A 47938-nucleotide genomic window follows, 5' to 3' on the forward strand; every position below is an offset into this window, starting at 1 on the left:
GGATCCCGACGCAGTGATGAACGCCTATAAGCCGGAGCGGTATCAGATGAGGCGCGATGCAGCCAAGCCGACGACCATGAGCTGGAGCGCATGGCGCAGCGTATTCGTGCGCGGGCTATCCGCCGGGCTGGGGAATTGCTGAAACAGATTGAGCCTGCGCCCAATCAACATGTTGCTGGTATGGGCGCCCACACCAGCAGGTCAGATGCCGCCCGCGATGCTGGCATGTCCAAGCACCAGCAAGTGCAAGCAACCCGCCTTGCTAACATTCGAGAGCAAGAGTTTGAAGCGCAAGTTGATAGCCCTAAGCCGCCAACGCTTTCGCAGTTGGCCGCGCAAGGGACAAAACCGCGCGGGGCAGATGGAGCCGAAAAGCTGACGCGGCGTAATTTATCCGTTAAAATCCGTCTGTTTTACAATGGCGGGTATTGCGGCGGGTATATTTTCGATCTTCAAGAAAGTCTTTTGAAAACATACACTTAAATTAGTTAATGGCGGAGAGACAGGGATTCGAACCCTGGGTGGGCTTGCACCCACAACGGTTTTCGAGACCGCCCCGTTCGACCACTCCGGCACCTCTCCATGATCGTTGTCCGCACTAATGCGGGTGTGACGTCGGTGCAATAGGCAATTTGCTTGGATCTGGAATTACGCGTCAAAATGTCAGAACCATCGCACCTTTCTGTTCGCAACGATCAGGTTTGGACTGTATTTTTTCTTGACATCGCAGCGTATCAGCCACATAAGCCGCCATCTCGGCAAGGGTTGCCGGGTTTTTTGCGGAATATCGCCCAATGGGCGCGCAGTCCACAGGCGGCAGTTTGTCACCAACACCCGGTCAGCCGGGGGGCCTCAGAGACGCGAAAGATAAAGGATGAATAAATGTTTGCGGTTCTCAAGACCGGCGGCAAGCAGTACAAAGTCGCCTCGGGTGATGTGCTGCGCGTCGAAAAACTGGCAGCGACTGCCGGTGAAAAAGTGCAATTCAACGAAATTCTGATGGTTGGTTCCACCGTTGGTGCCCCGTTTGTTGAAGGTGCAGGCGTGCAGGCCGAAGTGATCGACCAGATCAAAGGCGAAAAGACAATCAATTTTGTCAAGCGGCGGCGTAAGCACGGCAGCCAGCGGACGAAAGGCCACCGTCAAAACCTGACACTGGTGCGGATCGGCGACATCTTGGAATCAGGCGCCGATAAATCCGGTGTGAAAGCTGCCGAAAACGGCGCAGGTTTTGAAATTGTCCGTGCCGTTGGCGCGCCAACATCAAAGAAAGCGGCCGCAGCCGCAGCACGTGCATCTGCGCCGAAATCGGCAAAGCCCGCTATTGCCACCGTCGTTGAAGGTGCTGATGATCTGAAAAAGCTGTCGGGCGTCGGCCCCGCGCTGGAAAAAAAGCTGCATGACGCAGGCGTGACCACCTTTGCCCAGATCGCAGCATGGACGGAATCTGATGTGGCTGCTATGGACGAGAAACTGTCGTTCAAGGGCCGGATCGAACGTGAAGGCTGGATCGCGCAAGCGGTCGAGCTGGCAAAAGGGTAAGGAGACAGACCAATGGCACATAAAAAAGCAGGCGGCTCATCCCGTAACGGGCGCGACTCAGCCGGTCGTCGTCTGGGTGTAAAGAAATTCGGTGGTGAAGCCGTCATTCCCGGTAACATCATCATGCGTCAGCGCGGCACCAAGATGTGGCCCGGGATGGGCGTTGGCATGGGCAAGGATCACACGATTTTTGCAACCGCCGAAGGCGCTGTAAAATTCCACAAGGGCCTGAAGGGCCGCACCTTTATTTCGGTTCTTCCCGTGGCAGAGGCCGCTGAATAAACCGTAACCTTAGGTAACGCATTTGGGGGGATCGGTGAACGCCGGTCCCCTTTTTTGTTCATAATTCTGCCACCATATCTGCGTAGTGGGGGGAAGTGGATCACGGTTCCGGAGGAGGGCACCATGCGACACGAAGATATCATCGTGCAGGACACGATCAGCGCGGAACGGGTTGTATTGCGTCCGTGCCGAAAATCTGATGCGGGGCTGATTGCCATGTATGCGTCTGATGACCGGCTGGCCCGCGGCACCCGTGCCATACCACACCCGTTGCCGCCTGGCACGGTCGAGGCCATGATCGAACGTGCTGCACGCCCCGACCGGACCGAGGATATCTGGGTCATCGACGGGTCCACCCATGGCCATGCAGAGGCCCTGGGGTTGATCACGCTCGAACGGATGGACCGCAATCAATCTGAAATTTTCTACTGGATCGCGCCGGCCTTTTGGAATTGTGGTTTTGCGTCCGAGGCGGTGCGCGCCCTGATCGCGGCCAATCCGCATCAGGCGGACCGGATTTTTGCAGAGGTGTTTCAGGATAACCCCGGATCGGCGCGTGTGCTGACCAATTGCGGGTTTGATTACCTTGGTGATGCAGAGGCGTTTTCAGTCTCGCGCAATGCAACCGTGCAGACATGGACCTATACGCTTAAGACAAAGCCATGACCTGACCTGCGCGGCATGGCTTGAGAAGCGCGTCACAATAGACTATCGCCACGGCTGAACAGCCGCAGAAAGCCTTATCCATGAAGTTCCTCGATCTAGCCAAGGTCTATATCCGGTCAGGTGCCGGCGGCGCGGGCTGTATTTCGTTCCGCCGTGAAAAGTTCATCGAATACGGCGGCCCCGATGGCGGTGACGGCGGCGATGGCGGCGATGTCATCATCGAGTCGGTTGACGGGCTGAATACGCTGATCGATTTTCGCTATCAGCAGCATTTCTTTGCGGGCAACGGCCAGCACGGCATGGGCAGCCAGCGCACCGGCAAGAATGGCGAAGACAAGATCCTGCGCGTGCCGGTCGGCACCGAAATTCTGGACGAGGATGAAGAAACCGTAATCGCCGACCTGACAGAGGTGGGCCAGCGTATTGTAATTGCCAAGGGCGGCAATGGCGGCTGGGGGAACCTGCATTTCAAATCCGCCACCAATCAGGCCCCCCGCCGCGCCAATCCGGGGCAAGAGGCGGTGGAACGCACGATCTGGCTGCGTCTGAAACTGATCGCCGATGTGGGCCTGCTGGGGATGCCCAATGCGGGCAAATCCACCTTTCTGGCGGCCACGTCGAACGCACGGCCCAAGGTGGCTGATTATCCATTCACCACGTTGGTGCCCAATCTGGGCGTTGTAGGCATTGATAACGTGGAATTCGTGGTCGCCGACATCCCCGGCCTGATCGCGGGCGCATCCGAAGGGCGGGGGTTGGGCGATACCTTTCTGGGCCACGTGGAGCGCTGTGCGGTGCTGCTGCACCTGATTGATGGCACATCGGGTGACCCGGCTGCGGATTATCAGACGATCATTGGCGAACTTGAGGCTTATGGTGGTGAACTGGCCGACAAACCCCGGATCACGGTGTTGAACAAGATCGACGCACTGGATGACGAAGAACGTGCATTTTTGCAGGGTGAAATTGCGGCGGTCTGCGATGGGCCCGTGATGCTGATGTCGGGTGTCAGCCGCGAAGGAATCCCCGAAGTGCTGCGGGCCTTGCGGGCCGAGATTGACGACAACCGCCTGCGCCACCGCAAAGCGGAGGACGCCGCCGAGGACGACGCCCCATGGCAGCCCTGAGTGACGCAAAGCGGCTGGTCGTCAAGATCGGCTCGGCCTTGTTGGTGGACCGCGAGACCGGCGCGCTGCGGTCTGACTGGCTGACATCGCTGGCCGCTGATGTGGCGCGGATCAGGGCGCGCGGGACCGATGTGATCCTTGTGTCGTCGGGTTCGATCGCGCTGGGGCGCGGGGTGTTGGGCCTACCGATGACCGCGCTGACGCTGGAACAATCACAGGCTGCCGCGGCAGTGGGCCAGATCCGCCTTGCCCGCGCCTATGAAGAGGTGCTGGCCCCGCATGGGATCATCGCGGGGCAGGTGCTGGTCACCTTGGAAGACAGTCAGGACCGCCGCCGTTACCTGAACAGCCGCGCAACGATGGAAACGCTGTTGGGCCTTGGCGTCACGCCAATTGTTAACGAAAACGATACAATCGCAACGGATGAGATCCGATATGGCGACAATGACAGGCTTGCCGCACAGGTCGCCGTGACGGTCGGTGCGGATCAGCTGATTTTGTTGTCGGATGTTGACGGGCTTTATACCGCGAACCCCTACATGCAAAATGACGCTCAACATATTGAATTAGTTGATAGAATAACGCCAGAGATCGAAGCAATGGCCGGTGACGCCGGATCGGGCCTGTCCAAGGGCGGCATGATCACGAAAATCATGGCGGCCCGTGTTGCGACCGATGCGGGGTGCGCGATGGCGATCACCTTGGGTAGCACAGAACACCCGTTAACAGCGCTGAAAAACGGCGCGCGGGCGACATGGTTCGCCGCGCAGACCGATCCGCAAGCGGCGCGCAAACGCTGGATTGCCGCGATGAAACCGCGCGGGGCTGTCATTATTGACGCCGGGGCCGGGGCCGCATTGGCGCATGGCAAAAGCCTGTTGCCTGCAGGTGTAACGGCGGTTGAAGGTCATTTCGGGCGCGGTGAACTGGTGACGATCAAGGATGCAACCGGTGCGCAGCTGGGGCAGGGACTGGTGCGCTATACCGGCGCAGAAACCCGCCAGATCATGGGCCGGCGCAGCGCTGACATTATGGCGATTCTGGGCTATGACGGGCGGGCGGCATTGATCCATCGCGATGATATGGTGCTTTAGGGGGCGGAAATGAACGACCACGACACAATCGGGCCGATGATGGTGCAAATCGGGGCCGATGCCCGCGCGGCGGCAACGCTGCTGGCAACGGCGAAAGCTTCGGCAAAGCAAATGGCGCTGCGTGTCGCCTCCGATGCCGTCTGGGACCAGCGCGCGGCGATCATTGCGGCGAACAAGCTGGATCTGGCCTTTGGCGCCGACAAGGGTCTGTCGCCCGCGATGATGGACCGGTTGATGCTGGATGAAACCCGTATTCAGGGCATGGTGGACAGCCTGCGTGCGGTTGCGGCACAGGCTGATCCGGTGGGGGCGGTGATGGATGAATGGACCCGGCCCAACGGGCTGCATATTCGGCGCGTGCGCACCCCAATTGGCGTGATCGGCGTTATCTATGAAAGCCGCCCGAACGTGACGGCGGATGCCGGTGCGCTGTGCCTGAAATCGGGCAACGCGGTGATCTTGCGCGGGGGGTCGGAAAGTTTCCATTCGTCCCACGCGATCCACGCCTGCCTTGTGGCGGGGTTGCAGGCGGCGGGGTTGCCGGACAAGGCGATTCAGCTGATCCCGACACGCGACCGGGCCGCGGTGACAGCGATGTTGCAGGCCACCGATTATATCGACGTGATCGTGCCACGCGGCGGCAAGGGCCTTGTCGGGTTGGTCCAACGCGAGGCGCGGGTGCCGGTGTTCGCGCATCTGGAAGGGGTTTGTCACGTCTATGTTGACGGTGCCGCCGATCTGGACAAGGCGCGCGCGGTGCTGCTGAACGCCAAGACCCGGCGCACGGGCATTTGCGGCGCGGCCGAGGCCGTGCTGGTTGATCGTGCCTTTCACGACAAATACGGCGATGTGCTGATCCGCGATCTGCTGGACGCCGGCGTCGAAGTGCGCGCGGATGATGTGCTGGCAATTACCGGCACGGTGGCGGCAAAGCCAGATGACTACGGGCGCGAATTTTTGGATATGATCATCGCAGCCCGTCAGGTTGACGGCATTGACGGTGCCATTGCCCATATCCGGCAATACGGATCGCACCACACCGACGCGATCATCACCGAGGATGACGCCGTGGCCGACAGGTTTTTCCGCGAACTTGATAGCGCGATCCTGATGCGCAACGCTTCGACCCAGTTCGCAGATGGCGGTGAATTCGGCATGGGCGCCGAAATTGGCATTGCCACCGGCAAACTGCACGCACGCGGCCCGGTGGGTGCCGAACAACTGACCAGTTTCAAATATCTGGTCACGGGCGATGGCACCGTGCGGGGTTAGAAACGGGCGACAACCCGGTTTTCGGCTATGCTTAGCGTCAGTTTGCGTCCGTTTTCGGCTAAAACCTCTGGCAGCAGGGCAAATTGGACCTGTGCTGGCCCATGGGTAAATGAAGATCCGGGGCGGGTCAGATTGGCCCATAACACCTCATCGATGGCAAGCCTGCGCCCTTCGCCGACCAGCGACCAGTGATCGTTGTGACAGTTGATCTGGATGGTGCCCCCCAAGGGCAGGGCGGTTTCGATGCACTGCAACAGCAAAAAGGCCATGCGCACCATCTGGCGCGGCTGATCGCCTGTCGGATGCCAGTTATATGACAAGCGCCCCCCCTTGGCCGTTGCAGCAAGGACCGAAAGGATCTCGCACTGCCCGATCATCTGATCCTTGGTGACGGCGCCATAAGCGATCCGAAAAAAGCGAATTCTGGCATTCGCATGAGCGACGCTATCACTGATCAGCGACAATTCGGCGCTGGGATCGCCACCTGCCAAGGATATCAGCTCCATACCATTGCCGATTGCACCAATAGGGCTGATAAGGTCATGGCAAATACGAGAGCCAACCAGGGCGACAAGATCAGTGCGCGTCATGCGTTCTCCGTTCAAAGGAATGTGAAATGGCAGATATCAATGCGATTCTTGAACCGGGTGTGTTGGTACGCCACCCCAACCGCCCCGATTGGGGTCTTGGACAAGTACAATCAAACATTGGCGGCAAGATAACGGTTAACTTTCGCGAAGAAGGAAAGGTGGTTATCGACGGGGCGCGGATACAGCTTGTCATTGCGTTCCCTGACTGATGTTTGTCATCTCACGGTATGCGATCCCCCCGACCTGTCAATCATGATGTTTCACCTTGTCCACGAAATGGTTGCCAAAAGGTTACCGAATTTTTAGAAAGCAGCCTCTTGCAAAGGCTGACAAAAGCATGACCCGCGATCTTCCCGCTTTTACGGTAAAACTGGCGCAGACAGATGATGATCTGCGAGCGGCGCAACGGTTGCGCTATAAAGTATTTGTGACTGAAATGGGCGGTGACGGTCCGCTGGTTGATCATGAAGTCCAGCTGGAGGTTGATACCTTCGATGCGCATGCGCATCACCTTTTGCTGTGCGACAACCGGCGGTCTGGGGATGATCAGGTCGTGGGTGTTTATCGGTTGATGACACAGGCGGCGGCGGCGGCGGTGGGGCAATTCTATTGTGAATCTGAATATGACCTGACACCTCTGTATCAGAGCGGCAAGCGATTGCTGGAATTGGGCCGGTCCTGTCTGCATCCAGATTATCGCGGTGGCATGGGATTGATGCAGATGTGGTCAGGGCTCGCAGAATTTGTCGACCGTGAAGGGATCGATCTGCTGTTTGGTGTCGCGTCATTTCCAGGAACGGATATTGCAGCCCTTGCCGGCCCGCTCAGCCTTTTGCATCAGCGGCACCTTGCGCCGCCTGAGCTGCGCGTGACGGCCCGCGGGGCAGGGGCGATCAGGATGGATCAGATCGCGCCTGCGCAGGTTGATCCGGTGGCAGCGATGCGCGCGACGCCAGCACTGATCAAGGGGTATTTGCGGCTGGGGGGCGTTGTTGGCGAAGGCGCTTTCATCGACAAGGCCTTTAACACGGTTGATGTTTGTCTGATCCTTGACACCGATGTCATCAGCGCGATGCAGCGCAATATTTATTCCCGGGGCCAAGGGCTTGGCTGATGATCGGTGGCAAGACGCGGCTTTGCCGCAGCCGCCCCTGACGCTATCGGCGCTGTGGCGTGTTATCCGCCGGGGGGTGCCGCTGGCGCTGCTTGTTTTTGGTGGCCTGTTGGTGCTGCTGATTGTGCGATTGATCGAACGGCCGCTTTATGGGCAACGTCGTCCGATCACGCCCTACATTACACAAATGGTCTGTCGCACTGCCTTTCGCGTGATGGGTATCCGCTATTCCAGCCGCGGTGTGCCGATGCAAGGGCCGGGGGCTGTCGTGGCCAATCACGCGTCCTGGCTGGATATTTTTGCACTGAACGCGCGCAAGCGGATATATTTTGTCTCGAAGGCCGAAGTGGCGGCTTGGCCCGGCATTGGCTGGCTGGCGCGCGCCACGGGGACCGTCTTTATCAAACGCGACCGCCGCGAAGCGGCCAGCCAGATCGCGGTGTTTCGTGAAAGGTTGGCAGTCGGGCATAAACTGCTTTTTTTCCCCGAGGGCACGTCAACTGACGGGCTGCGGGTGCTGCCGTTCAAACCAACGTTGTTTGCGGCGTTTTTTGATCCTGATCTGGCGCAAAGGCTTCAATTGCAGCCAGTGACGGTGCGTTATACCGCGCCAAAGGGCTTAGACCCGCGGTTTTACGGCTGGTGGGGCGATATGGATTTTGGCCCGCATCTTCTGCAAATACTGGCCCAAAAACGGCAGGGCAGCGTGACGGTGCAGTATCACCCGCCGGTGCGGCTGATGGATTTTACAGATCGCAAGGCTCTGGCCAAAACGCTGGAAGACAAGGTGCGCAGCGGGCTACCCCCCCATGAGGGCACGTAGGCCGACCAAGGTGCGCGCGGCATCATCGGTGCCCCAGATTTCCTCGCCGATGCCAAAGAAATCGGTGTGCGGGGCCAACTGGCGGATCAGGTCGGCATCCAGCGCGCCTTCGGCTACAACAGGCACTTCGATCATCATTGACCACCACGCGAATAATTCCAGTTCGGCCTGCCGCCCATCACCCAAGGGGGTTGCGCCGACCGGGCCAAAGCTGACGTAATCAGCACCCAGTTCACCGGCGGTCATCCCGTCATGGCGCGAATTGGCACAGAATGTGCCGACGATGGCATCATCGCCCAGCGCTTTGCGCGCGGTTTTCACCGACCGCGCCGCATCCAGCAGATGCACACCATCCAGGCCATGCGGTTCCACCAGCATCATGTGGCTTTCGATCACCAGCGCCACTTCGCGGGCGCCTGTCACTTCGCGCAGGGCGTCTGCGGCGCGTGCGATGCGCTGGTCGTCCCTTGTGGCAAGGGCCAGCCGCACACAGGCCACCGGGGTGCTGTCCAGACAGGCGGCCAGCTGGTCGGGGTAGGTGGACAGATCAAATGCTGTCGGCGTGATCAGATATATCTGCGGCAGGTCTTGTGCATGTGACATGGGGGTGTCCCTTATCGATGTTTGTCATGCGTTCTAACGGGCTTTGGCGGGCTTGACCATGGCTTGCCTTGCCGCAAGGGGCGGCGTATCAGGCAGGCCGTTATCAAAGGAACATGCATGCCCAGCGCCACACCACAACCCGCCTTTGTCCTGATCCGGCCGCAGATGGGTGAAAACATCGGGGCGGCGGCACGGGCGATGTGGAATTTCGGGCTGGACCGGATGCGCATCGTCGCCCCGCGCGATGGCTGGCCCAACCAAAAGGCCGTGGCGATGGCCAGCGGCGCAGGCCGTTTGCTGGACGAAGCACAGTTATTTACCGATACAGCTGCTGCGATTGCCGATTGCGATTTCGTCTATGCGACAACCGCGCGCCCCCGCGACCTGACCAAACCCGTGTTCACGCCCGAGGCCGCAATGGCCGACGCCCGTGACCGCATCGCCGCGGGTGGCAAGGTGGCGGTGCTGTTCGGGCCTGAACGCGCGGGCATGGAAAACGACGATATCGCGCGCGCGAACGCGATTATTTCCGTGCCGGTGAACCCGGACTTTGCGTCGCTGAACCTTGCGCAATGCGTCTTGCTGACGGGGTACGAATGGCGCCGCGCCGATGTGCCTGCGGTGCCGCTGCGGGGTGATGCGGTGGCCGACCGGGCGCAGCAGATCGAGATTGAAAAGCTAAGCCAGCATTATGAAGAGCGGCTGGAAGATGCCGGGTTTTTCTTTCCTGACCACAAGGCCGCCAACATGAAAACCAACCTGCGCAACCTGTGGTCGCGGATGCCGCTGACGCGGGCGGATGTGCAGATGCTGCACGGAATCATGCGCCAGATGGTGCGCTGGAAAGATCGCGGTTAGGGTCGCGCCGCGTCACCCTGACGCTTGCAGCCGCCGCGCCCGCGCCCTAGTTTCCGGCAAGACAAAGACGGAGCCAACAATGCCCAAAAAACGCAGTATTTTCGAAGAGGTCGGCGCAGCCCCCAAACAGACCGCCGCCCCTGGCGGGATCGACCGTGTGGGTCAAGGCGCGCGCGGTGCGATCCGGGCCTGGCTGATGGTGCTGTTTGCGCTGGTGGTCGTCATGATTGCAGTGGGTGGATTGACCCGCCTGACAGACAGCGGCCTGTCGATCACCGAATGGCGCCCCGTCACCGGCGCCTTGCCGCCGATGTCAGAGGCCGCATGGGCCGCAGAATTCGACAAATACCGCGAAATTCCGCAATACCAGCTGATGAACAAAGGCATGAGCCTGTCAGAGTTCAAGTTCATCTATTACTGGGAATGGGGCCACCGGCAATTGGGCCGCGTGATCGGGCTGGTCTGGGCTGTGGGATTCGTTGGTTTCCTTGCCACACGCAAGATCCCTACAGGCTGGACCGGGAGGCTGGTGTTCATTGGCGCGCTTGGCGGGTTGCAGGGGGCGATCGGCTGGTGGATGGTGGCCAGCGGGCTGGAGGAAGGGATGCTGAGCGTTGCATCCTACCGCCTTGCCACGCATCTGGGGCTGGCCTTTGTCATCTTTGGGTTCATCGCTTGGTATGTCTACACGCTGGGGCGCAAGCAGGCGGATCTTTTGCTGGCACGGCGCAGCGGTGATGCGGGGTTGATCCGTTTCGGCACCGTTCTGGTCGCTGCCGCCTTTGTGCAAATCATTTTGGGCGCGCTGGTCGCGGGTATTGACGCGGGCCGGGCCTATCCTGACTGGCCGTTGATGGCGGGGGGATTTTTGCCGCCCGATCCCTTTGCGCTGACACCGCTTTGGCGCAACTTTTTCGAAGATGACGGTCTGGTGCAATTCATGCACCGGATGGCGGGATATGGGCTGTTTTTGCTGGGCATCATTGTCTGGCTGCGGGCGCGTAAATCGGCCAACCGGCACACGCGGCTGGCGTTTCATGTGGTCATGGCGATGATGCTGGTGCAGATGCTGCTGGGCATCGTGACCGTCATGTATTCCGCCCCTTGGGAAATCGCCATTCTGCACCAGTTTGGCGCGGTTATCCTGTGGGCGCTGATCCTGCGGGGCCGGTTCCTGGCCCGCTATCCCATGCCCCAATCTGTCCGAGGCTGACACAATGACCGCATATGATGATCTGATGGCGTTCCAGCGCGAAACCGAGGCGCTGGCACAAGTGGCAGGCCGGCTGGGCTGGGATCAGGAAACCATGATGCCGGGTGGCGCCAGCGCCCAGCGCGCCGAGGAACATGGCGCGATGGCCAATGTGCTGCACGCCCGCCGGACCGATCCGCGCATTGCCGATTGGCTGGCACAGGCGGTGCCGACAGATGCGGTGGCCGCCGCCAACCTGCGCCAGATCAGCCGCAGCTATGACCGCACGGTCAAGGTGCCAGCGCGTTTGGCTGCGGAACTGGCGCGCACCACATCGCTGGCGCATCGCACGTGGGCGCAGGCGCGCACCGATGAAGACGTGCCAGCGTTTTTACCGATGCTGCAAAAGGTCATCACCCTGCGTCAGGAAGAGGCCGCCGCCGTGGCTGGCGACACCGCCCCCTATGATGCGCTGCTGGACGATTACGAACCGGGCGCGACCGCCGCCAGTCTGGCGGCAATGTTCGACGCGCTGCGCCCGCGTCTGGTGGGTCTGCGCGCCGCCATCCTTGACCGTCCGGCACCCGCCCGCCTGCAAGGCACGTTCGACGAAGCAGGACAACTGGAAATTTCGCGCAAACTGGCGCTGGCCTTCGGCTATGATCTGGGCAAGGGGCGCATCGACAAGGCGGTGCATCCGTTCTCAAGCGGTTCCGGCCATGATGTGCGGATCACGACGCGCACCAACCCGACGGACCCGTTCAACTGTTTCTATTCCACGGTGCACGAGGTGGGCCATGCCGCCTATGAACAGGGGATAGATGCCGCCCATTTGCTGACGCCGCTGGGGGCAGGCGTGTCGATGGGCGTGCACGAAAGCCAAAGCCGGATTTACGAAAACCAGCTTGGCCGCAGCCGCGCGTTTACCGGCTGGCTTTACGGGCAGATGCGCGACACCTTTGGCGATTTCGGCATCCCGGATGCGGATGCGTTCTATGCCACCGTCAACCGCGTCAGCGACGGGTTCATCCGCACCGAAGCGGACGAGGTGCAATATAACCTGCATGTGCTGCTGCGGTTCGATCTGGAACGCGCGCTGATCGCGGGTGATCTGGTTGTCGCTGATCTGGAGGCCGCGTGGAACGATCGTTTCATGGCCGATTTCGGCTATCCGGTGGACAAGCCGTCCAACGGTGTCTTGCAGGATGTGCATTGGTCCGAAGGGCTGTTCGGCTATTTCCCGACCTATACGCTGGGCAATGTCTATGCGGGCTGTCTGCATGATGCGCTGCGTGCTGCGGTGCCGGGGCTGGATGACGATCTGGCGCGGGGCGATACGACGCGTGCGACAGGCTGGTTGCGGGACAACCTGCAACAGCATGGCGCTTTGCGCACGCCTGTTGAAACGATCGCCCATGCCACGGGGGCCGCCCCTGGAGAAGCACCGCTGCTGGACTATCTTGAGGATAAATTCAGCGCGATCTATGCGCTGTGACCGCTACGCCTTGCTCCAATCCGGCTTGCGTTTTTCCAGAAATGCGGTGATCCCTTCGTCGGTGTCGCGGTCCAGCATGTTGTAGGTCATGACGCCGCCGGCATAGCGATAGGCCTCTTGTGTGGTCATCTGGATTTGCTGATAGAACGCCTCTTTCCCGATCTTGACGGCCTTGGGCAGTTTGGCGGCGATGGTGGCGGCAAGCGTGCCGGTTTCTTCGGCCAGTTTGTCAGCGGGCACGGCGCGGTTGATCAGGCCCAGCGTCTGTGCCTCGCGCGTGTCGATGAACCGGCCTGTTGTCAGCATCTCGAACGCGGCCTTGCGGGGGATGTTGCGGGTCAGCGCGACCATCGGCGTGGAACAGAACAGCCCGATATTTACCCCGTTGACGCCAAAGCGCGTGTCATCCGCCGCCACCGCCAGATCGCAGGTCGCGACCAACTGGCAGCCTGCGGCGGTGGCGATGCCATGCACCTGTGCAATAACCGGCTGGGGCAGGGACTGAATACGTTCCATCACCGCTGAACAGCGCGTGAACAGGTCATCAAAATAGCCTGCACCCGCATCCTCGGCCCGTCGGCCCGCCTGCATTTCCTTCAGATCATGACCAGCGCAAAACGCCTTGCCCTTGCCCGCCAGCACAACAACGCGAATATCAGGGTGATTGGATATGATGTCGAACTGGTGCAGCAACGCGGCCAGCATCGCGTCTGACAGCGCATTCAGCCGGTCCGGCGCGTTCATCGTCAGATGCGCGACAGCGCCCCGGTCTTCACGGTGCAGGATATCCATGGCTTGCTCTCCCTGATCATTTGGGGTCAGGTTAGGCCAGCATCAGGGGCGAGGGAAGAGATGACATTGAAAATGGATGTGGCCGCGCTGCAAGAATTCCTGCGCGAGGTGTTTCCACAGGTTTCCGATGATTTTCAGATCGATGCGGTGGGCGAAAATAGCATCACCATGCGGTTGCACGTCGATCACCGGCATTTGCGCCCCGGTGGCACGGTGTCGGGGCCGTCGATGTTTGCGCTGGCTGATGTGGCGGCCTATTTGGTGATTCTGGCGCATATCGGGCCAAAGGCGCTGGCGGTCACAACCAATTGCAGCATTGATTTCATGCGCAAACCCGCCGCCGGGGTTGATATGATCTGCGAGGGACGGCTGCTGAAACTGGGCCGCGCATTGGCGGTGACGGATGTTTTGATCTATTCGCAAGGGCAGGCGGAACCGGTGGCGCGGGCCAATCTGACCTATGCGATCCCGCCAGAGACCATAAACGTGGGGTAATATAATACCTATTTTTTAACTTATTGTTATTGCTTATATAATTCGGACAAGCGCCGCTTGACTGCGGTTACGCTCGCGATATAACCGCCCAATCCGAATGACCTGTGGCACCTGCCACCCCAACGATATTGGTGAGATATGAAAACCTTTACCGCGACCCCGGCGGATATCGACAAGAAATGGATCCTGATTGACGCTGAAGGCGTTGTTCTGGGCCGTCTTGCGTCGATCATCGCCATGCGCTTGCGCGGCAAGCACAAGCCATCCTTCACGCCGCACATGGATATGGGCGACAATGTGATCGTGATCAACGCCGAGAAAATCCAGATGACCGGTAACAAGCGTGACGAACGCTATTACTGGCACACAGGCCACCCCGGCGGGATCAAATCCAAGACCAAGGCAGAAATCCTTGAAGGCGCGCACCCCGAACGCGTCGTCATCAAAGCCGTCCAGCGGATGTTGCCCGGCGGCAAGCTGTCGCGCCAGCAGATGACACACCTGCGCGTTTTCGCAGGTGCCGAACACGGCATGGAAGCGCAAAAGCCCGAAGTTCTGGATGTCAAATCCATGAACCCCAAGAACACGAGGACTGCCGTATGACCGATCAAGTCAATTCTCTCGAAGAGCTGGGTCAAGTCGCTGAAGGCGTTGCCGAAGCTGTCGTCGCAGTCGCCGCACCCCGCGAACCCGTCCGTGACGAACTGGGCCGGTCCTATGCCACCGGCAAGCGTAAAGATGCGGTCGCCCGCGTCTGGATCCGTCCCGGTTCCGGCAAGGTCACTGTCAACGGCAAGGAAATGAAAACCTATTTCGCCCGTCCGGTGCTGCAAATGATCCTGGCACAGCCGTTTTCGGTTGCCGGCGTCACAGGCCAGTTCGACGTGGTTGCCACCGTCAAGGGCGGCGGCCTGTCCGGTCAGGCCGGTGCGGTCAAGCACGGCGTGTCCAAGGCGTTGCAACTTTACGACCCCAGCCTGCGCCCCGCGCTGAAAGCCGCCGGTTTCCTGACCCGCGACAGCCGCGTGGTGGAACGCAAGAAATACGGCAAGGCCAAAGCCCGCAAGAGCTTCCAGTTCTCCAAGCGCTAAGCTTTCTGTCGATCCATTTGAAAAGGGCGGCTTTAGGGTCGCCCTTTTTGCATTGAAACTGTGCTGGGTTGTCTCTGCCTTGATCAAATCAGGGGCCTGTTGCGGGCAAGGGCAACTTTCGGATTGATCTTTGCCGTGATGCAGTGAAGATCGACCCATGTGGCAAAAACTGACATCAACCGAAGGTGGGCGCGGGCTGTTGTTGATCAGCCCGCCGTTTTTCTATGCGCTGGTGCTGTTGGCGGTGCCGCTGGGGGCAATTGTCCTGTTCAGTTTCTGGACCCAGGATTTCATGAATCTGGACACCACATTCACCCTCAACAACTACCGCGAGATTGTGGAAAAGCCGATTTACGGTGCTTTGTTGCAGCGGTCGCTTTACGTATCGGCCAGTGTGACGCTGGTGACGGTGCTGCTTGCCTTTCCGGTGGCTTATTTCGTGTCGTTCCACGTGCGCCCGGAACGCAAATCACTGTGGCTGTTCCTGATCACGATCCCCTTCTGGACATCCTATCTGATCCGGGTTTTCCTGTGGAAGGTGATTTTGGGCTATAATGGTGTGATCAACAGCGGCTTGATGAAAATCGGGCTGATCGACGAACCGCTGACCTTTATTCTGTATAACGTCAACGCGGTCATCATCACGCTGGCGCATGCCTTTGCGCCTTTTGCCATTCTGCCGATTTTCGTGGCGCTGGAAAAGATCGACCGGTCCCTGTTAGAGGCGTCGCAGGATCTGGGCGAAAGCAAGCTGATGACATTCTTGCGCGTCACGCTGCCCTTGTCGATGCCGGGGCTGGTGGCGGCGGTTTTGATCGTCTTCATCCCGACCATCGGTGATTACGTGACGCCCGAACTGATGGGCGGGGCCGGGGGCAAGCTGATTGCCAACATGATCCAGACGCAGTTTCTGGCGCTGAACAACGCGCCCTTGGGGGCGGCATTGGCGGTGGTTGCGATGATATCCGTGACCGCGATCAGCCTGGCCTTTGTCCTGCTGAATATTCGCTGGCTGAAAGGGCGGTCATGAGGTTGCGCGTCTATGCCGTCGCTTATCTGGTGTTTCTCTATGCGCCGATCGCGCTGCTGCCGATCTTTGCGTTCAATGATGCGACGATCATCGCTTTTCCGCTGTCAGGGTTCACGACGGACTGGTTCAGCGCCCTGGCCACCAACACGGCACTGCATACGGCCGTCAAGAATTCACTGTTTATCGCGGTGATGACGGCGATCCTGTCGACCCTTTTGGGGATGTGCGCAGCGCGGGCAGGGGCCATGGCACGGTTCCCGATGAAGGCAGGGATCATGGGGTTTATCATGCTGCCGCTAGTGTTGCCGGAAATCATCGTCGCGGTGTCATTGCTGGTGGTTGTGGTACAGATCATGGGTTGGGGGTTGTCGAACTGGACAATCATCGCCGCGCACGTGCTGATCTGCACACCCTTCTGCATCGCCATTCTGAACGGCGCGTTCCAGAACCTTGACCCCAGCATGGAAGAGGCCGCGATGGATCTGGGCGAAAGCCGGTTTTCGGCGTTCCGTCTGGTCACGCTGCCGCTGGTGGCACCGGGCATCGTGTCGTCGATGCTGATTGCCTTCACCATCAGCCTTGACGAATTCATCATCGCGTTTTTCCTGTCCGGTGCTAGTCCGACCATGCCGGTTTATATCTGGAGCATGCTGCGTTTTCCCGCGTCCCTGCCGGTTGTCATGGCGCTGGGGACCATTCTGGTGGCCTTGTCCATCGTTCTTTTGACCATCGCAGAGATCCTGCGCCGCCGTGGCATGGCCCGGGCCGGTGTCAAGGATAAAGGGGGCTTTCTTTGACCGCTTTGATCACGCTGAAAGGCGTCAACAAATACTATGGCGATTATCATGCGCTGCGTGACATCGACCTGACGATCAACGCGGGCGAATTCTTTTCGCTGCTGGGGCCGTCGGGCTGTGGCAAGACAACGCTGTTGCGCACCATTGCCGGGTTCGAAGGCGTGTCGGATGGCGTGGTGACGATCGGCAGCAAGGATATGGCGAATGTGCCTGCCAACCTGCGCCCCACCAACATGGTTTTTCAATCCTATGCGATTTTTCCGCATCTGAGCGTGGGTGAAAACGTGGCCTTTGGCCTGCGAAAGCGGTCTGACCTGACCCGCGATGCCAAGGCTGCGCTTGTGGATGAGGCGCTGGCGATGGTGGGCCTTGACGGTTACGGCAAACGCGCCGCGCACGCGCTGTCAGGCGGGCAGCGGCAGCGGGTGGCGCTGGCGCGGGCGCTGATCCTGAAACCCAAGGTTTTGTTGCTGGATGAACCCCTGTCGGCACTGGATAAGAAAATGCGCGAACAGATGCAGGTGGAACTGATCAAGCTGCAACGCCACGTCGGCATTACCTTTATTCTTGTCACCCACGATCAGGAAGAGGCGCTGGTCATGTCCGACCGGATCGCGGTGATGTTCGAAGGCCGGATCGGGCAGCTTGATGACCCCGAAACGCTGTATCGCCGGCCCAAGTCACGCAAGGTGGCGGAATTCATCGGCAAGATGAACTTTCTGCCCGCCGAGGTGCGTGCTGTTGCCGAAACGATTGATCTGGATGTCGCGGGGCTGGGGCAGGTCAGTGTATCGTTCGAACAAGCGCCCGAGGGGATGGACACAGGCCCCGCGGTGGCGGGCATTCGCCCCGAAACGCTGGCGGTGCTGTTCGAAGGCGAAACGACCGACCGCATGTTGGTCGACGGCGTGGTGGACGAGGTCGTCTATTATGGCGATATGACCTATTACGATGTGCGCATCGCGGGGGTGGACAAGCCGCTGAACATTGCCATGAAAAACCTGATCGGGCGGCCCGTTCTGGATGTGGGCGCGCGCACCCAGGTGGTCTGGGATGCGCGATCCTTGGTGGTGCTGCGTTAGTTCAGGCTGAACGCATAGCGGATCGACAGGGTTTCCAGACCGGGGTTCAGGTCTTGGGTGTCGGCGTTTGATCTGTGGTCATACATCACCGACAGCGTGCCGCCGTTGTCAAAGGTAAAGCCCGCGCCAAGTGCTGACCGGAATTGCAGGCTGCCGCCGATGTCCGGCCCGTCGCCTGCCGCATATAGCCCCGGCATCAATGATGCCTCGACGAAAAAAGGCCCTTCGCTGATGCCGCGCGTCGTCCATTTCGCACCCGCGCCGACCCACAGGTCATTGTCCGATGTGATCGACCCGCCAAAAGTCGGCTGCCAAGGGCCATAGCGGCGCGGCATGTCATAGCCGATGTATGCCTCTTCCCCGATCCGGTCTTCCTGAAAAATGACCTGACCGGCCTGTAATGACACCCGCGATGTCGCGGGTTTTTCCGCGATGCATCCGGTCGCGCATTCGTTAAAGCCCATATCGCTTAGGCTGGCGATGATAAAGATGACTGCAAGGGTTCCGTCCATGATATGTCTTTCAGGTTGTCGGGGGTTGTGGGTTCAGGCCAAGGCCCTGCAAATAAATACCAATCCCCGTATCAAGCAAATCCTCGGGGGCAAAGGGCCAGGTTGTTTCGGCGTTGCCGCGTGTAAAGAGCGCGACAATGCCGTGCGACATGGCCCAGATATGGGCCGAAAACATTTGTGAAGAGGGGCAGTTTTCCGCGGGGATCTGCCGGCACAGATGCTCTGCTGCCCGTTCCAGCACGCCCATTGCCCGCGTCGCTGCCGCATGCAGTTCAGGGGTGCGGTCGATGCTGATGCCCGATTCAAACATCGCGATGTAATGCCCGGGATAGCCCCGCGCAAAGGCCAGATAGGCACGGCCCGTCGCTGTTAAAGCGTCCAATACTGACAGATGGCTGCCGTCATTGGCGCGTTCCAGAAGCGCACTGAAGATGGTATAGCCTTGCAGGGCCACTTCTGCGATCAAACCATCACGCCCTTGGAAATGGCGATAGACGGCAGCCGGGGTCACACCTGCGCCGCGCGCGGCCTCTGACAGGGTAAATCCGGTTGGCCCCTGTTTTTCGATCAGATGTAAACAGCTATCCACCAGCGCCATACGCAGATTGCCATGATGATACCCCTGCTTACCCATACCAAAGGTCGGGCCCGCCGGCGATTTTCGGGTCAATTTCGCCAAGTGCGGCGGTATCTTTGCGCGCATAATCCAACTGGCACAGGATGCTGCGGATGACATTGATCCGCGCGCGGCGTTTGTCATCGGCGCGCACCACTGTCCAAGGTGCGGTGTCACTGTGGGTGCGCGACAGTGTTTCGCCGATGGCGTCTGTATAGGCATTCCAGCGGTTCAGGCCTTCAACGTCGATCCAGCTGAGTTTCCATTGTTTTAGCGGATCAGCTTCGCGATCCATCAGGCGGCGCAACTGTGTGGCCTGACCAACATTCAGCCAGATCTTGAACAGTTTGATCCCTTCATGCGCCAGCAAGTTTTCAAACAACGGCACCTGCGCGAACCACTGTTCGCGGGCTTTGGGCGTGCAAAATTCAAATACATGTTCCACAACGCCACGGTTATACCAACTGCGGTCAAAGATGGCGATTTCGCCGCGCCCGGGCAGATGCGCGATGTAGCGTTGGAAATACCATTGCGCGGCCTCGACATCTGATGGTTTGGCAAGGGCGACAATGCGCGCGCCGCGCGGGTTCAGGTTTTCGCTGAACCGTTTGATCGCGCCTCCCTTACCAGCGGCATCACGCCCCTCAAAAACGATGGCGATGCGCTGCCCGGTATCCTTGACCCATGCTTGCATCCGCACCAGTTCAATTTGCAGGCGTTCCATCGCCTGGTCGTAGCTGTCACTGACCATACGCTCAGGGTAGGGGTATTGGGGTTCTAAAATGGTCGCATTGCCACTGCACGCGATCGCATCACGGACATGTGCAGGTGCTTTTTCGGTGTAAAACCGGCTGATGCTACCATCAAATGGTAAATCCATGACATCCTCGTATTCTTTTCTTTGGTATAGAGGTCATCGTGGGCCAAGTGCAATTGCGCATCTGTTCAGCGCCGGGGGACAAGGCCCGCATGCGCGGCAGCGCGGTCAATGGCGGCAACGGTTTCGTCGGGGTTGGTGTGATGGGGCATGTGGCCGATCCCGTCCAGCCGCACCAGATGCGCGTTTGGTAATATCTTGACCCCAGGGTCGGCATGAATGTGGATTGGCACGGTCGTGTCCGCCGTGCCATGCACCATTTCGACCGGCAGGCTCAGCTCGGGATATCGCCGTGACAGGGCCGCGACGTGTGGCCAGGATGTGTTGACCTGCCGGATATTGGCGCGAAAGCTGGCCGGGCGCAGCGTCAATGCCGCGCCAATGTGGCGGGCATAACCGGTTGGGGCCGCTTGCGGGGTGAATGTGTCTTCGATCCGGCTGTCGATCACCCCGTTTGGCACCAACGCCGAAATCAGCGGCACAGTGACAAGACCGCCAAATGCGCTTCCGTTAATGGTATAATACGACCCTAACCCACCGGGCCATGGCATTGTGACCCCTGCGAGCGAAACGATGGCCCTGGCATTTACGGGCGAGTCTGCATCCAGCCCCGCCACCGCCCATGCATAGGCCACGATCCCGCCAAAGCTGTGCCCGGCGATGATCGGGTCGGTGATGCCCAATGCCGCCGCAGCCTCGCGCAGCATGGCGGCTTGTGCTTGCGGGCTGTCACCTGCTGTTGCGGCAGCACCTTTCGCAATGCCCGGCACCCTGTCGGTATAACCTAGACCGGGCCGGTCAAAGGCCGTGACTGTATAGCGTTGCGACAGACGGCCCATCAGATCAAAGGTGAATTCACGCAAATTGCCCCCCGCCCCGTGCAACAGGATCAGATGTGGCCCTTGCCCTTGCTGGACATAATGCACCTGTCCACCCGTCACCGACACAAACGCCCCGACAGGCGGATATGCCGCTTCGGCCTGTGCTGCGCGATACTGTGCACCGGCAACCGTCAAGACAGCGCCAAGTCCAATGATAAATACGGTAAACATCAGCGCCTTACGTGCCAATTTTACCCAACTCGAAATGCGTGGTCTGGTATATTTCGTTGATCCAGTTCCCATAAAGAAGATGCGCATGGCTGCGCCATCTGTTGACGGGGTGTTTCGCGGGGTCGTCATCGGGGTAATAGTTCACCGGCACGTTCATTTTCGTGCCATTGGCGACGTCGCGGTCGTATTCCTGTTTCAACGTGCCGCTGTCATATTCAAAGTGGTTAAAGATATAAAGCGCACGGTGTGCCGGGTCTTCGACCAATGCGGGGCCTACTTCTTTGCTGGTGATCAGCGTTTTCAGGCCGGGGGCCGCATCAATTTCATCTTGGCGCATTTCTGTCCAACGGCTGACAGGAATCACGCAATCGTCAGAAAACCCCCGCAGATAATGCGAGGTCGGATCGCAGATCTGGTGCCGGAAGCAGCCGAATGCCTTGTGATCCAGCAGGTGTTTTTGCACGCCGTGGAAATAGTTGATCATCGCCATCCCGCCCCAGCAGACCCCGAATGTGGAATGCACATGTGTTTGGGTCCAGTCAAAGACCTGCGTCAGTTCTTCCCAGTAGGTGACATCGTGGAATGGCAGATGTTCAATCGGCGCCCCGGTGATGATCAGCCCGTCGAATTTCTCATCGCGGACATCGCTGAAGGGGCGGTAAAACTCTTCCATATGTTCGGCGGCGGTGTTTTTCGTCTGGTGTTCGGTCATGCGGATCAGCGACAGTTCGATCTGCAAAGGCGTGGCGCCGATCAACCGGGCAAACTGGTTTTCGGTCGCGATCTTCTTGGGCATCAGGTTCAACAGCGCAATCCGCAGCGGGCGGATATCCTGACGCGCGGCCTGATCTTCGCCCATAACCATGACACCTTCGCGCGACAAAACGTCAAAGGCGGGCAGGGCGGTGGGCAGTTTGATGGGCATGGGGCAGTCCTGAACAAATAGGTGGCAGAGGTAGGGCGATCAGTCCCGCATCTCAAGGGCCTCGGCGATCATGGTGACAAATCCCGCCTCGTCCGTGACCTGTGCAACGCGGTCTTGCGGCACGGTGATGCCCCAACGATCGGCCATCGCCTTGTAACGCGGCTGCCGGTGCGCCAACGCCTTGGCAAAGGCCCAGCGGATGAAATCATCGGGGTCCACTTTATCAGGCGCAACGTTGAACGCGGTCAGATAGGCGTGCCATGTGCGCAGCAAAAACGCCGGATCATACGACATTGGTTTTGGCTCGCGGTCGAAGCGGCGCACCAGTTCGGCGGTATGCGCATCGGTGCCTTCGATCCAGACCATCAGGGTCTTTGATGCCAGATCGGTCATGATCGGATCATCGGGGTCGTTCACATCGACCCATTCGCAGATTGATCCGCCGGTATCGCAGACGAAATGCGGGTACTGATACAGATCATCAGACCGGTCGATGAAATGCCCGGTATCATGCAGCGCGGCGATTTCGGCCGCCTGAAACTGGTCTTGCCGGCGCGTGTATTCATCCCATGGCAGGCCGCCCTTGGCCGGATCACCCGGTTTGCCCAGATAGGATGATATCGGCTTGAGATCATTGAACGAGATGTTCGAGCCGATATAGATACTGTCAGACCGCAGCAAATCCCGCAAAAACGGGATTTTCATCGCCTCGCGCTTGGCGTTATCGGCGATATGTTCGCCCATGTAGCGGGTGCCGATCCGGTAATCGATGGAATAGTGAAACCAGTCGCCCGTGCCGCGCAGCATGGTAGACAGATAGGTCTTGCCCAGACCGGACATGGCAAACAGCAAAACACGTTTTTTCGGGGCATTGCGCCACTGTGATGGGGATGTGTAAATCATGCCCCTTGGGTAAGCCTGTCTGCGCTGATCTTCCAGCAAATTTTCGACGTTTGTCGTGCTTTTGGCAACGGCTTGGTGACAATATCACAGACCGGCCACGGTGATGGGCCTAGCTTACACGACAAGCAATGCACGAATGGAAATTGACATGGCCTATACTGAAAAATTCCAGATGATGGCAGACGCCGCACGCGCCGCTGTCGAAGAAGTCCAGCCCGAATATGTGGACGCGCTGATCGCGGCGGGGGCCATAGCGCTGGATATCCGCGACAAGGAAGAACACGACGCACAGCATATTCCGGGGTCCATCAACGTCAGCCGTGGCAAGCTGGAAATGAACATCGAAGGCGTGATCCCCGAACTGGATGCAACGATCCTGTGCTACTGCAACGCCTATAACCGCGGCGCGCTGTCGGCGGCCACGCTGCGGCAGATGGGCTATAAGAACGCCAAATTCATTGCGGGCGGGCTGAACGCCTATCGCAAACTGTCCTGACCGGACAGCGCTGGGTCAATGCGGGCGGGGCTGGTTGCACAGGTGTAACCGGCCCTGTTGCTGCATCGCCGGTCCGTTGTTGCGGGGCTGTCCCTACGCCGTTGCGATTTTCGCGACGGCCTTTGCCTAAAAGAAGCAGTCGTATTTTTTCACTGCGCGATCACACGGTTCCGTAACGCAATTGATCTGCGTCAAATCGGGGCGCAAACGGGAACGTAAAGGATTTGTTATCCATGTTGACGCTTCGCGATCAGGTCCGGTCATTTGACCATACTGCGCAAAAGTGACGCTTTGGAGGTTTTTGGGGTATGAAAAAGGAGTTGCCACTATGCGCAAACAATTGGCAATCAAACTCTGCTCTGTCGCGCCGCTGGCCCTGGCGGCTGCGCTTGGCACACCGGTCTGGGCGGACCTGCTGCCCGATGATGTGGTGATCAGCACCTCTGGCGATGGCATCATCTTTGTCGATACGACCGAAGGTGTGGTCGCCCCCCGGCATGAAGGCGGTTACTTTCACCTCGACACGGTTACCGGGGGTCAACCCACCCGATTGGGGTGAACCTTATGAAAATATCCTGACTGATTTTACGGATCTGGCAAATCGCGGCGGCGTGACCAATTGTTTGATGGCCAGCAACGACAACTATTGCGATTCCGAACCCGGGACCGGCAAGCGGATCAAGACCCGTCTGTATGGTCCGGGCGCATTTGATACGCTGCTCAGAACCACCACGGTAAACCCCTATATTGGTGAGGATGATCAACCCGTCGATATTTCGTCGGTCGATTACTTCACCTTTGGCAAGATTTCAAACTTTGCTGCGGCCCGGATCACCGGGTTTTCCATTGAACTTCTTGACGCTGATGGCAACCCGATGGGCGATCGGGAAGCTGCCAACGCCGTTCTTTTCAACCTTGGCGCCACCGATATCGGTCTGAATGGCGGTCTGGTCGAAGGGTTGTTCGGCAGCGGCGGACAGGAAGAGGCAGGGGTCGGTTTTTTCGACCTGGATGAAGCCCGGTTCGGACTGACGGAAGCTGTTGATGTTCTTGATTTCGAAGGTCTCACCAATGCGTTCCACCTGGACAATTTCGGCACTGCGTTGCTTTACAACGGCATCGTGCCTGATGGTTATTTCTGGGATGCGACGCCAGACATCGCCGGCGATGAAGACGCACTGCTGACATGGTATCATTTCGGCGAAGACACCTGGTATTACGGCAACCTTGGCGAAACAGGCAGCGATTTTCTGAATGAAAAGCTTGCTGCCCTCGCGGCGGATCTGGGCGTGGAGGTTGCCGATCTGGGCTATACGGCGGGTGGCGATGCCGTGCCCGCCGATATCGTTGCGGCAATGCAGGCCAACAGCAACTTTACCGTGGCCAAGATCGAGGATCTGCGCAACGCCAACCTGAACTACACCATGACCATCGGCACCATCGAAGAGGGTCAATTCACCATGCGCATCACCCCGCGCTTTGCCCAGATTGCCGAAGAAACCGGCAGCGATTACCAGTTCCAAACCGCTGGCTATCTGGATGCGCTGGCCAATGTGCCCTACCTTGATACCGGCAATGCGGCGGCTTACGGCACTTTGATCGATACGATCCTTGCGCTTGACCCCGCCGAACAGGCCAACGCGCTGGAAGAAACAGGTTTCAGCTTTCTGTCGGCCTTTTCCGGGCTGGGCATGACGCTGGGCCGCGAACAGGTGTTCGCATTGGGTATGCCAGTGGCAGAGGTTGGCGCTGATGGCACTGTCATAGCCTCGCAGGGGGCAGATAACTTCTGGGCCATGGGCGGCGGGATCAGCGGGATGGCCGCGATCAACGGCAGCAGCGGGACATTCGAAAGCACCGCCAACGGCGTTGGTTACGATGTCGATACGACCGGGTTCTCGGCCGGAGTTGCTTATAACGTGTCGCCCACGGTTTCTGTCGGCGTGTTGCTGGGTGCGTCGCAAGCCACCGCAGAGGCCAAACTGAACCGGGGCAAAATCGAGACTGACGCGGTGACCGGTGCGGTCTTTGCGCGTGCGGTCTTTGGCGAAGGTGGTGCGGTGCAGGCGATACTGGGCTATCAGGACATGTCGTTTGACAGCACCCGCAACGTCGGTGCCGAAACGGCAACCGGGTCCACGGACGGTTCGCAGACCTTCTTTGCGCTGCGGGGGGATTACCTGTTTGGGCAGGGCGCACTGCGTTATGGTCCGACCGTATCGCTGGAAAGCTACAGCCAGTCGGTGGATGGCTATGAAGAAACCGGCCTGACCCTTGGCAACCTGTCAATTGGCGATCAGGAAAACGACATCACAATCGCCAGCGCGGGTCTGCGCAGCGTCTATGATTTTGGTGGCGGCAATGCCTATGGCAGCGTGGCATACACCAAAGTGTCCGGTGACGATTCTATGGTGACAACCGGCTTCGTGGGTGAATTTTCAGGGCTGACGCCTGTGGATGGCCTCGATCAGAAATGGGTCGATGTGGTCATCGGGTTCAGCACAAGGATAAGCGATGCCGCCATGCTGGGCGGGGAATACCGCGGGTCATTTGGCGACGACTATGAAAACCACGGCGTCCGCGCCTTTGTGTCCATGGCGTTCTGAACCGGCACTGAAAAAGGCAAACGCCGCATTGCGAAACGCGATGCGGCGTTTTTTATTTGTTCATTTGGGGAAGGTATTACGCCCCGCGCCAGATCCAGCCGCCGCCCAGCACACGCGTGCTGTCGGGGTCGTAAAACACACAGGCCTGCCCCGGTGACACGCCTTGTTCGGCGACTAGCAGTTCGACCTCGGCCTCGGTGTCGGAAATGGGTCGCAGGATCGCATCGGTGGGCGGGCGGGTGGACCTGACCCGCACCATGATGTTGCGTTCCGCCAAATCGGCAAAGCCGCCGTCCCCCAGCCAGTTGATTTCGCGGATCGGCACGCGTCGGGTTGCCAACATCTCTTTGGGGCCAACGACCACCTGCCGCGTATCGACATCCAGCCGCACCACATAAAGTGGGTCAGCCAGCCCGCCAATGCCAAGCCCGCGCCGTTGGCCGACCGTATAATGAATAACACCCTTATGGGTGCCCAGAACGTGACCGGCCACATCCACAATCTCGCCGGGTTCGACAGCATCGGGGCGCAGCTTTTCGATCACGGCGGCATAGTTGCCATTGGGGACAAAACAGATGTCCTGACTGTCGGGCTTGTCGGCCACGCTTAACCCGTATTTCGTGGCAAGTGCGCGCGTTTCTGCCTTTGATGTCAGATGCCCTAGCGGAAAGCGCAGGTAATCAAGCTGTTCTTGCGTGGTTGAAAACAAGAAATAGCTTTGATCACGGTTTGTATCCGCGGCAGCATGCAGTTCGGCCCCGCCAGACCCCATCTTGCGCTGGATGTAATGGCCGGTTGCCATGCAGTCCGCATCCAGATCCTTGGCTGTCTCCAGCAGGTCCTTGAACTTGACGCGTTCGTTGCAACGGATGCAGGGCACCGGGGTTGCACCGGCCAGATAGCTGTCGGCGAATTCGTCGATCACGGCTTCGCGGAAGGTGTTTTCATAATCCAGCACATAATGCGGAAACCCCATTTCTTCGGCCACGCGGCGCGCATCATGGATGTCACGACCCGCGCAACAGGCGCCTTTTTTCGCCATAGCCGCCCCGTGATCGTAAAGTTGCAGCGTGACGCCGACCACATCATAGCCTTCTTCGGCCAATTGCGCGGCCACGACGGAACTGTCCACGCCGCCTGACATGGCGACGACAACACGCGTTTGTGCAGGTGGCTTGGCAAAGCCGAGCGAGTTCAACGGCGAATCAAGAGGCATGGCATGTCCGGAAATCAAGGTTTCATGCGGAATATAGGAAAATCCGAAGTATTCTCAAGAGGTGACTATACCTCTCGTTAAGCCGTCAGGGGCATGAATATGCCCGGAACTATCTTAAAGGGGTGTGAGATGTATTTGAAAAAAGTTGAAGGACCACGTTCCGTTGTGCTGCCTGACGGGTCGATCATGACGCGCGCCGATCTGCCCAGCCCGCAAACGCGCCGCTGGGTCGCGTCGCGCAAGGCCGCTGTGGTGCGGGCGGTGAATGCGGGGTTGGTGGCCCGGCAAGAGGCATTGGAGCGTTATGAGTTGTCGGAAGAAGAATTCAGCGCATGGGAAACTGCCGTTTCCGAACATGGCGAAGCCGCCTTGCGCGCCACGGCGCTGCACCGGTATCGACAGGCATCAGAAGAAATGCCATGAATTTGAGGAAGGTAACGGGTGATTAACCTTTGACTGGTTAGGTTAATGAGGCAACAGAGCGAGCGGAGAATCCGGATGCGAATTTTACTGGTAGAAGACGACCCAACAACATCGAAAAGCATCGAACTGATGCTGACACATGCAAACCTGAACGTCTATGCGACGGATCTGGGTGAGGAGGGGATCGATCTTGCAAAACTGTATGATTACGATCTGATTTTGCTGGACCTCAACCTGCCGGACATGAACGGATACGAGGTGCTGCGCCAGCTGCGCCTGAGCCGGATAGATACGCCGATATTGATCCTTTCAGGGGACGATGGGACAGAAAGCAAGCTAAAAGGCTTTGGTTTCGGGGCAGATGATTATCTGACGAAACCTTTCCACCGCGAAGAACTCGTGGCGCGTATCCATGCCATTATCCGCCGGTCCAAGGGGCACGCGCAATCCGTGATCAAAACGGGCCGGATTGCTGTGAATCTGGATGCAAAGACAGTTGATGTTGCTGGCAACACGGTGCATTTGACCGGCAAGGAATACCAGATGCTTGAACTGCTGAGCCTGCGCAAGGGCACGACCCTGACCAAGGAGATGTTTCTCAATCACCTTTACGGCGGGATGGACGAACCCGAACTCAAGATCATTGATGTGTTCATCTGCAAATTGCGCAAAAAGCTGAGCGAGGCAACAAATGGCGACAATTACATCGAAACGGTCTGGGGGCGTGGCTATGTCTTGCGCGACCCCGAGCCGTTGTCGGACGTTCAGAAACTTGCGATCGGCGCCTGATGATACCAGCGACCGCGATCGGGTGATCATCGCTCTGGACGCCGCAAGTTTGCCCGCCTAAGAATTGAACCTGTCACCGGTTGAGGCCGGCCGCTGTGTTCGGAGGGCAGATTTGGGCCATAAGCAAGACATTCAACACCCCGACACCCTGTCGCAGCCCGTTGACACGTTGTCACCCACTGACGCTGCACGCGAACTCGCGTGGCTGACGGCGCAGATTACGGCAGCTGACATTGCCTATCACCGCGATGATGCGCCAGAAATGAGCGACGCGGATTACGACAGGTTGAAGGCGCGCAATCAGGCTGTTGAAGCGGCTTTTCCCGCACTCAAACGTGCCGATAGTCCAAGCGAAAGCATAGGCGCACCGACGGCTGAGGGATTTGGCAAGGTGCGCCATGATGTCCCTATGCTGTCGCTGGGTAACGCATTTTCTGACGAGGAGGTCGCGGAATTTGATCTGCGGATCCGCAAATTCCTTGGACGCGGCGCTGATGACAGGTTGATTTACACAGCAGAGCCAAAGATTGACGGCCTGTCATTATCGTTGCGTTATGAAAACGGTGCGCTGGTGCGCGCAGCCACGCGCGGTGACGGGACAGTCGGTGAAGATGTCACCGCAAATGCCCGCACAGTCAAAGATATTCCAGAAATGTTGCAAGGTGCTCCAGCCGTTCTGGAAGTCCGCGGCGAAGTTTACATGTCCCACGTGGATTTCGCTGCGTTGAACGCCCGACAGGCAGAAGCCGGGGCCAAGACATTTGCCAATCCGCGCAATGCCGCCGCTGGTTCGCTACGTCAGTTGGACGCGAAGATTACCAAATCACGCCCACTGCGCTTTTTTGCCTATGCATGGGGCGCGCTGTCGGAACCGCTGAATGACACGCAGGCCGGCGCCATAGCGCAGCTGGCCGCGTTGGGCTTTGCAACGAACGACCTGATGGTGACATGCGATGGCCCCAGCGCCATGATCACCCATTACCATCAGATCGAAGAACAGCGCGCCACTTTGGGGTATGACATTGACGGCGTGGTTTACAAGGTGAACGAACTTGACCTGCAACGCCGTCTGGGGTTCCGGTCCACCACGCCGCGTTGGGCGATTGCCCATAAATTCCCCGCCGAACTGGCGTGGACACAATTAGAAGCCATTGATATCCAAGTGGGCCGCACGGGTGCCTTGTCGCCTGTTGCGCGGCTCAAACCCGTGACGGTGGGTGGTGTTGTGGTGTCCAATGCGACGCTGCATAACGAAGATTATATCGCCGGCCGCGGTGGCGACGGCCAGCCCATCCGCGACGGGCGGGATATTCGGGTGGGTGACTGGGTTCAGGTTTACCGCGCGGGCGATGTCATTCCCAAGATCAAGGATGTTGACCTGTCCCGCCGCCCGGCCGATGTATTGCCCTTCGCCTTTCCCGCAAAATGTCCCCGCTGCGGGTCGGACGCGATCCGGGAAGATGGCGATGCCGTGCGCCGCTGCACAGGTGGCATGATTTGCCCGGCGCAAGCTGTTGAGAAGCTTAAACATTTTGTGTCTCGTTCTGCGTTCGACATTGAGGGGCTGGGCGCCAGGCAAATTGAACAGTTCTATGATGATGGCTGGATCAAGACCCCCGCGGATATATTTACGCTGCGCGACCGGTTTGGACGCGGGATCAAGCAGTTGAAAAACCGTGAAGGATGGGGCGAAAAAAGCGCGCAAAACCTCTTTGATGCGATTGATGAAAAACGCAAAATTCCTTTACGCCGATTGATTTTTGCACTTGGGATTCGCCATGTGGGCGAGGCTGCGGCGGCCACTTTGGCGAACCACTTCACCTCTTGGAGCGCCTTCGAGGCAGCGATGACACAGGCCCAGGTGGGTAACGGCCCGGAATGGGATGAATTGATTAGCATTGATGGTGTCGGTGCTGTCATGGCAACGTCGGTCATTACCGCAATGCAGCAAGTGGCGGAGCGCGCGTCGATTGACCGTCTGGTTGCGCAACTGGATGTGGAAGACGTTGCCGCTGTCGTTGCAGATAGTCCCGTAGCCGGCAAGACGGTTGTTTTCACCGGCACCCTGGAAAAAATGACCCGCGCTGAAGCAAAATCGCGGGCAGAGGCCCTGGGCGCCAAAGTGTCCGGTTCTGTCAGCGCCAAGACTGACCTGCTGGTGGCTGGGCCAGGTGCCGGGTCCAAGGCAAAAAAAGCTGCTGAACTGGGAATTGAAACAATAGATGAAGACGGCTGGCTTGCCCTGATTGCAGACACATGAGCCGTCGGCCAGAGGTTCTGTTTCCCTTATTCGGGGAGTTGACTGGGCTTGATGCGGTTGGTCCCAAAACCGCCCGCACCCTGCATCAAGCAGGTTTGGAAAAGCCACGTGACCTGTTGCTGATGTTGCCACATTCCGGCGTTGACCGGCACCGCCGTGCCAGTATCCGTGATGTGGTGCCACCTGCGACAGTGACCGTCGCGGTGACCGTGGGAGCACATCTTCCGCCGCAAACGCGCGGGCGCCCTTACCGGGTTCAGGTGACCGATGCGCAGACCACATTTCAATTGGTATTTTTTCACGCCAAAGGTGATTATCTGCAACGGTTGCTGCCGACCGGCCAGCATCGGTTGGTTTCGGGCAAGGTGGAAATTTTCGACAGTATCGCCCAGATGGTGCACCCCGATCATATTTTGCCGCTGACGCTGGCCGATACCATTCCGACATTCGAACCGATCTATCCGCTGCATGCGGGGATCAGTCAAAAGGTCATGTGGAAAGCCACCCGTTCGGCATTGGCCCTGGCCCCTGATCTGGCCGAGTGGATTGATCCCGCGTTGAAAAAACGCGAAGGATGGCCGACATGGCACGCTGCATTGGAAAAGGTGCACAAGCCCGCCGCCATGACCGATTTGTCGCCGCATGATCCTGCGCGGGAACGGCTGGCCTATGACGAATTGCTAGCACATCAGATGACGCTGGCGCTGGCCCGTGCTGTGACACGCAGGGCAAAGGGCACGTCTTCATGCGGCACAGGCATTTTGCAAGACAAAGTGTTGGCGCAACTGCCTTTTGCGGCAACAAATGCACAGACACGGGCAATTGCCGATATTGCGGTCGATCTTGCCAGTGATCTGCGCATGAACCGTCTGCTGCAAGGTGATGTTGGGTCGGGTAAAACGCTTGTGGCCCTGATGGCGCTGCTATGCGTCGTCGAAGCCGGCGGGCAGGGTGTGATGATGGCCCCGACCGAGATTCTGGCCCGCCAGCATCTGGAAGGCCTGCGCCCGCTGGCCGAAAGTGCAGGTGTGGTGCTGGATATTTTGACAGGTCGCGACAAGGGCAGCGCCCGTGCGGCAAAGCTGGCGGCATTGGCTGCCGGTGACATTGCTATTCTGGTCGGCACACATGCGGTGTTTCAGAAAGATGTCGTTTTCAATGACCTGCGCCTTGCTGTGATTGATGAACAACATCGTTTTGGTGTCGCGCAACGGATGGAACTTGGTGCCAAGGGGCGGGCCGTCGATGTGCTGGTCATGACCGCCACGCCGATCCCGCGGTCGCTGGCACTGGCGCAATATGGCGATATGGATGTGTCGGTGCTGGATGAAAAACCACCCGGGCGGACGCCGGTGCAAACTGCCCTGGTGTCCACGGCCCGCATGGATGAGGTGGTGGCCAAACTGCGCCATGCGGTGGCCGAGGGGCGGCAGGCCTATTGGGTTTGCCCGCTGGTGGAGGAAAGCGAAGTGGTCGATATGACCGCCGCCGAGGAACGATTCAAACGGTTGCGCGCGGCACTGGGCGAAGGCGTTGTCGGCTTGGTGCATGGGCAGATGCCGCCCGGCGACAAGGATGCCGCGATGGCCCGCTTTGTCGCGGGCGACACCAAGGTTCTGGTGGCAACGACCGTGATCGAGGTGGGCGTGAACGTGCCCAATGCATCCATCATGGTGATCGAGCGGGCCGAAAGTTTTGGGCTGGCGCAGTTGCACCAATTGCGCGGGCGCGTCGGGCGCGGGGCGGCAGTTTCAACCTGCTTGCTGCTGTATCAGCCCCCGCTAAGCGAGACGGGGCGGCGGCGCCTGGAAATCCTGCGCGAGACCGATGACGGATTTCGCATCGCAGAAGAAGATCTGATGATGCGCGGGGCCGGTGATGTGATTGGCACGGCACAATCCGGCCTGCCACGGTTTCGCATTGCCGATCTGGAACGCCAGGCAGGTTTGATGGCCTTGGCGCAATCGGACGCGCGCAAGTTGTTACACGACGATCCGGCCCTGCAAAGCGATCGGGGGCAGGCCGCCCGTGTGCTGCTGTGGTTGATGGAACAGGACAAAGCGATTCGCCTGATATCTGTGGGGTAAAGTTAATCCTGCGAAAATGTTCGCAAAAAGTTCTTTACAGAACGTGAACGATATGAGAACAAAGGAGCAACAGAACGAAAGGAGAACGCCATGGCCAAGGAAATTAAAGCCGCGATCGTCCGGTCCCGTGATACGCTTTTATCGGATGCTTTGGGTGTGGTGGCCCTGATGGTGATGTTGTTTGTCGGATTGTCACTGCCTGCGATGATTTGACCCGCCCGGTATCTGTGGCCCGGTCCATCCCATTGCCCTGTCCCAATTTTGCAATGGATGATGACCTGTCTGTCCCGGTTTGTTTTCAGGGTTTGCCTGCCCACCGACGAACCTGTGACCGGGTCACAGTGCCTGACTTGCCGCCGCCATCCCGTCCCGGATGTGCGGCGGTTTTTTTATGCGCTGGCGGTGGTGTTCTGCAAGGCGTCCAGCGTGGCATCAAACGCCAGCAGAATTGATGCGTGGCGATTTTTGTAATCCTTGGCGGGTTGCAGCACCAACAGATCATCGAAAGGTGCGTCGGGCGCGGGCCCGTCATTTTTTAACATGGCAAAAAGTTGATCACGACCCTGTCGCACCTGATCGGGTGCGAGCCCGACGACATGAGCCCCGACAACTGCGGCTGCCGCCTGACCCAGAGCACAGGCTTTGACATCCTGGCCGTAGTCGGTGATTATTCCATCGGTCAAGACGATATCTACAGTCACCGTTGACCCACAAAGGGGTGCACGTTTTTTTGCGGTGGCGGTTGGCCTGGCGAGGCGCGCGGTGCGCGGCATATCTGCTGCCAAGGCCAGTATCCTGTTTGAATAAAGCTTGATCATATCTGTTTCTGCCGACATGGCGTTTGCCCTTTCTGCGCGTCTTCCCTAGATAGGGTGTGCTGATCCTGTTGCAAAGGTTTTTGACATGGCATTTGACACATCGACACTGGTGTATAATGACGCAGGGCTGATCCCTGTCATCGCGCAGGATGCCAGCAGTGGCGATGTGCTGATGATGGCTTGGATGAACGCTGAAGCTGTGAGAAAGACGCTTGAAACCGGGCAAGTCACCTATTGGTCGCGCTCGCGGCAGGTATTCTGGGTCAAGGGTGAAACCAGTGGGCATCGGCAGGCCTTGGTGGATTTTCGCATTGATTGTGACCGCGATTGCGTGCTGGTCACGGTCAAGCAGATCGGCCCCGCATGTCACACCGGGCGGCGCAGTTGTTTTTACACAGCTGTGCGGGATGGCGCGGAAACCGAACTGATGGCGCCTGTGGCCGAATGAGGGACGCCTCCGGCGGGGGAGTTTTTTTACCAAGATGAAGAGGGGAGCCCGACCATTTGCCGGATGCTTTGGGGGCTATGTCCCGCTGTGCGGTATGTGGCGATTGCGCGGGCGTCGTCGCGTTTGGCAAGGCGTTTGCCGGTGTCGTCGCGGATCAGCTTATGGTGGTGATAGCGCGGCGTTGGCAGATCCAAAAGCTGCTGTAGCAAGGCATGGATTGGCGTTGCCGCAGCCAGATCGGCGCCGCGCACCACATCGGTGATGCCTTGTGCGGCATCGTCGATCACGACCGAAAGGTGGTAAGACGTGCCCATGTCACGGCGAGCAAGGACGACATCGCCGATCGCATTTATGAATGTGTCAGGCAGGACGATTTGGGTGGATGTGTCGTGATATGTGACCTGTCTGGCGGCGCGGGTCATATCAAGCCGAAGCACCGCACCGGTGGGGCGCGGCCCGCTGCGGTTGCGGTGGCGGCAGGTGCCGGGGTAGATGATACCGTCCGTGCCTATTGGCGCGCCTTCCTGCGGGGCGCTGGCTGCGGCGGCGATATCGCGGCGTTTGCATGTGCACGGATAAAGCAGGCCCGCATTCCAAAGCTGGTCCAGCGCTGCCGCGTAGGTGGGCAGGCGGTCTGACTGCCGCATCACCGGTTCGGGCCAGTCGATCCCCAGCCAGTGCAGATCGTCGTAGATTTGCATTTCCCAGCCCGGGCGGGCGCGGGTTTGGTCGATGTCTTCGATCCGCAGCAGAAACGTGCCGCCCGCCGCCTGCGCCATGTCATAGGCCAACAGCGCCGAATAGGCGTGCCCCAGATGCAGTGGCCCGGTAGGCGACGGCGCAAAGCGCGTGATCATTCTGCGGCAAGTGCCTGTGGCGCGAGCCATGCCTGCCAGTCGGCCTTGGACCGGTCAGTATAGGCCTTGTAACGGTCCTTGCGGCCGCGCCGCCCGCCCTTGACCCCGTCAAGCGGCGGGAACAGGCCAAAGTTCACGTTCATGGGCTGAAAGGTTTTTGCATCCGCCCCGCCGGTGATGTGGGTGACAAGTGCGCCCATTGCGGTGGTGTTGGGCACCGATGGCAGGTCTTGCCCCGTCAGTTCGGCCACGGCCATGCGGCCTGCCAGCAGCCCCATGGCGGCGGATTCAACGTAACCTTCGACACCGGTGATTTGCCCGGCAAAGCGGATATGGGGGCGCGTGCGCAGGCGCATCTGGTTATCCAGCAGGGTGGGCGAATTGATGAACGTGTTGCGGTGGATACCGCCCAGGCGGGCGAATTCGGCATTTTCCAAACCGGGAATCATTTTGAAAACAGCCTTTTGGCTGCCGTATTTCATCTTGGTCTGGAAACCCACGATGTTGAACAGCGTCCCCAATGCGTTATCGCGGCGCAGTTGCACCACGGCATAGGGTTTGTTGGCCGGATCATGGGCGTTGGTCAGGCCCACAGGTTTCATCGGACCAAAGCGCAGGGTTTCGCGGCCGCGTTCGGCCATGACCTCGATCGGCAGGCAGCCGTCGAAATAGCCTGCGGTTTCGCCTTCGTGAAATTCGGTTTTTTCCGCTGCCAAAAGCGCGTCGATGAAGGCCTCGTATTGGGCTTTGGTCATCGGGCAGTTCAGATAGGCGGTTTGTTCTGCCACCGTGTCACCCTTGTCATAGCGCGACTGCATCCATGCCACATCCATGTTGACACTGTCGGCATAGACGATGGGCGCAATCGCGTCGAAAAAGGCCAGCGCGTCGCTGCCGGTCTCGGTTGCGATCGCCTGTGCCAAAGCGCCGGATGTCAGCGGGCCTGTCGCGATGATCCAGTGACCGTCAGCGGGCAGAGTGGTGATTTCATTGTAGGACACGGTGATGTTGGGGTGCGCGGTCAGGGCGGCGGTGATGCTTTCGGCAAAGGGGTCGCGGTCCACGGCTAATGCGCCGCCAGCGGGCAGGCGGTGTTGATAGGCCGTCCGCATCACCAGCCCGTTGGCCTGCATCATTTCCCAATGCAGCAAGCCCACGGCGTTTTGTTCATGATCGTCAGACCGGAACGAATTGGAACAGACCATTTCGCCCAAGTGGCCGGTGCGGTGGGCAAAGGTGCCGACCTTGGGGCGCATTTCGTGGATGATGACGCGCAGACCTGCATTGGCCGCCTGCCATGCCGCCTCTGATCCGGCCATGCCGCCGCCGATGATGTTGAGTGTTTTATCCATGGTGCGGATGTAGGCCGGGTTGGCCTAAATGAAAAGGCCCCGCTGATACGGCGGGGCCATTTGATGCGGATTGATTGGGTAAATGGTACTTAGCCTGCGAAACTAGCTTTGATGATTTCAAACAGACCACGTGGCCCAAAGGTGGTGCCACCTTGCGGACCGAAAGACACTGTCGCGCCAAGTGAAAAGTAGTCTTCGTCATCTGACAGCCCGCCAGTTTCAACCTTCAGGTTGCCCGCCTTGGCATAGAGCGCCGCGCCGTTGGAAAGGGCAAATTCGCCGCCGAATTCGAGTGTGCTGAACGTGATATCGGCCAAAGTCTCGTCAAACGTCACGCTGTCGTAGCCGGCATTGACAGAAAAACCACCGGAAATACGTGCCCCGCCAGATAGGCCGAAATATCGAAGGTCGGTGCCATCTGGTGCATCACTTGCGCCCAGATAAGCCTCGCCGTTGAACAGGCCAGCGGCGTAGGCGATTTCGATCCCGTAATTATCGATGTCCTCGGCGCCGTCACTTTCGCGCCCGACATAAACGCCAAGCTTGGTTTCAGGGCTCAACGCATAAATGCCGTGAACGACGATATTTGTGAGATCGTCGGAAACACCTTCAAAGCTTCGCGTCGAAACATCGGCGGCAACAGAAAAGCCGTTCCCGATTTCAAATTCCGCGGACCCGAAAAATTTCGTGGTGTTGGTGTCGCTGAAATTGGAAAATTCGTGATAGTCTATACCAACGGTTGCACCGCTAAAGCCCTGCGCCATCGCGCCAGTCGCGGCCAACAGCAGGGCGCTGGTAGTCAAAATAATCTTCATGATTTCTTTACCTTATTTAATGATGAACAATTCATTATCATTGTCGCGCACCACGTAAACCGGTTTTTATCCAGCACTTTCATCCGGGCACGGCGATGATCAATCCATTGCCGCGGCCCGGTGGTTGTGTCATTCGTCCTGCGCGTCAGGTTCCCCTTGGTCGGCGATCCAGGCCACGCTGACCACGGTTTCATCCTTGCCGGTGTCAAATACCTTGACCCCGCCCGCGCCGCGCGACCGGAATGATATACCCTCGACGGGCACGCGGATGGATTGGCCGGTAGAGGTGACCAGCATGATCTGATCCGACAGATCGACAGGGAAGGATGTGACAAGCGGGCCGCCGCGCATCGCGCGATCCATCGCCGCGACACCCATGCCGCCGCGTCCGCGCAGAGGGTAGTCGTGGCTGGACGACAATTTGCCCGACCCTTTGGCGGTGATCGTCAGGATCAGGTTTTCCGCCGCCGACATTTCGGCATAGCGTTCCTGGCTGATGGCACCGGGTGCAACGCCGTCATCGTCTTCGTTTTCGGCATCATCGCTCAGCCCTGCCATCGCGCGGCGCATTTTCAGATAGGCGGCGCGTTCGGCTGGATCGGCCTCGAAATGGCGGATGATCGACATTGATACGACCCTGTCATCGCCTTGCAACCGAATGCCGCGCACGCCGACGGATGACCGCGAGTTGAACACCCGCACATCCGTGGCCGGAAAACGGATGGCGCGCCCTGAATCCGTGACCAGCATCACGTCATCATCATTGGATGCGATGCGCGCGTTGATCAGCGTCGTATCGGCGTGTTCGTCGTCGAACTTCATCGCGATCTTGCCGTTACGCATGACATTTGTGAAGTCTGACAGTTTGTTACGGCGCACAGTTCCGGCAGAGGTTGCAAAAACGACTTGCAGGTCGTCCCATTCTTCCTCGGGGCGGTCCACGGGCATAATGGCAGCAACACTGACCCCGGTCGGGATCGGCAGGATGTTGACAATCGCCTTGCCCTTGGCGGTGCGGCTGCCCAGCGGCAGGCGCCATGTTTTCAGCTTGTAGACCATGCCGTCGGTCGTGAAGAACAGCAGTTGGGTATGCGTGTTGGCCACGAACAGGGTGGTGACCACGTCCTCTTCCTTGGTCGCCATGGATGACAGGCCCTTGCCACCGCGCCGCTGCGCGCGAAAATCTGCCAGTGCGGTGCGTTTGATATAGCCGCCCGAAGTGACGGTCACGACCATGTCTTCGCGTTCGATCAGGTCTTCGTCGTCCATATCGGCGGCCCAGTCGGTAATCTCGGTCCGGCGGGGAACGGCGAACAGGTCGCGCACCTCTGTCAGTTCATCGCGGATGATTTGCAGGATGCGTTCGCGCGAGCCCAGAATTTCAAGATATTCGCGGATGTTGCGGGCCAGTTCCTGCAATTCGTCCGTCACTTCCTTGACACCGATCTGGGTCAGGCGTTGCAGGCGCAGTTCCAGAATGGCGCGGGCCTGCGTTTCGGACAGGTTATAGGTGCCGTCATCATTGGCGGTATGGGTCGGGTCGTCGATCAGCGCGATATATTCAAGGATGCTTGCCGCAGGCCAGCGCCGGGTCATCAGCTTTTCACGGGCATTGGCTGCATCGGAGGAGCCGCGGATCGTGGCCACGATTTCATCAATATTGGTGACGGCCACGGCCAGACCACACAGGATATGCGCCCGTTCGCGGGCCTTGCGCAGCAAAAACGCGGTGCGCCGCGCGACCACATCTTCGCGGAAATCCACGAAAGCGGTCAGGAACCGGCGCAATGTCAACTGCTCGGGCCTGCCGCCGTTCAACGCTAGCATGTTGCAACCGAAATACGTTTGCATCGGGGTAAAGCGGAACAACTGGTTCAGCACCACCTCTGCGGTGGCGTCGCGTTTCAGTTCGACTACCACGCGCACGCCGTTGCGGTCGGATTCGTCCTGCACATGGGCAATGCCTTCGATCCGTTTTTCGCGGGCGGCTTCTGCGATGCGGTCGATCATCGACGCCTTGTTCACCTGATAGGGAATTTCGTCGATGATGATGGCAAACCGATCCTTGCGCAATTCCTCGACATGGGTGCGCGCCCGCACGATGACGGACCCGCGCCCTTCCAGATAGGCCTTGCGCGCACCAGCCCGGCCAAGGATGATCCCGCCGGTGGGGAAATCGGGGGCCGGGATATGCGCGATCAGTTCTTCGCTGGACATGTCGGGGTTGTCGATCAGCGCAAGCGTGCCGTTGATCACTTCGCCCAGATTATGCGGTGGGATATTGGTGGCCATCCCCACCGCGATGCCGCCCGCGCCATTGACCAGCATATTGGGAAAACGCGCCGGTAAAACCGTCGGTTCGCGGTCGCGACCATCATAGTTATCCTGAAAATCGACTGTGTCCTTGTCGATATCAGCCAGCATATAGGCGGCCGGCTTGTCCATCCGCACCTCGGTATAGCGCATCGCAGCAGCGCGGTCGCCATCCATGGACCCGAAATTGCCCTGACCGTCCAGCAGCGGCAGCGACATGGAAAAATCCTGCGCCATGCGCACCAGCGCGTCATAAATCGCACTGTCCCCGTGGGGGTGGTATTTGCCCATCACGTCACCCACCGACCGCGCCGATTTGCGGTAGGGTTTGTCGTGGGTATTGCCCGCCTCGTGCATCCCGTAAAGGATGCGCCGGTGCACGGGTTTCAGCCCGTCGCGCAGATCAGGGATCGCGCGGCTGACGATCACACTCATCGCGTAGTCAAGGTAACTGGTCTTCAGTTCATGTTCGATCGTGACACTGGGGCCGTCATAAACATAGCGCTGGGGCACGTTTTCTTTTTCGTTTTCAGGGCTTTCGGGTGTGTCGTTCACGTTTGCCGCCTGTCTGCTGTAAAACTGCTATATTTCGTTATCGCGATCTTATCAGACACCCGATATAGGGTGCAATGCCTGATCCCGCGCCACCTTGGCAGCCATCGCATCATATTGATAACAATTTGTTTTTGTTGACAAAAATTATCTCTTAGTCATCATTTTTCTGTAAGACCAAGAAACGATGAGGTGCGCAATGCCAAACGAAACCGAATTGATGATGAAAGGTTACGGCCTGACCACGGCGGAAATGTTCTATCACATGCCCGATCATCCACATGTGCTGAACACTTTTGTCTGGCAAGATTACGACCTTGCCCCGGATCATGACAAACTGCTGCAATTCATTGGGTTCTGGCAGGAAACGCTGGATGGTCCGCTGCATTCGGTCCGTTTTGTGCATCGCAAACTGATCAGCCCGGGTGAATGGCGGCATGTGACGGGCGAATTTCACTATCACTGACCCGGCGATATTGCGCCAGATCAAGACACACCCGGCGCACCCCGTTTAAGGAACCAATCATGCGGTTACTGGGTCTGATTACCATCTACGGCGTGCTGCTGGTGTTGCCACTGGTCTTGTCGGCTGTTTTCGGCGGTCCGCCACGCGGGATCTGGGCCGAAATTGGTTCAGGCCTCGGGATGGTGGCATTTGCCGTTATTCTGGTCGAATTCGTGCTGTCGGGCCGGTTCAAGACCGTGTCGAACCAGATCGGCATGGATGTGACCATGCGCGTGCATCAAGCGATGGGGCGCGCGGCGCTTGGCTTGGCGTTGGTGCACCCTTTCTTTTATGGGGGCAGCCCGTCCGGGGGGGCGCGCCCCTGGGATGCAACGCGGCAGCTGACACTTTCGACCGACATGATGGGGGTCGGGGCCGGGGTCGCGGCTTATGTGCTGTTGCCGAGTTTTGTGATTTTCGCGATTTATCGCAAACAGACGCCGCAGACCTATGAACGCTGGCGGTTGTTACACGGGCTGGGGGCGGCGCTGATCGCGGGGCTGTTGCTGGTTCACACGATGATCGCAGGGCGCTATGCCGCGCAGATGCCCGTGGCGTGGTATTGGTATGCGATGACGGCGGGGGCGGTTGCGACACTGGTGCATGTGTATCTTTTGGCCCCCCTGAAGGCGCGCAAGCGGGCGTGGCGGGTGCAAAGCGTGACCCCCGCTGCGGCCCGTCAATGGGCGCTGACACTGGCCCCCGACGGACATGATGGATTGGATTACAAGGCAGGCCAATTCGCATGGCTGAACGTTGGCAACAGCGTATTTTCCCTGCATGAAAATCCGTTTTCCATTGCCTCTGCGCCCTCTGCCGGGCCAGAGATTTCCTTTGTCATCAAGGAATTTGGCGATTTTACACGCACCGTTGGCCAGATTGCACCGGGCACGCGCGCCTATGTTGATGCCCCCTATGGCACACTGGCCATCGCGGGGCGCAGCGAACCGGGGGTTGCCCTGATTGCCGGTGGTGTAGGGATTGCCCCGCTTTTGGGGATCTTTCTGGAAATGCGGCTGACCCATGACCCCCGACCGGTGCGCCTGATCTATGGTGCTGCCACCGCCGGTGATCTTGTGGCTGGCTATGAACTGTCTGGCGATGACGTGACACTGGTCCTGTCGGACCCGCCGGATGATTGGCCCGGGGAAACGGGCATGATTGACGCAGCCCTGCTGAAACGGGTGTTTTCACAAGATCAATGTGACAGTTGGGTCTTTTTGCTATGCGGGCCGCCCCAAATGATGGATAGCGTCGAACATGACCTGATTGCCCGGGGCGTGCCTGCGCGGCGCATCCTTTCGGAAAGGTTTGATTATGATTGATCCGTTCCGCCGCACGCCCCTGAGCCAGCGCATCAACTGGTCTGTCCGGTTGCTTGTGATTTTGCTGGTGCTTGGCGTATTTGTTTTTGCGCTGCGTTAGGTAGGGCGGATCATGATCCGCGAGGCGAAAAATCGGAAGGGTTTTCGGCCAATCCGGCCCTGACCAGCCACTCTGCAATGGCTGGGGCCTTTTCCGCAACCCTCATCCAAATGGCCGCTGCTGCGCCAAGCTGAACCACCCCAAGGGCGGCTTTGCCCAGCAGGGTAATTTGAAAGATCAGATGTTCGATCCGGCGTGCGCGACTGGGTCTCATGGTGCGCAACGCTCTAGTTCTGATCAGCGTTGCGCGCAACTTCTGCTTTAGCCCGCCCGCTTGATCATACCGAACAAATCGCGCGGGTCATCAGGGTCAGCAATCAGATCCAGATCAACGTAATATGGCGTATCCCTGATCTTTTCGTGCACATAGCGCAGCGCGCTGAAATCCTCGATCGCGAAACCGACGCCGTCGAACAATGTCACCTCCGACGCCGACTGCCGCCCCTGTGCCGTACCGGCGATCACCTGCCACAGTTCGGTGACAGGATGATCGGGCGGCATCTGCTGGATTTCGCCCTCGATCCGCGTTTGCGGCGGATATTCGACAAAAATAGTGGCCCGCGCCACGATATCGCGGTGCAGTTCGGTCTTGCCGGGGCAATCGCCGCCGATGGCGTTGATATGCACACCGGCGCCGACCATGTTGTCGGTCAGGATCGTTTGCATGTCCTTGTCAGCGGTGGCCACGGTGATCACGTCAGCGCCTTCGATAGCCTGTTCGGGGCTATCACAGGCGGTGATATCAAACCCCAGATCCGCAAGGTTGCGCAGACATTTTTCGGTGGCGGCATTGTCGATGTCATACAGCCGGATCGTGTCAATCCCGCAGACCGCCTTGATCGCAAGGCACTGAAATTCCGACTGCGCGCCGTTGCCGATCATCGCCATGGTGCGCGCATCCTTCCGGGCCAGATGTTTTGTCGCCACTGCCGACATCGCGCCGGTGCGTAGCGCAGTCAGCACCGTCATTTCTGAAAACAGCAGCGGATAGCCGGTATAGACATCCGACAAGACGCCAAAGGCGGTGACGGTTTGCAAGCCTTCGCGCATGTTCTTGGGGTGGCCGTTGACGTATTTGAAACCGTAAAATTCATTATCCGCCGTCGGCATCAGTTCAATCACACCCACATCGGAATGTGCGCCGACACGCGGGGTCTTGTCGAACAATTCCCAGCGGATGAAATCAGCCTCGATCGCGCGGGCCAGATCGGCAAGGAATGTCTCGATCCCGATGTGATGAACCAGCCGCATCATGTTATCGACGCTGACAAAAGGCACCAAGGCCTTGTCCGAGGCTTTCAAGCTCATTTCAAGCTCCTTGTCGGGCGGTCAAACACGCGGCGGCCCAAAAGCGATGCGGTCAGGTCAACCATCAGGTTGGCGGTTTTGCCGCGGTTATCCAGAAACGGGTTCAGTTCCACCAGATCAAGCGATGTAACCAGCCCGCTGTCGGACAGGATTTCCATCACCAGATGGCCTTCGCGCACCGTCGCCCCGCCGGGCACGGTGGTGCCGACCGCAGGCGCGATGGACGGATCAAGGAAATCCACATCCAGCGACACATGCAGCATGCCATTCACGGCGGCGACCTTTGCCAGAAAGGCCTGCAATGGCGCGCTGATACCCTCTTCGTCGATCATGCGCATATCGACGAGCGTGGTGTCGCCTTCGGCAAGGGCGGCATGTTCTGCCGTATCGACAGACCGCAGCCCGATCATGCAAATGTTGGCGGGGTCGACGCGGGCGGGCAGGGGCGGAAAGGCATCAAATCCGGCGCGCCCCGTGACATAGCCCACAGGGGTGCCGTGCAAATTGCCGCTGTCGGTGGTGTCGGGTGTGTGAATATCGCTATGCGCATCCAGCCAAAGCGCAAAAAACGGCCGGTTCTGCGCCTGCGCATGGGCCGCCATACCGGCCACGCTGCCCAACGCCAGCGCATGATCCCCGCCCATGAAAATCGGCAGGCCCTTTGGCGCGGCGGTCTGTGCTGCGGCCATCAATGCCTGCGTCCATCCCACGTTTTCCGCCAGCGCATGCACCTGCGGATTTTTCGCAGGGGCAACGGTGACGGGCGCGGGGGCCAGGTTGCCGATATCTTCAACGGTGTGACCAAGGGCGGTGATCGCCTCGGCCAGACCAGCGGTGCGGTAAGCGTCAGGCCCCATCAGACAACCGCGGCGGCGTTTGCCACAGTCGACGGGGGCGCCAATCAGAATGCAATGTTTTTGTGTCATGCCAGCAGTCTTGCGCAAATTGCGGTGTGGGTTAAGCCTGCAAATTGTGCAATATGGGGGCAAATCATTCAAATCGGGCAATATAAATGGACAAACTGGATAATCGGCTGATCGGGGCCTTGCGGCGCAACGGGCGTGCGTCGCTGTCTGATCTGGCGGTTGAACTGGGCGTGACCCGCAGCACGCTGCGCGCACGGATGGATCGGCTGGTTACGGGCGGGGAAATCGTGAGGTTTACCGTGCAAACCCGGTCTGACGTGCGCGCGCACGCGGTGCGCGGATTGATGATGCTGGAAATCGCAGGGCGGGGCGCAGACAAGGTGCTGCGCGCGCTTTTGACAATGCCGCAGGTGCAGGCGGTGCATTCCACCAACGGCACATGGGATCTGATCGTGGAAATCGGGACCGAGACGCTGGAAGAATTTGATCAGGTGCTGACCGCGATCCGCCGGCTTGAGGGGGTCAGCCGGTCAGAGACGAATCTTTTACTGTCCACACGGCGCTGACCAGCCACAGCGCCATCAACCCAAAGGAAAGAATCGCATTCCAGCTGGCCATCGACAGGGTCAGAAATTCCCATGACACCTGATCGCACATCACCACACGCGGCCCCGTAATTGCCAGCAAATCGCTGCCAGACAACCCGCTCAGCCCGCCATTGCCGGTGCAACTGGTCGGTCCTTGCCACCAGCCGCGTTCGACCCCTGTATGATACACGCCCAGGCCACCTGTCGTTGCCGCCGCCACTGCGCCAAAAACCGGCCAGACCAGCCACGGAAACCGCAGCGCAACAGCACCAATGATGATCGCTGCAACATGGGGCCAGCGTTGCCACAGGCACATGGCGCAAGGCGGATAGCCCAGCGCCTGAAACAGAAAGGCCCCTGCCAACAGCGCCACAGACCCACCCGCAGCCAACAGGATCATCAGATTGCGTGTCATAGCACCCCCAGAATTGCAAAGCCGCCTATCAACAGAACACAAAATAGCACAAAGACCAATGTCAGCCGATGTTCGATGAAATCACGGATCGGCGCGCCGAATTTCCACAACAAGACAGCAACAATAAAAAACCGCAAGGCGCGCGCAACAATGGACGATACAATAAAGATCGGAAACGAAAGTTGCGTCACCCCGGATGCGATGGTGATGACCTTGAACGGAAAAGGCGTGACCCCGGCAACCAACACTGCCCATGCCCCATAAGCATTATACCAATCGGCAAATTCGGCAAAACCCGCATCCTTGCCATAGAACGCCAGCACCGGCCGCCCGACGTTTTCGAACAGCCCATAGCCGATATAGTAACCCAAAACAGCGCCCAGAACCGATGCAACAGTCGCAACGCCGGCAATGACAAAAGCCCGGCTGGGACGGGCGATAATCATGGGGATCATCAAGACATCGGGCGGGATCGGGAAAAACGACGATTCAGCAAACGACACAAACGCCAGCGCCCAAAGCGCATAGGGCGATCGGGCAAGCGACAGGGTCCAGTCATAAAGGCGGCGCAGCATAGGGGTTCTTTGCATTAGGGACATGTGCTTAGGCCATGGCGGGTGGCTGTCGTCAAGGATATGCGAGAACTTGTCGCAAAGATGATTGACGCCGCCTGCGCACCAGATTAGGGGATACGCCGTGGCCGATGTGGCGGAATGGTAGACGCAGGGGATTCAAAATCCCCCGATGGTAACATCGTGAGAGTTCGAGTCTCTCCATCGGCACCAATAAATATATAAACATGCGCGGATTGACCGTTTGGATTGAACAGCAGGGGCAATCGTTGCGTAGGCCGGCCCTGAATCGGTTGGGCCGTTAAAGATGATTGTGCGCCGATATGTGCTCAAGACCACGAAAAAATTTGATGAATATAACTTACCTTTCCAAAAGTGCAGGTATGCGAATACTTTTTTCGCGATATAAATTTGTCAATTGACGTCGTGAAAACATTGCGTATCTAGCGTCAAAACGATGTCCAAAGAGTGTTGTCCCGCGTGATTTGCGAAGCATATTTTGGCGGCCACGGGATACGGTAGTTGGCATGATTTGATGGCCTTTAAGGGTCTTGCTTGTTTTGAAGCAGAAATTTGTTCTTTGTTGATCCGCTTCGCGTTGTGGGATCAGTTTTTTTAGTGTGTGCAGGCTTTATTGGAAGAAAGATTTGAAAAAGCTGATCTTGTGTCGGATGACCCCGATAACGTTCAAACGCCGCTGCGCCATGACGCGATGCCTTTGATGACCTTGGCGCGCCGTTTCAAAGATGTGGAATCGCGCGATCATCAGATTGATGGTAAGAAATTAGCGTTTAGCATTCTTGAAAAAAGCATCCCCTGTTTCACACCTGGCGCAAGGGTCGCCACCCCGCAAGGCACGCGTTTGGTGCAGGATCTCAAGCAGGGTGACCTTGTCCAGACTCGAGACAATGGCATTCAGGCAGTTGTCTGGTCAGGAACAAAAACGGTCAGTGCCGCCAGTCTGACTGCGAAACCTGATTTGCGCCCGGTACGGATCAGGGCGGGGGCGCTGGGGCACGGCATGCCTGCTTGCGATATGTGGGTATCGCCCAACCATCGTCTGCTGGTCGTGTCCGAAATGGCCGAGCTTTACTTTGCGCAAAGCGAGGTATTGGTTCCGGCGAAACATATGACGCAGCGCGATGGCATCGACATCGTCGATGTGCCAGAGATGACCTATGTTCATATCATGTTTGAAAAACACGAGGTGGTTTTGGCCGATGGCGCCTGGTCCGAAAGCTTTCAACCGGGTGACGAAACGCTCAAAAGCGTGGATGCCGCGCAGCGTCATGAGATATTGACGATTTTCCCCGAATGGGGGACCGATGCGGGTTTGGATGGATATCGTGCGGCCCGCCGGATATTGCAGCGGGATGAATACGCGCTGTTGATCTAGCCGTTCGTGCCCCGCCACTTTGCCCAGTCTTCGGGCGTATCCAGGTCTTGCCTTGCGTGGTTGGCTGGCAGCGCCACCAGATGGGTTTTGTGGGCATTCGCGCGCACGATGGACGCGCCGCCTGTATCGCCTTTCAACTTGGCAAATTCGGGGCGAAGACTGCCAGCGAAAATAATCGGATGGCCAGGTTTGCCGTCCGTGGTGGCACCTCTCCAGATCAGATGCGCGGAATCATCCCGCCACGCGGCAAGCACGGTCAGCAGATCGATGGTCGTGATGGCCACGAGATCGGCCAGCACCAGCATGAAAGCGGGTGCCGCAGGCAAGACGGCCACCGCATCGCGCAGGGTGCCGGACATACCTTCGGCGGCGGCAGGAATAGGCAAGACGGTCACGCCCAACCCGTCAAGCGCAGCAGTGCGGGGGTGATCTGCGGCAGGCAATGCGACAAAAACAGGTTGCCCCGTCGCCAGCGCCCGTTTCGCTTGCACGCGCAACAGCGGCACACCGCCCACGGGTTCCAGCAGTTTGTCAGTGCCACGCATCCGGGTGGACCCGCCCGCGGCAAGGATAAGAATCGGGATCATGCGCGTCTCCGATATGGTGCGTTGCATTCCTAACATCTTACGAAAGTTTTGTATCGTGAGCTGGAGTATGCGTTAAAGGCTGCATGCCTTCGAGGGGGGGCTGCTTTCGACAACTATGTCGATAACAAGCACATCGCCACCGATGCAATCATGCACCCCCGGTTATGGGTGCGGCCGCTGGCGGCGGCTGACATGATCAAAGATGGTTTTACGCCGATTGCCCGTGATGGTGCGCACCTGATCGAAGTGCAACTGGCCTTGCAAAAACCGCTTTCGCATCTTGCCCGCCATTCCGACGGCGCATTGCCGCGGTCCGCGCCGAAACTGGCGCAGGAAAGTTTTGAAAACGCCATTCAGGCGATTAAATTCGATCATGATCGGAACCGATTGCGTGCGTCGGTCCCGATGGCTGTCG

At 58.7% G+C, this 47938-nt stretch carries 53 protein-coding genes, 2 tRNA genes and 1 pseudogene; 34 read left to right on the forward strand and 22 right to left on the reverse strand.

Going from position 1 to position 47938, the window contains the following annotated elements:
• Window positions 1–90: 90 nt before the first annotated feature.
• Window positions 91–483: a hypothetical protein gene (locus tag IBX59_RS09330; protein WP_296374790.1), complete on the forward strand. Its 393-nt coding sequence runs from the start codon at window positions 91–93 to the stop codon at window positions 481–483.
• 9 nt (window positions 484–492) lie between these two features.
• On the opposite strand, the gene IBX59_RS09335 is transcribed toward IBX59_RS09330, so the two are convergent.
• Window positions 493–582, reverse strand: a tRNA-Ser gene (locus IBX59_RS09335).
• Window positions 583–882: 300 nt separating this feature from the next.
• Here IBX59_RS09335 and IBX59_RS09340 point away from each other — a divergent pair.
• The 6 genes from IBX59_RS09340 to IBX59_RS09365 all read left to right on the forward strand — a co-directional run bounded on the left by IBX59_RS09340 (window position 883) and on the right by IBX59_RS09365 (window position 5983).
• Window positions 883–1542 carry a 50S ribosomal protein L21 gene (locus IBX59_RS09340; protein WP_296374792.1) on the forward strand — a complete coding sequence of 220 codons (660 nt, stop codon included), beginning with the start codon at window positions 883–885 and terminating at the stop codon, window positions 1540–1542.
• A gap of 12 nt (window positions 1543–1554) precedes the next feature.
• Window positions 1555–1824, forward strand: coding sequence for a 50S ribosomal protein L27 (rpmA, locus tag IBX59_RS09345; RefSeq protein WP_026352164.1), 270 nt, complete (start codon window positions 1555–1557; stop codon window positions 1822–1824).
• Between the two features lie 123 nt (window positions 1825–1947).
• A complete protein-coding gene (locus tag IBX59_RS09350) occupies window positions 1948–2490 on the forward strand; it encodes a GNAT family N-acetyltransferase (RefSeq protein ID WP_296374795.1) in 543 nt (180 codons plus the stop codon).
• An 80-nt stretch (window positions 2491–2570) separates the two neighbouring features.
• Window positions 2571–3617, forward strand: coding sequence for a GTPase ObgE (obgE, locus tag IBX59_RS09355; RefSeq protein WP_296374798.1), 1047 nt, complete (start codon window positions 2571–2573; stop codon window positions 3615–3617).
• Window positions 3605–4711, forward strand: a complete 1107-nt coding sequence (gene proB, locus IBX59_RS09360; RefSeq protein ID WP_296374800.1) for a glutamate 5-kinase — start codon at window positions 3605–3607, stop codon at window positions 4709–4711. Before obgE ends, proB begins: the two co-directional genes overlap by 13 nt.
• Window positions 4712–4720: 9 nt before the next feature.
• Complete coding sequence (locus tag IBX59_RS09365) at window positions 4721–5983, forward strand: glutamate-5-semialdehyde dehydrogenase (RefSeq protein ID WP_296374802.1); 1263 nt, start codon at window positions 4721–4723, stop codon at window positions 5981–5983.
• Here the strand turns inward: IBX59_RS09365 and IBX59_RS09370 are convergent.
• Window positions 5980–6573: a histidine phosphotransferase family protein gene (locus tag IBX59_RS09370; RefSeq protein WP_296374804.1), complete on the reverse strand. Its 594-nt coding sequence runs from the start codon at window positions 6571–6573 to the stop codon at window positions 5980–5982. The genes IBX59_RS09365 and IBX59_RS09370 overlap by 4 nt on opposite strands.
• Window positions 6574–6599: 26 nt before the next feature.
• Between IBX59_RS09370 and IBX59_RS09375 the strand changes: the two genes are divergently transcribed.
• The 3 genes from IBX59_RS09375 (at window position 6600) to IBX59_RS09385 (ending at window position 8510) form a co-directional block, all read left to right on the forward strand.
• The gene (locus IBX59_RS09375) at window positions 6600–6782 is read left to right on the forward strand and encodes a DUF3553 domain-containing protein (RefSeq protein WP_296374806.1); all 183 of its coding nucleotides are present in this window, start codon (window positions 6600–6602) and stop codon (window positions 6780–6782) included.
• A 128-nt stretch (window positions 6783–6910) separates the two neighbouring features.
• Window positions 6911–7687: a GNAT family N-acyltransferase gene (locus tag IBX59_RS09380; RefSeq protein ID WP_296374808.1), complete on the forward strand. Its 777-nt coding sequence runs from the start codon at window positions 6911–6913 to the stop codon at window positions 7685–7687.
• Between the two features lie 22 nt (window positions 7688–7709).
• On the forward strand, window positions 7710–8510 hold the full coding sequence (locus tag IBX59_RS09385; protein ID WP_296374893.1) for a 1-acyl-sn-glycerol-3-phosphate acyltransferase: 801 nt from the start codon (window positions 7710–7712) through the stop codon (window positions 8508–8510).
• Here the strand turns inward: IBX59_RS09385 and IBX59_RS09390 are convergent.
• Window positions 8487–9113, reverse strand: a complete 627-nt coding sequence (locus IBX59_RS09390; RefSeq protein WP_296374810.1) for a thiamine phosphate synthase — start codon at window positions 9111–9113, stop codon at window positions 8487–8489. The genes IBX59_RS09385 and IBX59_RS09390 overlap by 24 nt on opposite strands.
• Before the next feature lie 117 nt (window positions 9114–9230).
• On the opposite strand from IBX59_RS09390, the gene IBX59_RS09395 reads away from it, so the two are divergent.
• From IBX59_RS09395 to IBX59_RS09405, 3 genes are all read left to right on the forward strand, one after another.
• Window positions 9231–9971, forward strand: a complete 741-nt coding sequence (locus IBX59_RS09395) for an RNA methyltransferase (protein WP_296374812.1) — start codon at window positions 9231–9233, stop codon at window positions 9969–9971.
• A gap of 79 nt (window positions 9972–10050) precedes the next feature.
• On the forward strand, window positions 10051–11184 hold the full coding sequence (gene ctaA, locus IBX59_RS09400; protein WP_296374814.1) for a heme A synthase: 1134 nt from the start codon (window positions 10051–10053) through the stop codon (window positions 11182–11184).
• A gap of 4 nt (window positions 11185–11188) precedes the next feature.
• On the forward strand, window positions 11189–12658 hold the full coding sequence (locus tag IBX59_RS09405) for a carboxypeptidase M32 (RefSeq protein WP_296374816.1): 1470 nt from the start codon (window positions 11189–11191) through the stop codon (window positions 12656–12658).
• A gap of 3 nt (window positions 12659–12661) precedes the next feature.
• Here IBX59_RS09405 and IBX59_RS09410 read toward each other — a convergent pair whose 3' ends face one another.
• Complete coding sequence (locus tag IBX59_RS09410) at window positions 12662–13450, reverse strand: enoyl-CoA hydratase (protein WP_296374818.1); 789 nt, start codon at window positions 13448–13450, stop codon at window positions 12662–12664.
• Window positions 13451–13510: 60 nt separating this feature from the next.
• Here IBX59_RS09410 and IBX59_RS09415 point away from each other — a divergent pair, with 60 nt between their 5' ends.
• From IBX59_RS09415 to IBX59_RS09440, 6 genes are all read left to right on the forward strand, one after another.
• The gene (locus IBX59_RS09415) at window positions 13511–13945 is read left to right on the forward strand and encodes a PaaI family thioesterase (protein WP_296374820.1); all 435 of its coding nucleotides are present in this window, start codon (window positions 13511–13513) and stop codon (window positions 13943–13945) included.
• A 138-nt stretch (window positions 13946–14083) separates the two neighbouring features.
• Window positions 14084–14548, forward strand: a complete 465-nt coding sequence (rplM, locus tag IBX59_RS09420; protein WP_296374822.1) for a 50S ribosomal protein L13 — start codon at window positions 14084–14086, stop codon at window positions 14546–14548.
• Window positions 14545–15036 (forward strand): 30S ribosomal protein S9, encoded by a 492-nt coding sequence (gene rpsI / locus IBX59_RS09425; RefSeq protein WP_296374824.1) that lies wholly within the window; start codon window positions 14545–14547, stop codon window positions 15034–15036. The genes rplM and rpsI overlap by 4 nt, the downstream gene beginning before the upstream one ends.
• 157 nt (window positions 15037–15193) lie before the next feature.
• The gene (locus IBX59_RS09430; RefSeq protein WP_296374826.1) at window positions 15194–16066 is read left to right on the forward strand and encodes an ABC transporter permease; all 873 of its coding nucleotides are present in this window, start codon (window positions 15194–15196) and stop codon (window positions 16064–16066) included.
• Window positions 16063–16863 carry an ABC transporter permease gene (locus tag IBX59_RS09435; protein ID WP_296374828.1) on the forward strand — a complete coding sequence of 267 codons (801 nt, stop codon included), beginning with the start codon at window positions 16063–16065 and terminating at the stop codon, window positions 16861–16863. Before IBX59_RS09430 ends, IBX59_RS09435 begins: the two co-directional genes overlap by 4 nt.
• The gene (locus IBX59_RS09440; protein ID WP_296374830.1) at window positions 16860–17945 is read left to right on the forward strand and encodes an ABC transporter ATP-binding protein; all 1086 of its coding nucleotides are present in this window, start codon (window positions 16860–16862) and stop codon (window positions 17943–17945) included. Before IBX59_RS09435 ends, IBX59_RS09440 begins: the two co-directional genes overlap by 4 nt.
• Here the strand turns inward: IBX59_RS09440 and IBX59_RS09445 are convergent.
• From IBX59_RS09445 to IBX59_RS09470, 6 genes are all read right to left on the reverse strand, one after another.
• Window positions 17942–18457: an acyloxyacyl hydrolase gene (locus IBX59_RS09445; protein ID WP_296374833.1), complete on the reverse strand. Its 516-nt coding sequence runs from the start codon at window positions 18455–18457 to the stop codon at window positions 17942–17944. The genes IBX59_RS09440 and IBX59_RS09445 overlap by 4 nt on opposite strands.
• Window positions 18458–18467: 10 nt before the next feature.
• Entirely contained in the window at window positions 18468–19091 is a 624-nt protein-coding gene (locus IBX59_RS09450; RefSeq protein WP_296374895.1) for a TetR/AcrR family transcriptional regulator, read from the reverse strand.
• Window positions 19084–19953: a polyphosphate kinase 2 gene (gene ppk2, locus IBX59_RS09455; RefSeq protein WP_296374835.1), complete on the reverse strand. Its 870-nt coding sequence runs from the start codon at window positions 19951–19953 to the stop codon at window positions 19084–19086. The genes IBX59_RS09450 and ppk2 overlap by 8 nt, the downstream gene beginning before the upstream one ends.
• A gap of 65 nt (window positions 19954–20018) precedes the next feature.
• Complete coding sequence (locus tag IBX59_RS09460; protein WP_296374840.1) at window positions 20019–21002, reverse strand: alpha/beta hydrolase; 984 nt, start codon at window positions 21000–21002, stop codon at window positions 20019–20021.
• 7 nt (window positions 21003–21009) lie between these two features.
• On the reverse strand, window positions 21010–21927 hold the full coding sequence (gene metA / locus IBX59_RS09465) for a homoserine O-succinyltransferase (protein WP_296374842.1): 918 nt from the start codon (window positions 21925–21927) through the stop codon (window positions 21010–21012).
• Window positions 21928–21966: 39 nt separating this feature from the next.
• Entirely contained in the window at window positions 21967–22830 is an 864-nt protein-coding gene (locus IBX59_RS09470; protein ID WP_296374844.1) for an ATPase, read from the reverse strand.
• Between the two features lie 136 nt (window positions 22831–22966).
• Here IBX59_RS09470 and IBX59_RS09475 point away from each other — a divergent pair, with 136 nt between their 5' ends.
• The 3 genes from IBX59_RS09475 (at window position 22967) to IBX59_RS09485 (ending at window position 25932) form a co-directional block, all read left to right on the forward strand.
• A complete protein-coding gene (locus IBX59_RS09475; RefSeq protein ID WP_296374846.1) occupies window positions 22967–23326 on the forward strand; it encodes a rhodanese-like domain-containing protein in 360 nt (119 codons plus the stop codon).
• A 328-nt stretch (window positions 23327–23654) separates the two neighbouring features.
• A complete protein-coding gene (locus tag IBX59_RS09480) occupies window positions 23655–23885 on the forward strand; it encodes a hypothetical protein (protein WP_296374848.1) in 231 nt (76 codons plus the stop codon).
• Entirely contained in the window at window positions 23824–25932 is a 2109-nt protein-coding gene (locus tag IBX59_RS09485; RefSeq protein WP_296374849.1) for a choice-of-anchor F family protein, read from the forward strand. Before IBX59_RS09480 ends, IBX59_RS09485 begins: the two co-directional genes overlap by 62 nt.
• 76 nt (window positions 25933–26008) lie before the next feature.
• Here the strand turns inward: IBX59_RS09485 and mnmA are convergent, their stop codons facing one another.
• Window positions 26009–27148, reverse strand: a complete 1140-nt coding sequence (gene mnmA, locus IBX59_RS09490) for a tRNA 2-thiouridine(34) synthase MnmA (RefSeq protein WP_296374851.1) — start codon at window positions 27146–27148, stop codon at window positions 26009–26011.
• A gap of 129 nt (window positions 27149–27277) precedes the next feature.
• Between mnmA and IBX59_RS09495 the strand changes: the two genes are divergently transcribed.
• From IBX59_RS09495 to IBX59_RS09515, 5 genes are all read left to right on the forward strand, one after another.
• Entirely contained in the window at window positions 27278–27571 is a 294-nt protein-coding gene (locus IBX59_RS09495; RefSeq protein WP_296374853.1) for a DUF1153 domain-containing protein, read from the forward strand.
• Between the two features lie 75 nt (window positions 27572–27646).
• On the forward strand, window positions 27647–28360 hold the full coding sequence (ctrA, locus tag IBX59_RS09500) for a response regulator transcription factor CtrA (RefSeq protein WP_296374855.1): 714 nt from the start codon (window positions 27647–27649) through the stop codon (window positions 28358–28360).
• A 169-nt stretch (window positions 28361–28529) separates the two neighbouring features.
• Window positions 28530–30620 carry an NAD-dependent DNA ligase LigA gene (gene ligA / locus IBX59_RS09505; protein WP_296374898.1) on the forward strand — a complete coding sequence of 697 codons (2091 nt, stop codon included), beginning with the start codon at window positions 28530–28532 and terminating at the stop codon, window positions 30618–30620.
• Window positions 30617–32707 carry an ATP-dependent DNA helicase RecG gene (gene recG / locus IBX59_RS09510; protein ID WP_296374857.1) on the forward strand — a complete coding sequence of 697 codons (2091 nt, stop codon included), beginning with the start codon at window positions 30617–30619 and terminating at the stop codon, window positions 32705–32707. The genes ligA and recG overlap by 4 nt, the downstream gene beginning before the upstream one ends.
• Before the next feature lie 90 nt (window positions 32708–32797).
• On the forward strand, window positions 32798–32920 hold the full coding sequence (locus tag IBX59_RS09515; protein WP_296374859.1) for a hypothetical protein: 123 nt from the start codon (window positions 32798–32800) through the stop codon (window positions 32918–32920).
• A 176-nt stretch (window positions 32921–33096) separates the two neighbouring features.
• Here the strand turns inward: IBX59_RS09515 and IBX59_RS09520 are convergent, their stop codons facing one another.
• Window positions 33097–33543 carry an iron-sulfur cluster assembly scaffold protein gene (locus IBX59_RS09520; RefSeq protein ID WP_296374861.1) on the reverse strand — a complete coding sequence of 149 codons (447 nt, stop codon included), beginning with the start codon at window positions 33541–33543 and terminating at the stop codon, window positions 33097–33099.
• Between the two features lie 67 nt (window positions 33544–33610).
• On the opposite strand from IBX59_RS09520, the gene hisI reads away from it, so the two are divergent.
• Entirely contained in the window at window positions 33611–33973 is a 363-nt protein-coding gene (gene hisI / locus IBX59_RS09525; protein ID WP_296374863.1) for a phosphoribosyl-AMP cyclohydrolase, read from the forward strand.
• Between the two features lie 26 nt (window positions 33974–33999).
• Here hisI and gluQRS read toward each other — a convergent pair whose 3' ends face one another.
• From gluQRS to gyrA, 4 genes are all read right to left on the reverse strand, one after another.
• Window positions 34000–34830 carry a tRNA glutamyl-Q(34) synthetase GluQRS gene (gene gluQRS, locus IBX59_RS09530; RefSeq protein WP_296374865.1) on the reverse strand — a complete coding sequence of 277 codons (831 nt, stop codon included), beginning with the start codon at window positions 34828–34830 and terminating at the stop codon, window positions 34000–34002.
• Window positions 34827–36182, reverse strand: coding sequence for a methylenetetrahydrofolate--tRNA-(uracil(54)-C(5))-methyltransferase (FADH(2)-oxidizing) TrmFO (gene trmFO, locus IBX59_RS09535; RefSeq protein WP_296374867.1), 1356 nt, complete (start codon window positions 36180–36182; stop codon window positions 34827–34829). The genes gluQRS and trmFO overlap by 4 nt, the downstream gene beginning before the upstream one ends.
• Window positions 36183–36271: 89 nt before the next feature.
• Complete coding sequence (locus IBX59_RS09540; protein ID WP_296374869.1) at window positions 36272–36997, reverse strand: hypothetical protein; 726 nt, start codon at window positions 36995–36997, stop codon at window positions 36272–36274.
• Window positions 36998–37126: 129 nt separating this feature from the next.
• Complete coding sequence (gene gyrA, locus IBX59_RS09545; RefSeq protein ID WP_296374871.1) at window positions 37127–39865, reverse strand: DNA gyrase subunit A; 2739 nt, start codon at window positions 39863–39865, stop codon at window positions 37127–37129.
• 196 nt (window positions 39866–40061) lie between these two features.
• On the opposite strand from gyrA, the gene IBX59_RS09550 reads away from it, so the two are divergent.
• Both IBX59_RS09550 and IBX59_RS09555 read left to right on the forward strand, forming a co-directional pair.
• Entirely contained in the window at window positions 40062–40328 is a 267-nt protein-coding gene (locus IBX59_RS09550) for an usg protein (RefSeq protein WP_296374873.1), read from the forward strand.
• 59 nt (window positions 40329–40387) lie between these two features.
• Window positions 40388–41692: a ferredoxin reductase family protein gene (locus IBX59_RS09555; protein WP_296374875.1), complete on the forward strand. Its 1305-nt coding sequence runs from the start codon at window positions 40388–40390 to the stop codon at window positions 41690–41692.
• 110 nt (window positions 41693–41802) lie between these two features.
• Here the strand turns inward: IBX59_RS09555 and IBX59_RS09560 are convergent, their stop codons facing one another.
• The 3 genes from IBX59_RS09560 to rocF are packed head-to-tail and all read right to left on the reverse strand — an operon-like array spanning window position 41803 to window position 44026.
• Complete coding sequence (locus IBX59_RS09560; protein ID WP_296374877.1) at window positions 41803–42006, reverse strand: hypothetical protein; 204 nt, start codon at window positions 42004–42006, stop codon at window positions 41803–41805.
• Window positions 42007–42053: 47 nt separating this feature from the next.
• On the reverse strand, window positions 42054–43100 hold the full coding sequence (locus tag IBX59_RS09565; protein WP_296374879.1) for an ornithine cyclodeaminase: 1047 nt from the start codon (window positions 43098–43100) through the stop codon (window positions 42054–42056).
• Window positions 43097–44026 carry an arginase gene (gene rocF / locus IBX59_RS09570; RefSeq protein WP_296374881.1) on the reverse strand — a complete coding sequence of 310 codons (930 nt, stop codon included), beginning with the start codon at window positions 44024–44026 and terminating at the stop codon, window positions 43097–43099. The genes IBX59_RS09565 and rocF overlap by 4 nt, the downstream gene beginning before the upstream one ends.
• An 86-nt stretch (window positions 44027–44112) precedes the next feature.
• Between rocF and IBX59_RS09575 the strand changes: the two genes are divergently transcribed.
• Window positions 44113–44532: an Lrp/AsnC family transcriptional regulator gene (locus IBX59_RS09575; RefSeq protein ID WP_296374883.1), complete on the forward strand. Its 420-nt coding sequence runs from the start codon at window positions 44113–44115 to the stop codon at window positions 44530–44532.
• Here the strand turns inward: IBX59_RS09575 and IBX59_RS09580 are convergent.
• Entirely contained in the window at window positions 44489–44968 is a 480-nt protein-coding gene (locus IBX59_RS09580) for a disulfide bond formation protein B (RefSeq protein ID WP_296374885.1), read from the reverse strand. The two genes, IBX59_RS09575 and IBX59_RS09580, sit on opposite strands and share 44 nt — an antisense overlap.
• Entirely contained in the window at window positions 44965–45543 is a 579-nt protein-coding gene (locus tag IBX59_RS09585; protein ID WP_296374887.1) for a YqaA family protein, read from the reverse strand. The genes IBX59_RS09580 and IBX59_RS09585 overlap by 4 nt, the downstream gene beginning before the upstream one ends.
• A gap of 124 nt (window positions 45544–45667) precedes the next feature.
• On the opposite strand from IBX59_RS09585, the gene IBX59_RS09590 reads away from it, so the two are divergent.
• Window positions 45668–45753, forward strand: a tRNA-Leu gene (locus IBX59_RS09590).
• 421 nt (window positions 45754–46174) lie between these two features.
• On the forward strand, window positions 46175–46936 hold the full coding sequence (locus IBX59_RS09595) for a Hint domain-containing protein (RefSeq protein WP_296374889.1): 762 nt from the start codon (window positions 46175–46177) through the stop codon (window positions 46934–46936).
• On the opposite strand, the gene IBX59_RS09600 is transcribed toward IBX59_RS09595, so the two are convergent.
• Entirely contained in the window at window positions 46933–47523 is a 591-nt protein-coding gene (locus tag IBX59_RS09600) for a nucleotidyltransferase family protein (protein WP_296374891.1), read from the reverse strand. The genes IBX59_RS09595 and IBX59_RS09600 overlap by 4 nt on opposite strands.
• Window positions 47524–47715: 192 nt before the next feature.
• Here IBX59_RS09600 and IBX59_RS09605 point away from each other — a divergent pair.
• Window positions 47716–47938 (forward strand): annotated as a pseudogene (locus IBX59_RS09605) (DUF2254 domain-containing protein); the annotation flags it as partial.

Source organism: Yoonia sp., from assembly GCF_014859355.1.
GTDB lineage: Bacteria > Pseudomonadota > Alphaproteobacteria > Rhodobacterales > Rhodobacteraceae > Yoonia.

Coding starts and splice junctions, on each gene's coding strand:
- IBX59_RS09330 (WP_296374790.1), top strand. CDS start 91: ATGGCGCAGCGTATTCGTGCGCGGGCTATCCGCCGGGCTGGGGAATTG.
- IBX59_RS09340 (WP_296374792.1), top strand. CDS start 883: ATGTTTGCGGTTCTCAAGACCGGCGGCAAGCAGTACAAAGTCGCCTCG.
- rpmA (WP_026352164.1), top strand. CDS start 1,555: ATGGCACATAAAAAAGCAGGCGGCTCATCCCGTAACGGGCGCGACTCA.
- IBX59_RS09350 (WP_296374795.1), top strand. CDS start 1,948: ATGCGACACGAAGATATCATCGTGCAGGACACGATCAGCGCGGAACGG.
- obgE (WP_296374798.1), top strand. CDS start 2,571: ATGAAGTTCCTCGATCTAGCCAAGGTCTATATCCGGTCAGGTGCCGGC.
- proB (WP_296374800.1), top strand. CDS start 3,605: ATGGCAGCCCTGAGTGACGCAAAGCGGCTGGTCGTCAAGATCGGCTCG.
- IBX59_RS09365 (WP_296374802.1), top strand. CDS start 4,721: ATGAACGACCACGACACAATCGGGCCGATGATGGTGCAAATCGGGGCC.
- IBX59_RS09370 (WP_296374804.1), bottom strand. CDS start 6,573: ATGACGCGCACTGATCTTGTCGCCCTGGTTGGCTCTCGTATTTGCCAT.
- IBX59_RS09375 (WP_296374806.1), top strand. CDS start 6,600: ATGGCAGATATCAATGCGATTCTTGAACCGGGTGTGTTGGTACGCCAC.
- IBX59_RS09380 (WP_296374808.1), top strand. CDS start 6,911: ATGACCCGCGATCTTCCCGCTTTTACGGTAAAACTGGCGCAGACAGAT.
- IBX59_RS09390 (WP_296374810.1), bottom strand. CDS start 9,113: ATGTCACATGCACAAGACCTGCCGCAGATATATCTGATCACGCCGACA.
- IBX59_RS09395 (WP_296374812.1), top strand. CDS start 9,231: ATGCCCAGCGCCACACCACAACCCGCCTTTGTCCTGATCCGGCCGCAG.
- ctaA (WP_296374814.1), top strand. CDS start 10,051: ATGCCCAAAAAACGCAGTATTTTCGAAGAGGTCGGCGCAGCCCCCAAA.
- IBX59_RS09405 (WP_296374816.1), top strand. CDS start 11,189: ATGACCGCATATGATGATCTGATGGCGTTCCAGCGCGAAACCGAGGCG.
- IBX59_RS09410 (WP_296374818.1), bottom strand. CDS start 13,450: ATGGATATCCTGCACCGTGAAGACCGGGGCGCTGTCGCGCATCTGACG.
- IBX59_RS09415 (WP_296374820.1), top strand. CDS start 13,511: ATGACATTGAAAATGGATGTGGCCGCGCTGCAAGAATTCCTGCGCGAG.
- rplM (WP_296374822.1), top strand. CDS start 14,084: ATGAAAACCTTTACCGCGACCCCGGCGGATATCGACAAGAAATGGATC.
- rpsI (WP_296374824.1), top strand. CDS start 14,545: ATGACCGATCAAGTCAATTCTCTCGAAGAGCTGGGTCAAGTCGCTGAA.
- IBX59_RS09430 (WP_296374826.1), top strand. CDS start 15,194: ATGTGGCAAAAACTGACATCAACCGAAGGTGGGCGCGGGCTGTTGTTG.
- IBX59_RS09435 (WP_296374828.1), top strand. CDS start 16,063: ATGAGGTTGCGCGTCTATGCCGTCGCTTATCTGGTGTTTCTCTATGCG.
- IBX59_RS09445 (WP_296374833.1), bottom strand. CDS start 18,457: ATGGACGGAACCCTTGCAGTCATCTTTATCATCGCCAGCCTAAGCGAT.
- IBX59_RS09450 (WP_296374895.1), bottom strand. CDS start 19,091: ATGGGTAAGCAGGGGTATCATCATGGCAATCTGCGTATGGCGCTGGTG.
- ppk2 (WP_296374835.1), bottom strand. CDS start 19,953: ATGGATTTACCATTTGATGGTAGCATCAGCCGGTTTTACACCGAAAAA.
- IBX59_RS09460 (WP_296374840.1), bottom strand. CDS start 21,002: ATGTTTACCGTATTTATCATTGGACTTGGCGCTGTCTTGACGGTTGCC.
- metA (WP_296374842.1), bottom strand. CDS start 21,927: ATGCCCATCAAACTGCCCACCGCCCTGCCCGCCTTTGACGTTTTGTCG.
- IBX59_RS09470 (WP_296374844.1), bottom strand. CDS start 22,830: ATGATTTACACATCCCCATCACAGTGGCGCAATGCCCCGAAAAAACGT.
- IBX59_RS09475 (WP_296374846.1), top strand. CDS start 22,967: ATGGAAATTGACATGGCCTATACTGAAAAATTCCAGATGATGGCAGAC.
- IBX59_RS09480 (WP_296374848.1), top strand. CDS start 23,655: ATGCGCAAACAATTGGCAATCAAACTCTGCTCTGTCGCGCCGCTGGCC.
- IBX59_RS09485 (WP_296374849.1), top strand. CDS start 23,824: ATGAAGGCGGTTACTTTCACCTCGACACGGTTACCGGGGGTCAACCCA.
- mnmA (WP_296374851.1), bottom strand. CDS start 27,148: ATGCCTCTTGATTCGCCGTTGAACTCGCTCGGCTTTGCCAAGCCACCT.
- IBX59_RS09495 (WP_296374853.1), top strand. CDS start 27,278: ATGTATTTGAAAAAAGTTGAAGGACCACGTTCCGTTGTGCTGCCTGAC.
- ctrA (WP_296374855.1), top strand. CDS start 27,647: ATGCGAATTTTACTGGTAGAAGACGACCCAACAACATCGAAAAGCATC.
- recG (WP_296374857.1), top strand. CDS start 30,617: ATGAGCCGTCGGCCAGAGGTTCTGTTTCCCTTATTCGGGGAGTTGACT.
- IBX59_RS09515 (WP_296374859.1), top strand. CDS start 32,798: ATGGCCAAGGAAATTAAAGCCGCGATCGTCCGGTCCCGTGATACGCTT.
- IBX59_RS09520 (WP_296374861.1), bottom strand. CDS start 33,543: ATGTCGGCAGAAACAGATATGATCAAGCTTTATTCAAACAGGATACTG.
- hisI (WP_296374863.1), top strand. CDS start 33,611: ATGGCATTTGACACATCGACACTGGTGTATAATGACGCAGGGCTGATC.
- gluQRS (WP_296374865.1), bottom strand. CDS start 34,830: ATGATCACGCGCTTTGCGCCGTCGCCTACCGGGCCACTGCATCTGGGG.
- trmFO (WP_296374867.1), bottom strand. CDS start 36,182: ATGGATAAAACACTCAACATCATCGGCGGCGGCATGGCCGGATCAGAG.
- IBX59_RS09540 (WP_296374869.1), bottom strand. CDS start 36,997: ATGAAGATTATTTTGACTACCAGCGCCCTGCTGTTGGCCGCGACTGGC.
- IBX59_RS09550 (WP_296374873.1), top strand. CDS start 40,062: ATGCCAAACGAAACCGAATTGATGATGAAAGGTTACGGCCTGACCACG.
- IBX59_RS09555 (WP_296374875.1), top strand. CDS start 40,388: ATGCGGTTACTGGGTCTGATTACCATCTACGGCGTGCTGCTGGTGTTG.
- IBX59_RS09560 (WP_296374877.1), bottom strand. CDS start 42,006: ATGAGACCCAGTCGCGCACGCCGGATCGAACATCTGATCTTTCAAATT.
- IBX59_RS09565 (WP_296374879.1), bottom strand. CDS start 43,100: ATGAGCTTGAAAGCCTCGGACAAGGCCTTGGTGCCTTTTGTCAGCGTC.
- rocF (WP_296374881.1), bottom strand. CDS start 44,026: ATGACACAAAAACATTGCATTCTGATTGGCGCCCCCGTCGACTGTGGC.
- IBX59_RS09575 (WP_296374883.1), top strand. CDS start 44,113: ATGGACAAACTGGATAATCGGCTGATCGGGGCCTTGCGGCGCAACGGG.
- IBX59_RS09580 (WP_296374885.1), bottom strand. CDS start 44,968: ATGACACGCAATCTGATGATCCTGTTGGCTGCGGGTGGGTCTGTGGCG.
- IBX59_RS09585 (WP_296374887.1), bottom strand. CDS start 45,543: ATGCTGCGCCGCCTTTATGACTGGACCCTGTCGCTTGCCCGATCGCCC.
- IBX59_RS09600 (WP_296374891.1), bottom strand. CDS start 47,523: ATGATCCCGATTCTTATCCTTGCCGCGGGCGGGTCCACCCGGATGCGT.